A 57,671-nucleotide genomic window follows, 5' to 3' on the forward strand; every position below is an offset into this window, starting at 1 on the left:
GGTGCTGTTTTCGCCTGTTTTTTTAGAAAACAGGCCGAAAACAGCACCCCGAAATGTGCATTAACTGGACTTAGTTCTTTCGGCCAGAGCCGCTTTTCTTGCCGCCGCCGTCTTGTTTGTTCACGGTGGCCCAGGCACGCTTTTCTGCTTCTTCCTGTGAAACGCCGCGTTTTTCATAGCCTTCTTCTATGTGCCCGGCTTTGCGCTTCTGCTTGTCTGTGTACGCTGATTTATCTCCCTGTGGCATAGCTTTCTGGTTAATGATACATAAGGCAGTATACGGTTGCGACTAAAAAGGAGCCTACGGTTTGCAGTGGCAGAGCACTTCCCGCTGAATGGGGGCCGTCTTATAGTCTGGCAAGGAGAACTCTTTCATGTAAATCACAGAAAGTTCGTTTATCTGTTCTTCTTTGGGGTGTTCCTCGTTCCAGCGGCGAAGCAGGTAGAAGCAATAGTAGGGCCGCATGTACGCGTTGGGCGAGAACAGGTAGTTCTCTGAGTATTTACGCCAGCGGTCATTCTTGAAGAGGCTCACCACACTGGCCGGTTTGGCAGTGTCAGGCTCTTTGCCTTGCTGGTTGAGGTCAACCTTAAGGTTAGAATTGGTGATGCCTTCCAGAATGTACCAGCATCATCTTTAAAGACGTTGGGCGCAAACATACTCCAGTTCTGGTCCAACCTGGGGACTAGGGTGGCCAGGTGCAACTGCTGGGGTACGGTAAAGTACGGTTTGCCCAAGGTGCCCAGGTTCCACCAGAAAGCCAGAGCCAGGGCGGTCAGAACCAGGCCTTCCCGGAGGTAGTGGCCGTGCAGTCTTTCTGCCCACCGGGGTTTGTTCCAGGCCACGTTCACGTGCACAGACAGAGGGGGGCGCAAGTGGGTGCCCAGCCTGGACCACCGTTGCTGTACCCGGGAAAAGCCCACCCGCAGGCGTCGGTCCAGAAAGTCCATGGCGGGGGTGGGCAGCAGGCCAATGACCGCTGAGATACTGATGAGATAGAAAAGCCCCACGTACAGGGTCAGGCTAATGCCTATGTGCAGGCCAATGATGGAGAAAATGAACAGCAGCCGGAACCACGTGTTCTTCCAGGGGATCAGGAGGATAAACGGCAGGTACAGCTCCCCATAGTAAGTGGCATGGGTGAGAAACTTCATGAGCTGAGGGTACTGGTACAGGATTCGGCCGCCGGGCATCAGGATCTGGTCAAGGCTGAGGGCGTAGTAGAGGGCGGTACCGTCTGTGGTCCAGTCTGGGCCAGATTTGAGCAAGGCGGTAAACACATACACCCACGCCACCTGCAGAAGATAGGCAACGGTGGCTGCGCCGAAGTAAGAGGTGGAGAGATTCTTTTCGACCGGAAGGTCACGGCGGGCATCCAGGGAATAATGGCGGTGCCACGGCAGGAACATACCCCAGAACAGCAGCATGCGCAGCAAACCGTCACCTGACTGGGAGATGAGCGGGTTCCGGTTCTGGAGGGAGAGCAGCAGCAGCCAGGAGATAAACGTGGCCCAGCGGGTGTGGTACCCCAGCAGCAAAGAGACAGCGGCCACCGCGGCCACGGCAAACAGGAGCGCCTGGAACTGCCACATACCGCTAAGGGCGTGCAAAGAGAAAAAATACTGGTTCCAGGCGTTGGCGTGGAGCACGTGCAGCGGCAGCACGCCCATGTTGGAGTAGTGTGCCTCTAGGTCAGAAGCCCTGATGGCGATATCTAACAGCAGCACGCTCGCCACCCAGATGCGCATGAGGGAAAGGGCGCGGGTGTCTGCATAAAAAATGCGGTGCAGGTATTGCTGAATCAGATGCATGCGGTAATTACGGAGTGGGTGAAGGAAGAAAGCAGGAAAGGCAAAACCTTTCGGTCTTGCCTTTCCCAATTATCTAAACAGCACTTTTGTGCCTGTGGCTTCTACTAGCGGGCGGTGGTGCCAGTAGTACCAGTGGTGGTGCCAGTTGTGGTTCCTGTGGTAGTTCCGGTAGTGGTGCCGGTAGTAGTACCAGTTGTTCCAGTAGTACCGGTGGTAGTGCCAGTAGTAGTTCCTGTTGTTCCGGTAGTACCAGTTGTACCAGTGGTGGTGCCGGTGGTGGTACCAGTTGTAGTACCGGTGGTACCTGTTGTACCAGTGGTGGTTCCGGTGGTGCCATAAGTGGTACCGGTAGTGCCAGTGGTGCCGGTGGTGGTACCGGTGGTGGTGTCATCAGTAGTACCAGTGGTCTCAGTGCTCATGTCTGTGGTGGTGGTATCAGTGGTTGTTTCTGAACTGCCAGAGCAAGAAGTCAACGCCGTAGCGGCTACCAACGCAGCTGCCGCGAACACATTTAAAAATGATTTTTTCATAGTTTTAACAGGTAATAGTTGAATAAAAGTTGTTTTTGTTTCAGCTTCCTGCTGTACGAGACGTTTTTAGAAAGGTGTTCTTTAGACAGAAAAAAAATTTCATTGAAAAGTACTTTCCCGCATTTGTCTTGGCCTGTTTAACATAAAAGAAGGGTGTGTTTTGAATCTTTAGAAGAAAACAGGCAGCCGAGAAGTTTGCCAAGGCAGTATGGGAACACAAGTTGTGACAACGTATTAAAGAAGAAATAGCGCAGCCGCAGGCACCTGCCGCCCTTTATGTCAGCCCGTGCCCAGAAGTGGGCAGCATCAGAACAAGAGCAGTGTTTGCGGGTACAGGAAAATTAAGTTGTAAGCAGCACAGGGCTTTCCAGCTCTGGGCCACGTTTGCTTCTGTTTTAGGGCTGTTTTTTGAAAAACAGCCCTAAAACAGAAGTACGCCAGACCTGAGGGCAGGCATAAACTGACATTGCGGCAGAGGCTGCAAAAGAAAACCCAAGACAGACGCCATGCACGCCGCAAAGAGGGCTGCTCCATTGTCTAAATATCCAACTCCGGCAGTTTCTGTGCGTACCCTCTATTATTAAAGTGAACGCCATGGCTACAGCGGTTTCTTCTTCTACAGTGCTGTTTGACGGGGTGTGCAACCTCTGCAACGGCTTTGTGCAGTTTGTCATCAACCATGACCCGGAGGGCAAGTTTACCTTTGCCTCTCTGCAGTCAGAGACGGGGCTGCAGACCTTGCGCGCCCACGGTTTCCCCACCCAGCAGTTCAGTACGGTTCTGCTCCTTGAAAACGGGGAGCTCTACTCCCGCTCCACTGCCGCGCTGCGTATTCTGCGGGGCCTGCGCGGCGGGTGGTCCTGGCTTTACGGTTTTATCCTGGTGCCCCGGTTTCTGCGCGACCCCCTCTATGACTGGGTGTCCAGGAACCGGTACCGCTGGTTTGGGCAGCAGGAAAGCTGCATGCTCCCCACCCCTGAGCTCCAGGCGAGGTTCCTGTAGGGCACCTTAGAACATCTTCATGGGGCCGGGGCAGACACGCCGTCACGGGTTCTTCGCCTCACTTTTTCCTGTTCCTCTATAGAGAAAAGGTGTTTTTGACCTGTTTTTGCCAAAACAAGCCAAAAACGTGCATTTCTTTGCCGATTTCATGCCGTAAGTTTGTATGTTTAATACAAACGAACATCTGTGGAAAAAATAGATTCCTTTCTTGCCGAAGCCAGCAGTCTGGCCTGGGGCATGCCTTTGCTGATCTTGCTCATGGGCGGCGGCCTGTTCCTGATGCTGTACTGCCGGTTTGTACCGTTCCGTCATTTGGGGCATTCACTTGAAATCCTCAGCGGAAAATATGTTGATCCCAATGCCCCGGGGCAGATCAGTCCGTTTCAGGCCATGTCTGGGGCGCTGGCGTCAACCATTGGCATGGGGAACATCAGCGGTGTGGCCGTAGGCATTGCCATGGGCGGCCCCGGTGTGCTGTTCTGGATGTGGGTGAGCGCCCTGGTGGGCATGGCTACCAAGTTCTTCACCTGTACGCTCTCTGTCATGTACCGCGGCCGCAATGAGCGCGGCGAGGTAGAGGGCGGCCCCATGTACATGGTCACTGAGGGGCTGGGCCGGAAATGGAAGCCGCTGTCCGTCCTCTTCGCCGCGGCGGGCCTGATTGGTACACTGCCGTTGTTCCAGTCAAACCAACTCACCCAGATTGTGCGCGATGTGGTACTGGTGCCCAGCGGCATGATAGGGGAAGATGCTTTTGTTGCCAACCTGTTCATGGGGCTGGCTTTGGCCTTGCCCGTGGCCATCATCATGTTTGGGGGCCTTAAGCGCATAGCCAACGTGGCCACCAAGCTGGTGCCGCTCATGGTGGTGCTCTACACAGGCTCTGTGCTGTACATTATTTTTGTCAATCTTCCGGCGGTGCCGAACATGTTTGCCATGATCTTTGAAGACGCCTTCAGCGCCGAGACCATGTTGGGAGGGGCCGTGATGCAGATCATTATCTTAGGCGCCCGCCGCGCGTCTTTCTCCAATGAGGCCGGTATTGGAACCGCCGCCATGATGCACGGCGAGTCCATGACCAATGAGCCGGTGCGCGAAGGGCTGGTGGCCATGCTGGAGCCGTTCATTGACACCATTATTGTCTGTACCATGACCGGTTTGGCCATTCTGGTAACGGGCGTCTGGCAGTCTGGTGATACCAACGGAGTCAGCATGACGGCTGCCGCCTTCAGTGAGGCCATGCCCGTAGTAGGCAAGTACCTGCTGGTGCTCTGCGTGTTCATCTTCGCGTTTACCTCTCTGTTCTCTTACTGCTACTACGGCGCCAAGTGCTTCACCTATCTGTTCGGGTTCAAGTACCGGAAGGTGTATGACTACTTCTACATCTCCACCGTGATCATTGGCGCAGTGATCACCCTGACGTCTATCATCAACCTGATTGACACCGCCTTCGCCCTCATGGCAGTCCCTACCATGGCGTGTGCGCTGTTCCTGGCGCCTAAAGTGATGGCGGCCGCGCGTGATTATTTTGGCAGAATGAAAGCAGAGCGCGAAAGGAGTATCACGTAGCAAGTAGCACGTATCAGATAGCAAGATTCGGGCTTCCGTTTTCGGGCTGTTTTTCCAAAAACAGCCCGAAAACAGAATTATTTTTTACGCTGGCGCGAGTCTAAAGACTCGTGACAAAGCCTGCGGCGAGTCTCCAGACTCGCCGGGAACCACAAACCGGTAATACTTGCGAAATGGAGTCTGGAGACTCCACGCACCCATCGGCACGAGTCTGGAGACTCGCGCCAGAAAACGTCCTGCCGCCAGTTTGAGTGCGCCCAAACTGGCGGCAGGACGTTTTTCCGTTTTTAGGCTGTTTTTCCAAAAACAGGCCAAAAACGGAAAGAGGCGGTTCCCATAAAGGAACCGCCTCTTTATAAATCATCGTGCTACGTGATACGCGCTACTTGATACTCACAGGCTACATACTCAGGTACAGGTTGCGCTCACCGTAAATCTTGGTGAAGTACTCATCTTCCAGGTTGTCAATGAAGTAGATGGCCTCACCGGTAGATTTCATCTCTGGCCCCAGTTCCTTGTTCACCTCTGGGAACTTGCTGTGGGAGAACACCGGCACTTTGATCGCGTAGCCTTTCTTCACCGGGTTGAAGGTGAAATCGGTTACCTTCTTCTCGCCCAGCATCACTTTGGCGGCGTAGTTCACGTACGGCTCCTGGTAAGCTTTGGCAATGAACGGCACGGTGCGGCTGGCACGTGGGTTGGCCTCAATGATGTACACCGTCTCGTTCTTGATGGCGAACTGGATGTTGATCAAACCCACCGTGTTCAGCGCCAAGGCGATTTTCTTCGTGTACTCCTCAATCTGGTTCATCACGTTCTCGCTCAGGTCAAACGGAGGCAGCACCGCGTACGAGTCACCGGAGTGGATACCGGCCGGTTCAATATGCTCCATCACGCCTATGATGTGCACGTTCTCGCCGTCACAGATGGCATCGGCCTCTGCTTCAATGGCACGGTCCAGGAAGTGGTCCAGGAGTACGTGGTTGCCCGGGCTGTCTTTCAGGATGTCCAGCACCTGCGCTTCCAGCTCCTTCTCATTGATGACAATCTTCATGTTCTGGCCACCCAACACGTAGCTAGGACGCACCAGCAGCGGGAACTTCAGGTCTTTGCAGACTTCCAGGGCTTCCTCGGCAGAGGTTACGCTCGCAAACGGAGGGTACGGAATGTCGTTTTCCTTGAGCAGGGTAGAGAACGCGCCGCGGTCTTCGGCCAAATCAAGGCTCTCATAGGTAGTACCCATGATCTTGATGCCGTAGCGGGTGAGTTTCTCGGCCAGTTTCAAGGCAGTCTGTCCACCCAACTGCACGATGACACCTTCTGGTTTTTCGTGCAGAATAATGTCATAGATGTGCTCCCAGAATACCGGCTCAAAGTACAGCTTGTCAGAGATGTCTGAGTCTGTAGAAACGGTCTCAGGGTTACAGTTGATCATGATGGTCTCATAACCACACTCGCTGGCCGCCAAAACGCCGTGCACACAGGAGTAGTCAAACTCAATGCCCTGCCCAATGCGGTTAGGGCCGGAACCCAGTACCACCACTTTTTTGCGGTCGGTGACAATGCTCTCGTTCTCGCCGTCAAAGGTGCTGTAGTAGTACGGTGTCACGGCCTCAAATTCGGCGGCGCAGGTATCTACCATCTTGAACACGCGCTTGATGCCCATGCTGGTACGCTTCTCGTGCACTTCGCTTTCCTTGCAGCGCAGCAGGTACGCCAGCTGTCTATCGGCGAAGCCTTTCACTTTGGCGCTGCGCATCAGGTCTGCCGGAATAGAATCAATGGTATGCTTCAGAACCTCGCGCTCAGTAAGCTCCAGCTCCTCAATCTGCTGCAGGAACCAAGGGTCAATCTTGGTCACCTTCTGAATGGTGCTGGTGGCTACGCCGAATTTCATGGCGTCTTTGATGGTGAACAGGCGGTCCCAGCTAGGGTTGGCCAGGCTGTCCATGAGCTGGTCATAGTTGGTTTTCTCTTTGCCATCGGCGCCCAGGCCGTTCCGCTTAATTTCCAGGCTCTGGCAAGCTTTCTGCAGCGCCTCCTGGAAGGTACGGCCGATGCCCATCACTTCACCCACAGATTTCATCTGCAAGCCCAGTTTCTTGTTGGCACCTTTGAACTTGTCAAAGTTCCAGCGGGGTATTTTCACAATCACGTAGTCCAGCGCGGGCTCAAAGAACGCCGAAGTAGTCTTGGTGATGGAGTTTTTCAGTTCGTCCAGGTTATAGCCAATGGCCAGTTTGGCGGCTACTTTGGCAATAGGATACCCGGTAGCTTTAGAAGCCAGCGCCGAAGAGCGGCTCACGCGCGGGTTAATCTCAATGGCAATGATGGTGTCATCTTCTGGGTTCACCGAGAACTGCACGTTACAGCCGCCGGCAAACTGCCCAATGCCGTTCATCATTTTAATAGCCAAATCGCGCATCTGTTGGTAGATGGTGTCTGGCAGGGTCATGGCTGGGGCCACCGTGATGGAGTCACCGGTGTGGATACCCATGGGGTCAAAGTTCTCAATGGAGCAGATGATGATCACGTTGCCGATGTTGTCACGCAACAGCTCCAGCTCGTACTCTTTCCAGCCCAAAATGCTCTGCTCCACCAACACCTCATGGGTAGGGCTGGCGTGCAGACCGCGGGTCAAAGCGGCGTCAAATTCCTCTGGCGTGTTCACGAAGCCACCGCCGGTTCCCCCCAAGGTGAACGACGGACGGATCACGAGCGGGAACCCGATTTCCTGGGCAATTTCCTTGCCTTCCAGGAACGAGGTAGCCGTGTTGCCTTTGCAGACATTTACGCCCAACTCAATCATGAGCAAACGGAATTTCTCGCGGTCTTCGGTGGTTTCAATGGCTTTGATGTCTACACCAATGATTTTCACGTTGTACTTCTTCCAGATGCCGGCTTTCTCGCAGTCAATGGCCAGGTTGAGCGCGGTCTGGCCGCCCATGGTAGGCAGTACCGCATCAATCTGGTGCTTCTCCAGAATCTCAATAATCGACTTCTTCTCCAGCGGCTTCAGGTACACGTTGTCCGCGGTGATGGAGTCGGTCATGATGGTGGCGGGGTTGGAGTTGATGAGGGTGACCTCAATCCCCTCTTCGCGCAGCGAGCGGGCGGCTTGGGAGCCGGAGTAGTCAAATTCACAAGCTTGGCCAATCACAATAGGACCGGAACCAATGATCAGGACTGACTTGATGGAATTATCTTTGGGCATTAGTAAAGCGGTATGTATAAATTGCCCAAAGTTAAGGCAGAAAGTTTAGAAATTAGGGAAAAACTTGCCAAAACGGGTAAAAAAAAGTTAAGGTATTCACCGCTTTCCTTCTAAGTAAGAAAAAGGGCACTTATAGAAGCACTGCAGCTACCAGGGCAATCAAGGCCACATAGGCCACAGAATAGGCAATGACAGGAATTGCCAGAAACCAGATTCTGGCCTTGTATGGATCTGCGTCTGTTACCGTAGTGACTCCCCGGTAGCTGACATACACAGAGTAGTAAGACATGAAGAGCAGCAGGGCCGTGGAGAAGGTGTCCCAGGCCGTTAAATCAGCGTACGGGTCATTGGGCTTCTCATTGATAAAGGTACAGACCAGGCCAATCCCTAAGATGGCGGTGTTCACCACCACACTGGAATACAGATACAAACTTCTGGAGAGGCTAAGGTTAGAAGTGCCGCCCGCCCATTTCAGGCGCACGTTGTAAAACCAGCCGGCAATGTAATACCATAGCCACCCCCCAAACAGAGCGGTAAAAAGAACGGTGATCCAGTAGCCGGGCCATTCATTCAGCATGCTGCTCTCCAGGGTGCCCCTCATCTCGCTTTTCATTAATTGGGCGTCTATGCGGTCTACGCCATACCCCAACCCGTACAGCACGCTGGCCATGGCAAAGAAGTTAGCTCTGCCTTCTGGGGTGAAATGGTGGGCGAAGAAGGTTTTAGGAGCCAGAAAGAGGGTTTGCCAGAAGGCAAGGGGGCTGGCTGGCGGGCCCGTAGGAAGTTCTTCGTCATCAGGGGGGGTGAGCACGGGGCCGGGCAGTTCTGCAAAGTGTTCAGGCGGCATAGGCGGGAGGGGAAGGGGAGGCGTTCCTTCCTTGTTGAAGGTAACAAATAATCTGTGATGGTCCTGTTTTTTTGAAAACAGAAACAGAGCAATGTCTGTTATCCTTCTAAATCAATTATTCTCTGTAATTTTGGCCTCCCTCCCCCAGAAGTCTCTATTCCATTCATTTTTTAGTGCATGCAGCTCTACCGTCAGCTTTCACAGGTTGGGTTTCTGAGAACCTATTCTGTCAAGTTCCTCTTTGTGGCATTTCTGGGGATCCACATTCCGTTGATCGGGATTATCATCTTTATTGCGCTGAACTCCGGGCATTCGTTCACCTCCTGGGGCATTATTGCCTACACGCTGGCGTTGACCCTGGTGGCAACCGGTATTACGCTGGTGATCCTGAACCAGCTGATCAAACCCATTCTGCTGGCCAAGGAGGCGTTGCATGGGTATTTGATCAACAAAGAGCTGCCCAGCCTGCCAGAGCAGTACACAGATGAAATAGGCGTGTTGCTGCGAGACATCCAGACCACTGTCACCTCTGTAGACAGCCTCTTGCAGGAAAAGCGGGACCTGGTCTCCATGCTGTCTCATGACCTGCGTACGCCCACCATCACCATTCTGGATGTGGTGCGGCTGCTGAAGGAGAGCCCAGAGGAGCAGGAGAGTCTGCCGCAGTATCTGGAGCAAATAAAGAACGTGGGCGAGAAGCAGCTGCAGCTTATGGACACTGTGCTCACATTGCTGAAAAATGAACAGCGCATGGAAGCCGCCATCCAGAAGAAAACCGTGGTGCTGGCCCCTATGATCAGGGGTACCATATTGCAGCTGCACCATCTCATGACCCAGAAAAAGCTGCAGATCAAACAACACGTGCCGGCCACGCTCAAAGTGAACGTAGACCCCTCCTCTTTTGAGCAGGTGCTCAGTAACCTGATGGTCAACGCCGTCAAGTTCTCCCACCCCGGCCAAACCATTTCCATTGAGGCTGAAGAAAAGGAGAGCCGGCTGTACCTGCACTTCAAAGACCAGGGAATTGGCTTTGCCTCAGATGCCAGGGAGAAAATCTTTGACCGCTTTACCCAGTTCCGGCAGTTGGGCACTGCCGGCGAAGCCACCAACGGGGTAGGGCTGTATCTCTGCCAGAAAATCATGCGCCAACACGGCGGGGCGTTGGTAGCGCACAGTGCAGGGGTGGGGCAAGGCGCCACCTTCACCATTGAACTGTCTAAAAACTAGCCAGAAAGAAGCTGTAAAGAGAATCTAGGTTTCTGTTTCGGGCTGTTTTTCAGAAAACAGCCCGAAAACAGAAACCGGTTTTTGCCAGGTATGTTGCACAGGCTTCACTTTTTCTTTTACAAGAAAAGGTGAAGCTTTTTTGCGTTTAAACTGTTGCGTACCTACTTTGCTGAGAATTGCCTTACCGTATTTGCTTTTGGTGGTGCTCATAGGCTATCTATGCCCCGGCCAAAGCAGGCGCTAAACACTATGTAAAGACACGTTCTGGATAGGTTTTCCGCAACGAAAGAGCTAAGGTTGAAGCTGGTAGGCGGGCCCAGGAAAACAGAAGTACTTCTGGCACTTCTGCCACGGGCCCTGCCAGGGCAGGAGGAACTTAGTTACAGGCCAGCCGTATTAGAAGGTTCACTCTTTACTTTACTCTGAAAAGGGTAGAGATGTGTATAGTACTAGAAAGGCATTGATTTTGCTGCCGCCGGCTCTTTGAGAGAAAAGGGCGGGCAGAGAAAAATTAACTTTTCATCGGTTTTCCTTTTTTTATGGGTTCAGAATCAGAGGTTATTTCAGCCTTTTCACAAAAAGAGCAGACAGAAAACCGGTATCAGCTGCTAATTGACAGCGTTACAGATTACGCAATATTCCTGCTGGATGAAACCGGTCACGTAGCCACCTGGAACGCGGGGGCCAGACGCATCAAGGGGTATGAGCAGGAAGAGATCATTGGCAAGCATTTCTCCTCGTTCTACACGCCAGATGCCATTGCCAGGGACTACCCGGCCTACGAGCTTAGGGAAGCCATTGCCTGCGGCCGGTTTGAAGACGAGGGCTGGCGCGTGCGCAAAGACGGCTCGGTTTTCTGGGCCAACGTCATCATCACCCCGGTATATAACGCCGCCCGCACCCTCATTGGTTTTTCTAAAGTCACCCGTGACCTGTCTGAAAGGAAGAAGGCCGAAGATGACTTGTACAAGGCGTATGAAGAGCTGAAAGACAGTGAAGAGCGGTACCGGCTACTAATAGAAGGCGTTACAGACTATGCCATCTTTATGCTGGACCCCGCCGGGCACGTGGCCACCTGGAATGCCGGAGCCAGAAGAATCAAAGGGTATGAGCCCCATGAGATCATTGGCAAGTACTTCGCTAAGTTTTACAGCAAAGACGCCGTGCTCTCCGGCTACCCTGAATACGAGCTGAAAGAGGCAAAGGCCAAAGGCCGGTTTGAAGACGAGGGCTGGCGGTACCGCAAAGACGGCACCCCTTTCTGGGCCAACGTAGTCATCACGGCCATTTACAACAAGGAGAACGAGCTGCTCGGTTTCTCAAAGATCACCCGTGACCTCACAGAGAAGAAACAGCTGGAAGAGCAGTTGTTCCGGATTCATGAAGATCTGAAAGAAAGCGAGGAGAAAACGCGCATGCTGGTAGAGAGCGTGAGAGACTACGCCATCATCATGCTCAACCCAGACGGCCTGATCTCCAGCTGGAACGCCGGGGCTGAACGCATCAAAGGCTATAAAGCCAAGGAGATCATGGGGAAACACTTCTCCGCCTTCTACTCCCGCGAGGCCGTGGCCAGTGGGTTTCCGCAGTTTGAGTTGCAGCGGGCGCTGGCAGTCGGGCGTTTTGAAGATGAAGGCTGGCGCATCAGAAAAGACGGCACCGCCTTCTGGGCCAATGTGATCATCACCCCTATCCACAATGAAGACAAACGGCTGCTGGGCTTTGCCAAAATAACCCGTGACCTGACTGAGCGCCGCCGTAATGAGGAGCTGATGCAGAAGAACATGGAGCTGGTCCGGATCAACAATGACCTGGACAACTTTGTCTACACCGCCTCCCATGACCTCAAAGCGCCCATTGCCAATTTAGAAGGACTCCTCACGGCCCTGCAAGATGATTTAGGTACGGCAAAAGACCAGTTCAGTGGCATTCTGGGCATGATGGGGGGAGCCATCTCCACGCTAAGGAGGGTGATCACAGACTTGGCAGATGTGACCAGGATTCAGCAAGACAAAGATGAGGTGGAAAAAGTGGAACTGCATGATATTCTGGCCGAAGTCAAAGACAGCCTGCGTGATTTGATTTACGCTACCGGGGCAGAGATCATTGTAGACACCTTAGAGTTTGAAAGTGTGAAATACTCCCGCAAGAACCTGCGCAGCATTCTCTACAACCTTGTATCTAACGCCCTCAAGTACGCACACCCGGAAAGGCCCCCTAAAATTACCATCCGCACCAGAATGGCAGAGGCGGGGGAGCAAGTGCTCTCTGTGGCTGATAATGGGCTGGGAATCCCAGAAAACCAGATATCAAAAGTGTTTGCCATGTACAAACGCGTGCATGACCATGTAGAAGGCTCTGGTATTGGCCTGTATCTGGTGAGAAAGATCCTGGACAACTCAGGGGACAGGATCACCCTGGAAAGCAAAGAAGGTGTAGGTTCTGTCTTCTATGTGTATTTCCACCAAAGGCATTCTGCCACCACCCGCAGTTAGCGGGAAGAGGCTGTAAAAATTAGGTAAATGCGTTTTGGGGCTGTTTTTACAAAAACAGCACGCATTTTGTTTACGAAGAAATCTCCCGCCGTTCCCACTCGGTGCGCAGTTTGAGCAAGGGCAGTAGCTCTTCCAGGTACCAATGCTGCAGCTCGTCGCTGGCGCGGAAGGGCGTGAGGTCTACCGGCAGTTCGTCTTTGAGGTGCTGCATGCGGGCGGTGTGCACCAGGCGGGAATCCAGCACCACAAACGCGCCTTTGTCTTTTTCGCGGCGCACCAGCCGCCCGAAGCCCTGCCGCAGCTTATGCTGACTGGCCGGATAGTAGAACTTGCTCCAGAACAGGGCGCCCTCCACCTCACGGCGGTGCGCCACCAGCGGGTTCCCCAGAGACGGATTAGGCAGCCTAAACACAATCACCTGTGAGAGCGTCACCCCCGGAAAATCAACCCCTGACCACATGCGGTCCAGCCCCAGCAAGACCGAGTGCTCCTCCTGCCGGAACCGCCTGATTTCCCAGAGGCTGGTGCCTTCCTGTTTGAGCAGTTCAATGTCATAGGCGGGCAGGCGGGGGTGCAGCCAGCGGTAGGCGTCTTCCATGTCGCGGCGGCTGGTGAAGAGCACCAGCGTGCGGCCATTCAGCGCCACTATGCACTTGAGCAGCGTTTCCATAGAAGTCTGGAGCCAGTTCTGCTTCTGCGCCTGCGCCATTTTATGTTCATAGCAGGGTATGAAGGCGGGCACCACGGCGTGCACTTTTTCCTGCTGCTCATAGTTGAACGGTGAGAGGTAGCGCACTTCCTGCTCAAACGGCTCCTGGCGGCCCAGCTGGTTCCTGAAATACTGCGTGTTGCCCGCTACGTACAGCGTGGCCGAGGTGAACAGCAGGCTAGGATACACGTGCTGCAGTTTCTCCATCTCGTCTTGCAGGTAATATGGCATCTTGCAGACGGCCCAGTTCTGGCTGCCCTTCTCCAGCACGTGAATCCATTTGCGGGCCGGGAAGTCGCTGGTGATTTTCTGGAGTGTCTCAGCAAACTCGGCGGCTTTTTCTTTGTAGGTCTCCAGACGGCTGAAGGTCTTGTCCTCAGGCTTTTTGAGGAGCTTTAGAATTCGGTCTATCTTGCCCGCTACAAACTGCACGGCGGTGAGCAGTTCCTGTAGCGCCTGCTCAATGTCAGCGCTGAATTCCCGCTTGACCCAGCGGCCTTCTTCCTGCAGAGAGATTTCCTCCTGCCACCGCTGCTCGCCCCCCGGGATAGGCAAGGCTTTAATCAGTTCGCCGCTGGCTCTGATGGTGTCACAGTCGCGGTGAATGGAGTCAATCTCGTCCAGTACCAGCAAAGAGGTTTCGGTTTCTACGTGGTGCGCAACCCGCTCTGCCACCACGGTTAAAAAGCCTTTGCGTTTATCTGTGCCCAAAAGCGGACGCAGGAGCCGGGCTTCCAGCACGCCAATATTAAAATTCAGGCTCAGGGCGCTCCGCGCGAAGTCGGGGAACTGGTCGGCCTCGTCAATGATGCAGTGCTGAATGGTATCTGTGAGCTTGGGCGGCAGCTGCAGCAGCTTATGGTGGTTGGTCACAATGATATCGGCCGCATAGGCCTGCTCCATGTGGCGGGCGTAGGTGCACTTGGCGGGTTCCAGGCACAGCTTGGGCACGCAGACTTCCTGGGCGTTGGCCTCAGTGAGCAGGCGGTACGTATCTGGCAGAATGGCCTTGATGTTCTGCGGAATTTCCTCTACCTCGCCTTGGGTATGGTGCACGCGCAGCACCAGGTAGAGCCAGCTCAACCCTTCGCGTACGGTGCCTTTCTCCTGCACCACCAGCTCATCATATAAATCCAGCAGCGCTGATACGCACACGTAGTTGTTTTTGCCTTTCACAATGGCGGGCCGAAGGTGCGCGTGCAACCCGCCCTTGAACCGTAGCCTGGGGATTTCGCCCTGCATGACCTGTTCCTGCAGGTTTTTGGTTGCCGTGGCCACCACCACCTTGCGGCCCGGGTTCAGCCGAAGCAGCTCGGCGGCCGCCATGAGGTAGCCCATGGTTTTACCCGTGCCGGTTCCGGCCTCGGCCACAAAGGTGCCTTTGCCGGTGAGCGCCTGGTTGCAGAATTGGGCGTACTGGAGCTGGGCGTAGCGTTCCGGCAGGTTGTATTTCCTGTACCAGGCGTGCAACGCGTCATGAATAAGCTGGTCAGACGGCGGCGCAATGTCTACGCGGGGTTTCACCAACGGGGCTTCGGGCACGGTAGGGAGCCAGGAAGTAAGGAGCTCGCGCAGATGGAACGGCAGTACGGGTACGTTTCTGGTAGCGGGCGGCGTGAGCCAGTGCAAATCCAGCGGTTCCAGCGTTTCTACGTGTTCGGCGGCGGCTTGCAGGGTGCGCCAGGCGCTTCCCATGAAGATAGAGCCTAAGTCCAGCACCTGCCGCAGCAGCTGCATAAACAGCGTGGGCTCCCCGTATTCATTCTCAGGTGTGCTGGGAATTTTCTGCAGCAGTACCTCCAGCAGCTGGAAAAGGTGCGTGTGCAGCGCCGCCAGCGCCACGTGCAGGGGCTGGGAGGCCGGTTTTTTCTGAGCCGCGGTGGAACGGGCCACCACGTCACCTATCTCCATAAGGTTGAGGTGCGGCAGAAAGAACGAAGACAGCAGGGCCAGATCGGCGCAGACGGGCGGGGTGGCCATGCCCGCCAGCAGGTACTGTCTGAGCCACGTTTGCTCATGCCGCTCGTGAAAGAAAAAGATGTGCGTGAATTGCGCCAGATGCGCCTGCACCTCACCTTTCTGCTCCTGCCAGGTAGGGGCGCTTTTGGCCTGCTCCCTGCTGATTTTGGACAGTTGCTGCACGCTTCGGCCAAAGGCTACCTCCGGGTTGAAGAACCACTCCCGCAGCACCGCGTTCCCCTTCTGCAACGACAAGACGCCCACCTGCAGCAGCCCGTGCTTAGAGCCGTAGGCGCCGGTGGCGTATAGATGCACAATGGCAAAGTTTGGGGAGTCAGCTTTCATCAGGAGAACCTCTTTCACACGTCTGGCAGACTGCAAAGGTACTTGATGGGAAGGAATTTACCGTAAGATAGTGAAGGGGGCTCTGTAGGTTGCGGGCATTTCCGTTTTCAGCCTGTTTTCAGAAAAACAGCCCGAAAACAGATTGATAGGATTTCTAGAATTATAATTAATTATGTTATTTTTGATATTTTGTATATAATAAATATTACCATAGAAAAGTACTGATGCAAAATCAAGTGAAAAAGATTATTAAGAAATATAGAGTAAAGGATGTGTTTACTCCTTCAACACCTGCAAAGCATTCTTTTGTTGAAAGGGAACAGAAAACAAGCAATAGCTTAGTGAAAGCATTGAGTACACCAGGTAAACAGATTATTATATATGGACATTCTGGTTCAGGTAAAACTTCTCTTTTGTTGAAAACGCTTGAAAGGACCTACGACAAATACATTATAACTCGGTGTATGGAGGGTATGTCCTTTGAAAATTTAATAGCTGATGGTTTTTCTGGACTAGGTAAATATTATACTGAAGAAAAGACAAATACAAAAGGCTTTAAGGTTGCTCCTGAAGTTTCTGCCAGTTTTCTTGGTATACAAGCTAAACTTAATATGGAGATGACATCTTCAGCTGCAGAAAAACAAAAGTTACTTTTACCGCCACAATTAACGCCTCAACAATTAGCCAAGTTCTTTGGTGAAATAAAAGCTTGTTGGGTTCTGGAAGACTTTCACAAGATACACCCTTCTGAGAAAAAGAAGGCGTCACAATTAATGAAAGTCTTTATGGACACTTCTGTAGAATATGAGGATGTTAAATTAATTGCAATTGGTGCTGTCAATGCTGGTAGGCTCGTTATAGAATATGATAAGGAAATGAATAACAGAGTATCTGAGATTCATGTCCCTCTTATGAATAGTGAGCAGCTTAGAAAAATAATATTGAAGGGTGAGGATCTCTTAAATATTAATTTTAGTTATGATGCGATTGATAAAATTGTTAATATTTCTAGCGGATTAGCTTCTATATGCCATCAACTCTGTTTAAACATATGTTTTAACAGAGATATAATGGAAACATCAGATTTAGGGGAGAAATTGACAGTAAGTGATGTAGATGCTGCTATAGAGGAATATATTGAAGAAAGGTCAGACACTTTAAAGTCTCAATTTGATAAAGCTGTTAAGAAGAACAAGAAGGAAGATAATACTAATGAAATTAAAGAATTATTATCTGTATTTTGTAGAACTGATACAGCAGAGATTACCTATGAAGAGCTTCAAACCTACCTGTCTACGCCTCCAAAGAAGTTCCCGCTGCACAAAGTTAAGAATTACTTAAATGAGCTTCAAGCTCCTGATAGAGGAGAGGTTATAGTCTTAGATAATCACTCGGGTAAGTATAGTATCTGTGATCCCTTTGTTAAATCGTATGCTAAATGTAAGATCAAGCAGAGCGGGAATTTAAACATGAATATAAGTGCTCAACATTTCAAATCAATTTTATTTGATGAAATTTTAGCTGCATTTCATAAGCAAATTCATTTAGATGTTAATAATCTAGATATAGAATCAATGGAAAATTTTGATTTCGACGAGGATTAGTTGATTGTTTTTATTCTAAATTTTTCTTCGGTAGTGGTGTACAATATATGATGAAATATCAAAGTCTATATTCTGATTTTACCCCAGCACAGGAACCGCCTATATGTTAAACCAGCGCAGTTTGGCAAATGGCTCTTGCCGAAAGACTTACATTTTAAGATGTCATCATACATTGTAGACCACAGCCTTTTCTTCTTAGAGAATCTTTAATGGCAAATTATTTTCAGCCTCTTTTCTGAATAACAGCCCCACAACGAAAAAAGCCGCACAATGCGTGCGGCTCTTTTCTATATATGCAGTGGTGTGGTTGTATACCAGATTAAGCAACATTCACTTCGGCTAAGGTGGGGTAGTCTGTGTAGCCCTTCTCGCCGGTATTGCTGTAGAACGTATTTGGGTCTGGTTGGTTGAGCGGGGCGTTCTGCGCGAATCTTTCCACCAGGTCTGGGTTCGCGATGAACGGTACGCCGTAAGCTACCAGATCAGCGTTTCCTTCTTCAATCACTTTGTTGCCCGTCTCCTGCGTAAAGCCGCCGTTGATGATGAGCGTGCCGTTGTAAAGCGGCCTGAAGTGCCTGGCTATCTCTTTAATGGCAAACGGCAGGTCGGCTACTTTTTTAGACGCCTCTGTCAGGTGCAGGTAGGCCAGGGTATAGTCGTTCAGGCGTTGCACAATGTACTCAAACGTGGGCGCGGTCTCCTCGTCTACCACAATGCCAAATTGCTGGTGCATAGACGGATTCAGGCGTACGCCCACGCGGCTCAGGTCAATTTCCTCTTTCACGGCGTCCAGCACCTCAAAGAGGAAGCGGGCGCGGTTTTCGGCGGAGCCGCCGTATTCATCTGTGCGCTGGTTAGAGCAGGTGCTGAAGAACTGGTGGAACAGGTAGCCGTTAGACGCGTGAATCTCTACGCCGTCAAAACCGGCTTTCACGGCGTTGGCAGCCGCTTTTTTGAAATCCTGCACAATGCCTTTGATTTCTTCAACCGTTAATGCGCGCGGCGTCACGGTGTCTTGGAAACCCTGCGGCGTGAAGGCTTTGTCATGGGGGTTGATAGCCGACGGCGCCACCGGCAGCTCGCCGTTGTGGAAGTCTGGGTGCGACATGCGGCCCACGTGCCACAGCTGCGCATAAATCTTTCCGCCTTTGGCGTGCACGGCCTCAGTGACCAGTTTCCAGCCGGCCACCTGCGCGTCTGTGTAAATGCCGGGCACGTTGATGTACCCAATGGCCTGCGAACTCACGGGCGCGCCCTCGGTGATGATTAACCCAGCGCTGGCGCGCTGGGCGTAGTATTCTGCTACCAGCGGAGTGGCGGCGTGTGCTTCGTTAGCAGCGCGGCTTCTGGTCATGGGGGCCATTACCAGGCGGTTTTTCAGGTCTAAAGCCCCTTTTTGCAAAGGCTGTAACAGCGGTTGGTTTGATTGAACAGTCATCGTTTTATTTTTTCTTTGTTTTTACATTAGTTGTATATACAACTGTGTGGGTAAAAAATTTTAGCTGCGGTCTCTGATTTTGTCCATCAGTTCGCCAATCAGCGTGGCCTCCTCTGGGTTGATTTGCTTGAACCTGGCTTCCAGGCCTTGAATAATGTTGTCGGTTTCCTTCAGCAGTTCCAGGCCCTTCTCAGTGATGATGATGTCTACCTTGCGGCGGTTCTCGCTGCACTGGCAGCGGGTCACCAGCCCTTTCTCCAGCAGTTTGTCTACCAGGCGGGTAGCGTTGGAGTCACGGTCCATCATGCGCTCCTGGATCAGGCCCAGCGTGGCGGGGTTGGGGTACTGCCCGCGCAGAATACCCAGCACGTTGTTCTGCTGTGACGACAGCCCCAGGGGCTTCAGCTGGCAGCTGAGTTCCTTCAGGAGCCAGTTACCCGTAAACATCACATTCACGATCATGCGGTGATAGGGGCTCTTAAAGGATTTCTGCTTTAACTCGTCTTCTAATCTCATGGGCGTTCGCCGTTGTAGATGCAAATGTAAAGATAACTATTGTATATACAACAATTGTGTAGTCTTAGTTCCGCCCAAACGTAGTTTCCTTTAGGAAAGTCTTGCTCAAAACAGGCACAAGCGGCTGTAGAAGGCAAGGGTTGGGCCCCATGGGCCGAAAAAATGGGAACGCCGCTGCGTTTTGGGGCTGTTTTTCTGAAAACAGCCCCAAAACGCTATTGGGCCAGCACCTGCTCCAGCGCCGGGGTCAAGTCCTCAAACTTGGCGAAGCCGCGGGTAACCAGGTAGAGTTTATCCCCATTCTGCGCCACCATTGACGGGTAGCCTTGAATGCCCCACGCCTGCACCTGCGCAAACTCCTGCTGCGCCTTGAGGCGGTACTGGTCATCAGAGAATTTGGCTTTGAATTCGTCTGCTGTCAGGCCGGCCTCCTGGGCCAGGGGTATGTAGGTTTCTACTTCGTTCAAGTCTTTGCCTTCTTTGAAATGCAGGTCCTGCACGGCTTTGGCGTACTTCACCTGCTGGTCTGGCTGCTGTTCTTTCAAGATGGCCAGGGCAATGGCGGGCGGTTCAGAGTTGGCCACGTAGGTGCCTTTGTCCAGCACGTCTTTCAGGTAGGCATCGCCCATGGTTACGCCAGAGATTTCATTGAGCCGCGGCATGGCCTGCTTAATAAAACTGGCCATGTTGCCGATGGGCCCCACGCGGTCGCCCAGGATCATGCCGCCGCTCAGCACCTCAAAATTAAATCTATCGGCGTACGCCGAATGCAGTTTCTCTATTTGCGGCCCCATGGCAAAGCACCAGCCGCAGAGGGCGTCAGAGATATAGAAAATGGTAGGTTTATTTTGTAAAGTCATAAGTTCTGAGTCTTGAGTCAAGAGTTGAACGAAAGATAGGGAGAAGCGTTTTCGGGCTGTTTTTAGGAAAACAGGCCAGAAACAGATGGCAAAGGTAAGGTGCTTAGGTTTACTGTTTTGCCTGCTGTTGGTTTCTGGCAGTAAACCCATGGTCAAATCACGGCCCCACGGTAGGTAGTACGTGACTCGCCCTCCTACGCATTGAAGATACTCCCCTCTTGGGAGGGGTAGGGGTGGGTTTAATGCATTCCTGATTCTGTTTTACCACGTCATCATGAGCATTTTTGAGGCGGGAGCCGAAAAGGGCTAGCGTAGCTACCGAAGGATCTAACGAAGACATGATTCCTTACTCCCACCACCGCTCCAGCCAAGCCTCTCCCTTTTTCTCTCCCTGTTGTTGTTTGTCACGTTGATCCTTGATGCTCAACCTAACCAAAAGAATCAAGAAGCCCCTGACTCGCTGCCGCTCAGACAGGAGGGGCTTCGTTAAAAGGTACCACCACGCTGCCGTCCTCTGTTCCATAGCTTCTGTTGCCACTGCTGTTTTGAACCGTCCGTCCGTGCTCCTGCTAAGCTCCTCGGCGCCTTCGGCTTCTGCGTCGCCCGCTCCCGCAGGCACTGGTAAGAAAGTGTGCGTTTTTAGCCTGTTTTCAGGAAAACAGGCCGAAAACGCAAAACAATTAACAATCAGCAATTAATTAGGCTTAAGCCGATTCTCCAACATGCGGTTGTTGTACTGCTGAATGAAGGCTTTGAGCTGGTTCTCCATGAAAGTACGCACCTGGGGGAGTTGGTCTTTGAGGTTGTGCTTGAGGAGTTTGTCTTCCTGGTAATTGAAAAGGCCAAGGGTTTTGGTGCCGTCAAACTGTAGGAAATAAGGGCCGTCCATCCATTGGTAGCCGCCCTGGTAACTGATGGCGAAGTTGCCGGCCTGGGGCTGGAGCATGTTCTTCCCGAAGGAGAAGTACGGCTGGTCATAGCCCAGGTAGCCCAGCACGGTAGGCAGAATATCCAGCTGCTGCACCACGCGGTCCTGCTCTACGCCCCTGAAGGTTGAATCGCCGGGGGCGAAGAACAGGAGCGGCACGGCAAAGTTCCCCCAGGCAGTCTGGTATTCCGGGTAGTAGGTGTAGGTGGCCGAGTGGTCAGCGGTGATGACAAAAAGCGTGTTATTATACCACGGTTCTTTGCTGGCTTTCTCAAAAAACTTGCGCAAGGCATGGTCGGTGTAGCCCAGGGTCTCAAAAATCTCAAACGGGCCTTTCTTGAACTTACCTTGGTAGCGGTCGGGCAGTTTGTACGGGTGGTGCGACGAGGTGGTGAATACCGCGCTCATGAACGGCTCCTTGAACGTACTGAGTTTGCCCGCCATGAACTGCAGGAATTCCTCGTCCCAGATGCCCCACATGCCGTCAAAATCGGCGTTGTTGCCGTATTCGGTCATGCCGTAGTACTGCTCCACGCCAATCAGGTTCATGAACGCGTCAAAGCCCATAGAGCCGTTGGGTGCCCCGTGGAAGAACGAGGTGTGATACCCCTTCGCCCGAAGGGTGCGCGGCAGACTCGGTAAGTCATTGCTCACATACTGGGTCAAGACAAACGGCTCCTGAATGCTGGGGATGCTGGTGAGCACAGAGGGCAGCGCGTCAATAGACTTCCGGCCGTTGGCGAAGGAGTTCCAGTACACTTTGCTGTGCAGCATGAGCGAGTCTATAAACGGCGTGAACCCGGTGTAGGTGCCGTTCTCCAGGTGCTTGTTGTAACTGCCCACGGCCTCCTTGCCCAGGCTTTCCCAGATAATGATGACCACGTTCTTAGGTTTGAACTGCACGCTGTCTGCCGGCTGGTGCACCGGGTTGTACAGCTGCGCCAATTCCTGCTCAGAAAAGTACTCCATCTTCTGGTAGCTGGTCTTGTTCAGGGTCCTGATGACCGAAAACGGGGTGTTAAGCACAATGTACATTTCCTGGGGCCGCTCCACAAACTCGCCGGCGTTGCTCAGCGTGATGGGCCGGGTGCTGTGCCGGAAACCGCCGCGCATGCCGCCAATGCACAAACCCACCACAAGCACCGCCAGCACCAGGTTCCAGGGGTAATAAAACCAGGGGTTAAACCTGGCCGGTTTCTCCAGCCTAATACAGTTGTACAGCCACGCCATAAGTGCCACCAGCGCCAGCCAGAGAAGCGGGATGTACCAGAAGTCTACCAGAAAGCTAGCGGCAAACCCGCCCCAGTCCTCATTCCCGAACTCCTTGACCACGCTGCCGGTGGTGCGGCGCAGGGTAAAGCGGTAGTAGATGAAGTCAACGCAGTTGAAGGCCAGGCCCACGCTGTTGCACACCAGAAACACCCATTTTGCTACTTTCTGGTACACCGGGTGGTGCCTGAACCTAAAGGGCAGGAGCAGGAGCACAATGAACAGCAGGTTGGTATAAATCACCGCCGCCAAATCAAACCGCAGGCCGCCCCACATGAGGTAAAGCAGGTCTGGGAAAGACGTTTCAGTGAAGAAGCCTTGGTTGAACAGGAAAAACAGCACCCGGCAGATGCTGTACAGCAGCATGGCCACCCCCAGCGCCAGCAGCAGAAAGATATGTATGCTCTGCCGCAACTGCCACGGCCTAAAGAATTTCATCATGGGTTTCAAGACAAGTGCCGCAAAATTACGCATTTGTTTCATGCGTGAAGGAGTGAATGGTTGAATGCGTGAGTGAAGTGCGTTTTTGGCCTGTTTTGGCAAAAATAGGCCGAAAACAGAGTGCCCAAAGAAGACGTTTTGGATGATGAAGGTACCCTCACTATCAAGTAGAAGCTCTTCCGGATTTGCAATCCGGGAGCAGGTATTCAGGGGATTTGCAATCCCCGGTACGTCGCCTCTGACCCGCAAAAGCGGCAGTTTGCAAATCCGGAGGTAGGGTAATCTGGGATTGTAAATTCCAAATAGCTGAGATAGGGTGGTGCTGCGTTCCTGTTTTCGGGCTGTTTTCCCCAAAACTGCCCGAAAACAGAAAAACCTGGCGGTAAAGAAGAAAAGTAGGGGAAAGGAGAGGGCTTGCGTTTCTGGGCTCTTTTTGGGAAATTAGCCCCAGAACAGAAAAGGGGGGGTACCTGCGGCAGAAATGCGGGAATCTCTGAAAAAGAATCTTCGCCCCGTAGGGGGAAACCGTTCTATCTTTGTCATCATCTTTGAGCAAAAGCGAGAGTAGCTCAGTTGGTAGAGCATCAGCTTCCCAAGCTGAGGGCCGCGGGTTCGAATCCCGTTTCTCGCTCCATTCCCTAACCCTTATCTTGTTGGCATGTGCCGTTTGCCCCTTCTTGTGAGCCGTTGGCTTGTTCCCGTATTTGCAGGTGTCTTGCTTTTGGCCGGGTGTACCGCGCCGCGTTCAGTGATCCATTCCGGGAAGGTGACGCCGCACGGGCAGTTTAAGATAGGCGCCAACTTTGGCGGGAACGTGGCCACCGAGCCCATTAGTCAGCTCAAGGATATTACCGAGGCCGTGGTGAAAGACCTGGCTAACCGGGACTCTGTCTACTACAATGAGCAGATCAAAGCGGCCACCAAGGGCGCCATTGCCTATTCCCTGGACCCGGTGGGGCCTACTTTTGATTTTTACGTGCGGTACGGCGTGCTGCCGCGGGTTGATGTGGGCTATAAATATGCGTCTGGCGTACACGTGCTAGATGCCATGTACCAGTTCCTGGGGCCGGTGGGCACGCCGCAGAACCCCGGGCAGGGCCGCTGGTACGGCAGCGTGGGCCTGCAGTACGCGGGCCAGAGCAATGACCTGCTGGACAAGCTCTTTCTCTCAGACCTGTTCCCCATTCTGGAGTTCACCGCCCAGCGGAAGGATCTCCTGGTGCCGCTGGTATTCAGCCGCTCCTTCGGGACAGAGGAAGAGTACGGGAACATCTCCTTCGGCCTAGCCTACAACCACACCTTTATTGAATACGGACTGCAACCCGGTAGGCTTTACGAGAAGGTGGGCGGCGGCAAAGCCGTGCAGCTGGAAGGGCTGACCCGGAAAAACAGCTTCGGGTCTTACGGGTTGTTTGTGAACGCCAAGATTGGCGCGCGCCGCGTGTACCTGTTGCCCGCGCTGGCTGTGTACTACCAGAACTACGGCACGTATGAACTGCTGGAAGGCGAGACGCACAGTTTCTCAGGCGTAACCCTGGTGCCGTCTTTGGGGCTGCAGATTGGCCTGGGCAAAGGCAAGGTTGGTAAGTAATAAGTGTTTTGCGTTTCCGGGCTGTTTTTCTGAAAACAGCCCGGAAACAGAATATAGGTATTCTGCCAGAAGAAAAAATTGGTAGGTTCAAAAGGAAGATACTCACCACGTGTTACCTAAGTAGGTAGGCGTAGGCCAGCAGGAACAGGTACACAATATCATAATTCTTGAACTTCTCACGCAGCATCTTCAGGGCTTTGTTGAGATGGTTTTCTATGTTGCTGTTGCTGGTATTCAGGGCTGCGGCAATCTCAGTGTTACTCAATCCCTCTGTGCGGCTCATGGTAAACACTTGCCTGCGCACGGGGGGCATAGAGGCGCAGGCTTCTTCAAACAACTGCATTAGTTCTTGATGCTCCAGCGCAGTCTGGGTAGTGTTCTCTGCTACCGCCCCGTAGGTGGCAAGGTACTGGCTGAAGGCCGTTTCATACACACGGTGGCGGATCTTGTTGTAGACCAGGTTCTTGGCAACTTTGAAGAGGTATCCATCTAAGTTCTGGAAGGGGTCAAGGGCGGCCCTGCGATCCCAAATTTTCACAAACACATCCTGCACAATCTCCTCTGCTTCTTCGCGGCTTTGCACCAGTTTGTACGCAAAGGTGTAAAGCTTGGGAGCCAAAGCACGGTACACGCGCTCAAAGGCAGCCACATCACCAGTGGTGATAGCCTCAATATCTGCCTTGTGTCTGTCTTTGGTTTCTACCTGCATGGTTGCCTGTCATAGTGTAGGTGCAACGCTTCCTGTACATCCTGAGCCCCAGCCTTTTGGAAGTGACTATTTGCTGTTTAAGAAAAACATAAAATAGTACCGATAAATATAGATGGTTTTATAGAAAAAACAAAAAGTAAAGATTTTGTTAAAAATAGTTAAAGTTTGAGGTGGTGCAACAGGGGTTTCATGTGTAATGATTGAAAGCACCAATACCAGTACCCCATGAACCAGCACCTTCTTGATAAGTTCTACCAAGGCGAATGCACCCCAGAGGAGGTGAAAGAGGTGTTAGCGTGGTTTAAATCTCAGGAGCCGTCACAAGAGCAAGAGCAGCATCTGGCCCAGGAGTGGGAAAAGGCAGAACAGAATAAAGTGGAAGTGGACAGTTTACTTGATGTTGACAAAACATGGCGTTCTGTAGAAGCATCTATTCTCAGCGAAACAGAAAGTGTAGGAGACGAAGCACGGGTGTTGCCGCTTAGGGGAACGCCTTGGGTTAAGTGGATGAAGGTGGCTGCCTCTGTCTTGCTTCCCTTGGGCTTGTTGGGGCTGGTGGCCTTATGGTATTTCAACACCACTCCTGCTGGTAAGCTCATGACTATGCAGACAGCCCCTGGAGAGCGTAAGACGGTGCAGTTGGAAGATGGTTCTACTATCATACTACAGTCAGGGAGCCAGGTGACGTATAGACAGCCTTTTGCAGCTGACCGCAGAGATATCACTTTAGAGGGGGAGGCCTTTTTTCAAGTGGCCAAAGACAAGCGGCGGCCCTTTGTGGTGAAGTCTGGTGCCATCTACACCCAGGCACTGGGTACTTCATTCAACATCAAATACCTTCCAAATGACACAGCCACTTCAGTGGCATTGGCTACGGGGCTGGTGAAGATCAGCCAAGACCAGAACCACTCAAGGGTGCAACTAGCTCATCTGGTGCCTGGAGAGCAGTTACAGTTTAACCGTGACAACCAGCAACACCGAGTTTCTACTTTTGAGCACCGCGAGGTATTAAGCTGGAAAGACGGTGTGCTATACTTCAAAAAGGCCAGCCTAGGCGAAGTGGTACAGAAGATAGAGCAATGGTACGGTGTAGAGGTGGCGGTAACTGGCCTAAAGCCAGAGAAGATGAAAGAATGGAGTTATACGGGCGAATACACAGACCAAAGCCTGCCCCAAGTGCTGGAGGGAATAGGCTTTGTCAAACAGTTTTCTTTTAAAATACAGGACAACCATGTCCGGCTAAACTTCACAGCTCCTATGCCTATGAAATAGAAGGAAAGATTTTTAACAGGTAGACCACCGGGTGGCCTACCTGTCATTACCTCTACAGTTTGATGTTGGCGCATCTGGCTGTGGGAAAGAGGCAGTTAATCAGTTACTAAAAAACACTCCCAATATATGGAAAAAAACCTTTACTGCTTGTTAAAAGGAGTAACCGGGAGAGCTTTGGCTGTATTTTTTATACACTTAGCTTTCTTCTCCTCTGTTTCAGCGGCTCCTGCTGAAGCAACTTCCAATACCATTCAAAAGACTAAAATTACCCTTTCTATCACCAACGGCACCCTGCAGGACTTCTTCAGAAAGGTAGAGTCAGAGACACTCTTTAAATTCACTTTTGATGAAAATGAAGTTCCCCGTCAGGCCAAAGTGACGGTACATGCCAAGAATGAGCCGTTAGACAAGGTGCTGGACAAAGTGGCCATAACCACAGATCTGGAGTTCAAGCAGGTAAATAATAACATTCATGTTAGACCTAAAAAAGCTAGAGAACAAGGCCCTAAGGCTTCTTTGGAAGTTTTGGAGCAGAACTCCTTCAAACTGTCTGGGAAAGTTACTGATGAAAATGGGGCAGGTCTCCCAGGGGTAACCATCTCTTTGAAAGGCACCACCAATGCAACCTCATCAGACGTGAGTGGGGCATTTTCAATGACACTTCCTTCTGGAAGTGGCACCTTAGTGTTTTCCTACATAGGGTATATCAACCAGGAAGTAGCCATTGAGAATAGAAGTGTTGTCAATGTAGCGCTTGCTCCTGATACCAAAGCCCTGCAAGAGGTGGTAGTGGTAGGGTATGGTACGCAGCAACGGGCTGATATTACTGGCTCAGTGGCCGTGATCAATGAGGAAGTATTTGAAGCTAGACCCAACACACAAGTTGGTAACCTTATTCAGGGGAAAGCCGCTGGGGTTCAGGTTTTGACCAACTCTGGCAAGCCGTCTGCGGGGTTCAACATCCGTATACGGGGAACGGGCTCTTTATCTGCCAGCAGTGATCCATTATATGTGATTGACGGGGTGCCTACTTCAGATACCAGAAGCTTAAACCCCGCAGATATTGAAAGTATTTCTGTTTTGAAAGATGCTTCTTCAGCCGCTATTTATGGTGCACAAGGTGCCAATGGGGTAGTATTAATCACTACTAAAAGAGGAACCTCAGAGAAGCCAAGGTTTGAATTCAGCACATACGCAGGCTTCTCCCAAGTTTGGAAGACACTAGAAGTACTCAACGCAGAGCAGTACAGAGATTTGATGACTGAGCTGGGGCAGAACACAGACTGGAATCGCTATACTGGGAATACAGATTGGCAGAAAGAGGTTTTTCAGAACGGAAGCTCCCTCAACTACCAATTGTCAGTTTCTGGTAAAACAGATAAAACCAACTACTACCTCTCTGGCGGTTGGGTAAAGCAGAATGGCGCCGTGCGCAGCTCTACCATGGACAGAGCCAGCTTTAAAGTTAACCTTGATCAAAAGTTAAACGACTGGCTCAACGTAGGTGCCAACTTAAGCTATGTACGCTACCATGATGTTGACGTGGCAGATAATCAGGCAGTAAACCAAGGCGGTGTTATCTTGGGAGTTTTGTCTACGCCTCCGGCTATTGGCATTTACAACCCAGACGGTACGTTTACCAGCAACCCATTTCAGGATTGGGAGAACCCCATCTCCTCAACTGATGGGTCTGAGCGTAGCTACAAAAATCAACGGTTGTTGGGGAGTGTGTACGGAGAGGTCAATATTTTAAATGGCCTAAAATACCGTACCAGCCTTGGGATTGACTTTGTTAATGCCACTTATGATTATTTTCTAGATCCTTTTAGAACCAGCTATGGCAGGGCTAGACAAGGTATTGGCCGCTACAATACCAATTTGACCAACTACTGGATACTGGATAACACGCTCTCCTATACTAAAACTATTGATAAACATAATTTTAGCGCAATGGTGGGTGGTGTCTTGCAGAAGTACAGATGGGAAAACTCGTCAATTGAGAGAACAGGTTTTGCCAACATAGCCGTAGAAACGCCCAATGCCGGAGCCACTATTCAATCTGCCAATGCAGACAAGGATGAAAGAGCTAACAGTTCATTCATTAGTAGGGTTACCTATGACTTTGCAGGCAAATACCTTTTAACTGCAAACTTTAGGGCAGATGCCTCCTCTTCCTTTGGGCCCGGTAACAGTATTGGTTACTTTCCTTCACTTTCAGTAGGCTGGAGACTTTCTGAGGAAAGCTTTATGCCGCTCCCAGAATTTATGAACGATCTAAAGCTCAGGTTTGGCTGGGGCATGGTTGGAAATGACAATATTGGGAATAATGCTTACCGAGGCTTAGTGGGGGTTGGGGCGAATTACCCAATTGGTGGAGTAATTTTACCAGGAACTTATCCTTCCACTATTGGGAATGATGATTTAAAATGGGAAGCCTCTAATCAAACTAATCTTGGGGTTGATTTTGCTTTTTTTAACTCCAGAATTGTATTTGTCGCAGACACCTATCTTAAAAAGACTACCGATCTCCTCTTCAGATTGCCGCCGCCTCGGGCTACTGGATTTGACACCGGGGTAACCAATGCGGCCAAACTGGAAAACCGTGGGTTAGAGTTTCAGTTAACGACTAGAAATTTTGTAGAGGCCTTTACCTGGGATACAGACTTAAATATTTCCTTTAACAGAAACGAGGTGACAGACATTCTAGGGAAAGAACTCCTGAATGGTGGGGTAGCTGGCAGAGGTGAGATAAGTTTGACCACTGAGGGGGCACCCATTGCAAGGTTCTATGGATACCGTTTTGGTGGTGTTGACCCACAGACAGGTATGGCCTATTATGTTGACAGAAATGGGGAGAGTACGTTTTCACCAGCCCCAGATGATAGAACCATCATAGGGAACCCTAATCCGGACTTCATTTACGGTATTACCAACACCTTCACCTATAAAAACTTTGGCCTCTCTATCTTCCTGCAGGGGTCACAGGGCAATGATATTTTCAATGCCACCCGCATTGAAATGGAAAGCATGTCAGATCCCAAGAACCAAGGAATAGAAGTAGTGAACCGCTGGCGAAATCCGGGTGATGTCACCAATATCCCAAAAGCAGTTTGGGCAAACACTAACAACTCACGCCTTTCTACCCGCTTTGTAGAAGACGGTTCTTATATGAGGGTAAAGACCCTGACGTTGAGCTACAACCTGCCCAATACCCTACTCACAAAAGCAAAATTGAATTCAGTAAGGGTATATGTGACGGGTGAGAACTTACTCACCTTTACAGATTACTCAGGCTTTGATCCAGAGGTGAATGCCTTTGGTGGCAATAACTTAGTGCAGGGGGTAGATTATGGTACCTATCCGCAGACCCGAAACCTGATCTTTGGTTTGAATATTTCATTTTAATCTGCATGTCATGAGACTTAAAAAAATAGCAGCATATATAACGGCAGGAGTTTTTCTTGGAGGATTGCCTGCCTGTGAAAGCTTTGTAGATCTTGAGCCAATTTCCAGTCAGACCCAAGACAATGCCTACAGAACAGCCGGTGACGCTGAGGCGGCCTTAGTTGGTGTCTATGAATCCTTTCAGGCAGAGTATTACATCTGGGACAACCTGGTTTTCAGTGAGATTCTCTCTGATAATTACTACGCAGGTGGTGATAATGCTGAAATCTTTGCGGTAGATAACCTGGATATTACCCCCACCAACAGCCGTCTCTGGAATAACTGGAGCCAGATTTACAACGCTATTGCCAAAGCAAACGTGGTGCTGCAGAAGGTACCTGAAATCACAGATCCTAGACTGACTGACAATCGCAAGGCACAGATTTTGGGTGAGGCGGCTTTCTTACGCGCGTATCATTATTTCCAATTGGTGAAACTGTGGGGTGGGGTGCCGCTTATGTTGGAGCCGGTAAATTCTCTTGATCCATCAGTTACTTCAAAACCAAGAGCCACTGAAGAGGACGTATACAACCAGATTGTAACAGATTTGACCTTTGCGCTAGACAACCGGCTGCCAGACACCTATGGCGGAGAGGCCAGTGTAAATAAGGCCCGGGCCACCCGTGGGGCCGCCAACGCCCTTATGGCGAAAGTGTGGGCGCAGAGACCTACCCGAGACTATAATAAAGTGCTGCAGTACGCCAATGAGGTGATTAGCAGCCCCACCGGTTACCAGTTGCTTGGTAATTTCAACCATCTGTTTGATGGAGCGCACTACAACAACGCTGAGTCTATCATGGAGGTACAGTTCATTGGTGGAAACGAAGCCAATTGGGGACCGCAGATGTTACTGCCGCCTTCCCTGAGCGGCGACACATGGCGCAAATTCATGACACCCTCCCATAGCCTGGTAAACGCCTATAATGCGCAAGGAGATAATATCAGAAAGAACACCACTATTCTGTTTGAGAATGCCCCGTGGTCAGATGAGTTCTGGTCTGTGAATACAGGGGGTAGTGTGCCGTTTGCCTACCGCTGGAAAAGTGCCAATGGTTGGGCCAGCACCAACCGCCAGTATATTTTCAGGTTGGCAGATATCATGCTCCTAAAGGCAGAAGCCTTGAATGAGCTAAACCGCCCAGATGACGCCAAACTTGTTCTGAATGAGGTGAGGGACAGAGTAGATCTGGATCCTGTGACTGCCGTTTCTAAGGAGGATATAAAAGATGCCATCTTGAGGGAACGCCGCTTGGAACTGGCTCAGGAAGGACACCGGTGGGATGATCTGCGCCGCTATGGTGTGGCAGTTGAGGTGATGAATAATCTAAATGAAATTGACCTTCGCACCAATACCCGGAAAGACTACAATCTGGCACCACATGAGGTGTTCTTGCCTATTCCGCAGTCTGAAATCAACCGCAACCCAAATCTAAAGCAGACCTCTGGCTATAACTAGTCACTGGGCTTGAGATGAGAAACTGTTTTTGGGCTGTTTTTTGAAATACAGCCCAAAAACAGGAAAGGGTTACCAATATGCTGCTTGACCAAAGAAAGATTCATTTCTCATAAACCATCATCATGAAAAAGATAAACGTATTGTTTTATCTTCTGGGCATGCTGTTTCTGACAGGTGCCTGTGAAGAACAAGATAACATAGAGCCAATCGGCAACTGGGAGTTGAGTGCGCCCGTGCTGGCAGGGCCGGAAGAGAACTCTACCATTACCCTCAATCAAGAGGAGCCCAATACGGCCATCAGGTTTGACTGGCAAGCGCAACCTCCAGCAAGAACTACGGGGTGACGTACCGGTTTGTAGTGGATAGTGCCGCCAACGCAGATTTCAGTACTCCTATTTTTAGTATGCACACGGGCAACGGCGGCAAGAACAGTTTCATTGAGCCTACCGCCATTGAGCTGGATCAGGCGCTTTCTGCAGCTGGGTATGATGCTAATTCAACAGTTCCATTAAAATGGGCAGTAGTGGCACAGTCGCTCAGCAAGGAAATGATTTCTTCTGCCAAGTTAGTGTCTGTAAAGCGCTTCAAAAACGAGACTGCCACCTTGTATATTTCTGGGTCTGCCACTGAGAAGGGAACAGACGTAGGCCAGGCCATCATGATGCGCCCGCGCAAAGACAGCGACGGGAAGCCCACCAATGTGTTTGACGTCTATACAAAATTGACGGCAGGCGGCACTTTCCAGTTTTATAGCCAGCCAAATGTGAACTCCATAGTATTCGGCGCAGACGGGAACGGTAAAATCAAGAAGAAAGGGACAGCCATTGCCGCACCCGGTGCCGGTACGTACCGCATCACTGTTGATTTGAACAATAACACGTACAGCTTCTTGAAAATAGACAAGTGGAGTGTGGTAGGGGGGGCCTTTGCCTCTGGCTGGGGTGGAGACGAACCCCTGCAGTACCAAGGGAATGGGGTGTGGACCTCTGTTGTTGACATTGCAAAGACAGAAGGCTTTATTTTCAGGGCCAATGGAGACTGGGGCGTGGCTATGAAGCGGGTAAAGGGAACTACCAACCAACTGGTATTAGAGTCTCAGGCTGCCGCCGAAGGAAAGCAGTTTGAGGATATTCCGGCCACCGCCACCGGGAAGCATATTATTACCTTGAATCTGTCTGGCGATCAGTATACCTACTCGTTGGTGAAAGACAACAGACCTACTTCTATGCCTGATAAACTATTCTTATTGCAAGGCAGCTACGTAGTAGCTGAATTCAACATAGACGGTAACAACTTCAGTTCTACGGTTTTCCTGGCTCTTGAAAGCGATAAAGCTTACACCCTGAATTCCGCGCGTGATGGTTCTGGTACTGCGTTTACCACATCAGCCAAAATTGGGGAAACCGCCTCCCCCAATGCAGATGCGGTATCGGCAACGGTAGATTTTAGAGAAGGAACCGGTGCTATTGCCGTGGCCCGTGACCAAGCCTACCAGATCACCCTGAACTTCGCCACCAAGAAAATGACTTGGAAGTACTACAACCTAAAGCTGTTTCATTGGAACGACAACGGGGGCTGGGATGCCCGCAGTGAATACGTGATGACCTATAAGCACCCATACACCTTTGAGGGGACCCACGCCCTCAGTGCTAATTTTGACAGTAAGTTCAACTCTCCTTGGGAGGTGCAATTTGGCACAAGCAGCTCTGCTCTTACCGGTAACATGACCAATGGGGGACCTAACTATAAAGGCATCACCCAAGCAGGTAGTTATAAAGCTACTCTTGTAGTGGGCAATGATTATAAAACCGCTCAGTATTCTTTTGTGAAGCAGTAAGCATTTGTTCTTGCAGGAGCTTTTGTACCCTAAAAGACTGGGTAAATAAGTTAAAGCTGTTTTTGACCTGTTTTCAGAAAAAGAGGCTAAAAACAGAAGAGTAGATAGTTGATTTGGTAGTCAGCGGCCGGTGCTATAGAGGCATCGGCCGAAGGCTGGATAGTTTTACAGGTGTGCCTGATCATTTACCATTGGGCACCATTTTTAAAGTGAAATCATGGTATACCGTCTTAATAAAGAAAAACTGAACATGTTCCTGCTGGCTGCAGTGGCCGCTTGGGGAGTGGGCTGCGGAGAGAAATCAGATCCTTCACCAGCTCCACCGCCGCCAGCGCCACCGGTAGAGACGGGCCCAAGCCAAGTAGCCTTCTGGTTAACCAATCCAGACCGGTCTGCCCAGTTTCAGAAGCAGAACTTGGCCCTGAACTTTAAAGCCAGTACCACTACCAACAACAACCTTACCCTGGAGATTGACACCACGCAAACCTACCAGGCTATTGACGGGTTTGGCTACACCCTTACCACCGGGAGCGCCTATGTCTTAAATCAAATGTCAGCGGCCAGCAGGGCAGATTTGCTCAGGGAGCTGTTCAGCAATGGCAATGCTGATAATACTATTGGGGTGAGTTACCTGCGTCTGAATTTGGGAGCTTCTGACCTGAGCCCTACCGTGTACTCGTACCAAGATGTGATGGGGGCCGCGTTTAGCCTGGCACCTGACCAAGCTTATTATATTCCAATTCTTAAGCAGATTCTGGCCATTAACCCCAACATCAAATTGATGGCGTCGCCGTGGTCACCGCCTGCCTGGATGAAGACGAACAACAGCCCCATAGGGGGGAGCCTGAGGCCTGAATATTATAATGAGTATGCTGGGTACCTGGTGCAATACATTCAGGATATGAAAGGTCAGGGTATAACCATAGATGCCCTCACTATTCAAAATGAGCCGCTGCATGGGGGCAACAACCCTAGTATGGTTATGCAGGGAGAGGAGCAGAAGAACTTTGTAAAGAACAACCTTGGCCCTGCCTTTAGGGCGGCAAACCTGAACACCAAGATTGTGCTCTATGACCATAACCTTGACCGACCAGATTACCCTATCAGTATCATGAATGACCCGGAGGCCAAGCAGTACGTAGATGGTTCTGCGTTTCACCTGTATGGTGGCACAATCAATAGAATGTCAGAGGTGCACAACGCTCACCCAGACAAGAACCTGTACTTTACTGAGCAATGGGTGGGGGCTAATGATGGCGATTTTGCCTCTAATCTAAAATGGCACATAGCAAATGTGATCATTGGCTCCATGCGCAACTGGAGCAAGAATGCCTTAGAATGGAATCTGGCTGCAGATGCCAACAACCGCCCATTCACTGATGGGGGCTGTAACACCTGCTTGCCGGCCGTTACAGTTGCAGGAAATAATGCTACCCGCAATGTGGCATATTATATTATTGCCCATGCTTCTAAGTTTGTAAGGCCAAATTCAGTACGGGTGAAAACTACTCTGAAGAACGCACAGAACATTGAGGTCTTCAGCACACTGCAGCACGTCGGTTTTCAAACGTCCACCGGCAAAAAGGTGGTATTGGTTCTGAATGATACCAACGGCGACCAAACCTTCAACATCAGGTACAGAGGCCAAATTATTACCTCTACCCTGAAGGGTGGTGCCGTGGGTACCTACGTCTGGTAACTTATAGACTTTTTACAATCTCCCAAACAGGCACAGCTAAGATAATCTGCCCAATAGCAGACTTCTTAGCCGTGCCCAAAAAACTAAAAATGAAATTCCTTTTCCATAAAAGTTGGCTATGCAAGGCGGGCGTGGTGCTCTTGATGGGTAGCCTGCTTGGCTGCAGCAGTTCCAAGACAAATACCGCTTCCCAGTCTGCTAGCGCGGAAGTATGGTTGACTACCCCAGACAAATCAGCCCTCTTTCAAAAACAACCAACAGCGTTGCCTTTCGGCAAGCCTGAGCAAACACAGAATGCAGTTATTGTAGTAGAGGATACCCAAACGTATCAAACCATTGACGGCTTCGGTTATACCTTGACGGGCGGCAGTGCATACCATCTGCACAACATGGGTGCTACGGCACGGGCAGCTTTATTGAAAGAGCTTTTCTCAACTGAAGGCAACAGCATTGGAGTGAGCTATCTGCGGGTGAGCATTGGCGCCTCTGACCTGGATGAGACTGTTTTCTCTTACAATGATTTGCCAGAGGGCCAGACAGATCCTAATATGGAGAGGTTCAGCTTGGAACCAGACCGTCAGTTTTTGCTCCCGGTGCTAAAAGAGATACTGACCATCAACCCCAATATCAAAATATTGGGTTCGCCCTGGTCGCCGCCTACCTGGATGAAAACCAACGGCAACTCTAAAGGTGGTAGCCTCAAGCCAGAGTGGTACGGTGCCTACGCCAAGTATTTTGTGAAATACATTCAGGCCATGGCCGCTGAGGGTATTATCATTGACGCCATCACGGTACAGAACGAACCGCTGCACCCTGGCAACAATCCCAGTCTATTAATGCTGCCGCAGGATCAGGCAAATTTTGTAAAGAACCACCTGGGGCCAGCCTTCAAAGCCGCCAACCTCAACACTAAAATCCTGATCTATGACCATAACCTTGATCGGCCAGACTACCCTATCAGCATCTTAAATGACCCAGAGGCTAAACAGTACATTGACGGGTCTGCCTTTCACCTGTACGGCGGGAAGATTGAAACCATGTCTGAGGTGCACAACGCCCACCCAGACAAGAACGTCTACTTTACTGAGCAGTGGATTGGTGCACCCGGTAACTTTCCAGAAGATTTAAAATGGCACGTACGCGAACTCATTATTGGGGCGCCTCGTAACTGGGCGCGCAACGTACTGGAGTGGAACTTAGCCGCTGACTCGGAGCAAAAACCTTTTACTCCCGGCGGTTGCAACCAGTGTCTAGGTGCCCTTACTATTAGTGGAGATCAGGTGGTCAGGAACCCAGCCTACTACATCATTGCGCATGCAGCTAAGTTTGTACGGCCGGGCTCGGTAAGAATTGCGTCTAACACTCCGGAAGGTTTGCCCAATGTGGCATTTCTGACACCTGCCGGGCAGCATGTGGTGATTGTGTTAAACAATGGGGGGAGCTCTCAAAGTTTTCATATAAGACACCAAGGCAAAACTGCTGTAGCCACTTTACAAGGGGGGGCTGTAGGAACGTATGTCTGGTAAGTATCAAAATGGTTTCAGCCGAGAAAATTTTCATTGTGTTGGTTACTATTTGTGGCCATACTTAGAAGCTGTTTAGAGTTTTTGAAACCGGCAGGCAAAGGCTGCCGGGTAAGGTTTTTCACCAGCCTGTAGTTTCTGTTTTCGGCCTGTTTTTTGAAAAATAAGCCGAAAACAGAAACTAGAATCTTGACCAAATGCCTTTCTATCAAAACTCTAAACAGCTTCTTATTTTATACTAAACGAACGACTCAAATGACAAAATCACTTTATTTTTCAGCCATTGCCCTTTTTGCGGTGGGTATAACCTTTTCCTGCTCCCAAACCAAGACCACTCAAAGCCAAACCAGTAACACAGACTTCAAGTTAGGTAATAAGCAGGTCACGGTTTACACGACAGCTCAGAACACTGATCATCGTCTGACGCAAACAGAGACTCTACAGTTTAAAGACTTTGGACAACCGCTGGAGACGCAGGTATGCGTGTTTGTAGACCCTGCCAAGACCTTCCAGACCATGGTGGGGATTGGTGGTGCCATCACTGATGCCACGGCTGAAACTGTTGCCAAAATGCCAAAGGAGAAGCAGCAGGAAATTCTGAAAGCCTATTATGATCCCACCGCCGGGATAGGGTACACGCTAGCCAGAACCACTATTCACAGCAGTGACTTTGCCACTGGTTCCTACACCTACATTGAGGAGAATGATAAAGAGCTGAAAACTTTTAGTGTACGGCATGACGAGCAATTCCGTATCCCGTTCATTAAGCAGGCCATTGCTGCCGCTGGCGGCAAGCTCACTACATACGCCAGCCCCTGGAGCCCACCTGCTTTCATGAAAGACACCAAAACCATGCTGCGTGGTGGTAAACTGCTGCCTGAGTACCGCCAGCCCTGGGCTGATTATTTTGTGAAATTTGTGAACGCTTATGAGAAAGCGGGTATTCCTATTTGGGGCTTGACGGTGCAGAACGAGCCCATGGCCAAACAGACGTGGGAGTCATGTATTTTTACTGCGGAGGAAGAGCGCGACTTTATCAAAAATTTTCTTGGGCCAACTCTTTACAAAAACGGCATGAAAGACAAGAAACTGATTGCCTGGGATCATAACCGTGACCTGATCTACCAAAGAGCCAGCACCGTGTTAAATGATCCGGAGGCGGCTAAATACGTGTGGGGCATTGGCTACCACTGGTATGAAACCTGGACCGGCAGCGACATGCTTTTTGACAACCTACGCAAAGTGAAAGAAACCTTCCCTGAAACTAACCTGATTTTTACCGAGGGCTGTATTGAGAAATTTGATTTCAACCGTATCAATGATTGGTCGTTGGGTGAGCGGTATGGCTATTCAATGGTCAATGACTTCAACGCCGGAACCGTAGCCTGGACTGACTGGAACATGGTCCTAGATGAGAAGGGCGGTCCTAACCACGTGGGTAACTTCTGCTTCGCGCCCATTCACGCTGATACGCGTAATGGCAAAGTGTACTACACCAACAGTTACTACTACTTGGGGCACTTCTCTAAGTTTGTGAAGCCAGGTGCTAAACGTATCATCAGTTCCTCTAACCGTGATGCCTTACAAACTACCGCTTTCCTGAATCCAGACGGAAAGGTGGCCGTGGTGGTATTGAATACCACAGATAAAAAGTTGCCGTACAAACTCTGGATCAACGGCAAGGCCGCAGATGCTACCAGTCTGCCGCACTCAATTGCTACGCTAGTGCTGTAAAGAAGGGGCTGCTGCCCATCAGCGTAGGCACCCAGCTGCACGCGTAGGTCATGCGGCCATAAGTTGCTCAGGACGGTAGTGGCTCCCGCGGTGAAGAAAGCAGTGGTTTAGTAAGGTTGTGCAGAGACAAAGCACCACCTTGTCTCTGCACAACCTTACTAAACACCTTTTATCGCCTGGCTATTCTTTGCTTGCTGCTCTTGGCAGCGCTGTCAGAGGCTGGGTACAGCACCTGCCTGATCTCCTCCAGGTAATTCAAGCTTCCATTAGGCAAGTTGCTGAGCACAATAAGCGCACTGTGGTCTTTGGGGTTGCGAAGAAAGTACGTGGAAAAGCCATGCCATAGCCCGCCGTGGTACACCGCGGTGTCACCATTAGGCAACGGCTTGATACGCCACCCGAAGCCGTAGTCTTCCTCATTTTTCTTGCTGGGCCGGGAACCGGTGAAAGCTTCCTGCAGGGTTTCCCGTTTCACCAGTTTCTGGGTGTAGAGCGCCTGGTCCCATTTGTATAAATCGTCAACGGTAGAGAAAATGCCTTTGTCGCCCAGTACGGTGTCCAGGTAATCAGTGGTGCGCTTTTGGCGGTTGCGGGTGTGGCCGGTGGCAATTTTACCGGTAAGGGTGGCTACGTCTGGGCTGTAGGTGAAGGTGTGTTTCATCTCCAGCGGCTCAAAAATTTGTTTGCGAAGAAACGTGGCAAACGGCACCCCCGATACTTTCTCTACAATGGTGGCCAGCAAACTGTAGCCGGTGTTGCTGTAGTCAAAGCGGGTGTTGGGCTTGTAGTACGGCTTGGGCTGGTGCGTGACCATGAGGTTGACCACGTCCTGGTTGGTGAGGTTCTGCTTGCGGTCTGGCCAGAGCTTATCTGCAAAATAGGTGTAATTAGAAAGGCCGCTCTGGTGGGTGAGCAACTGCCGGATGGTAATACCGTGGTACGGAAACTCGGGAATGTATTGCTGCACGCTGTCCTCATACTGCAACTTGCCCTGGTCTTTCAGCATCATGATGGCCACCGCCGTGAACTGCTTAGACACCGAAGCCAGCTGAAACGCCGTTTCTACCGTGTTGGAATCACGTTTGTAAAAATCGGCCAGGCCGAAGGCTTTTTTGTAGACCACCTGGTCATACTTGGTCACCAGCACCGTACCGTTGAACCCGCGCTTCATTTTGTATTTGGTGAACACCGAATCCAGGTGCCGGGTCAGTTTCTGGGCGCTGTCTTGGGTGAACCACGCCGGTACTACGGTTTCTTCCTTGGTGTCATCGTCCCAGCGGTAGCTTTTGTCTTCGGCCTTCTGGCAAGAAGAGAGTAAACCGACAAGAATAGTAAGGAATAGAATGAATTTTACGCTGGGGAAAGTCATACGGGACATCAACAACACCAATTACCAAACTATAAAGATAAGACGCCAACTTTATTTTGAGGGAAAGAATGGTAGAAAAGTCGTGTGTGAATTTTAATAAGTCAGGGGAAAGATGAGCTTTTGATGGTTAAAGACCCGTTTCCCGCCTGTTTTCCCTAAAACTGCCCCAAAACACACCTTTTGTTTTCTCCCCTCAGATTCCTGAACTTTACCCTGTGAAAGTACTTCGTAAACTATTGGTGAAGGCGCTCGGGTTTGAGAGCTACCTACGACTGGTGAGCCGCATGTACCTGATTATGGTGGGCGCGGGTCGGGGCCGGGAGAAATACCCAGAGCTGTTCTTCCTGCGCAGAATCATTAGGCCGGGCTTTACGTGCTTAGACATTGGCGCCAACCTGGGCTACTACTCCACCTTCCTCTCCAAGCTGTCGGGGCCTACGGGCAAAGTGCTGGCCGTGGAGCCGGTGCCGCTGTTTGGGCGTATCTGGGCTGAAAATGTGCGGGCCAGCGGGGTTGACAACCTCACGCTGCTGCCCTACGCGCTGGGCGGCGAGAACACCACCATTGAGATGGGCACGCCCCTGCGCAACGGGCTGCTGCACCACGGCATGACCAAAATCGCCAACTCGGCGCAGGAAGAATATGCCCAGACCTATCAGGTAGAAATGCGCGTGCCAGATGAGCTGTTCGCAGAGCTGGAGCGGCTGGATTTCATTAAATGTGATGTAGAAGGCTATGAGTACCAAGTGTTCACGCACCTGCAGGAAACTATAAAGAAGCACCGGCCGTTGATTCAAACAGAGCTGAACGGCTCAGAGAACCGCCGCCAAGTGGTGGAGATTTTAACCGCTTTAGGCTACGGCGTGTACACGTTAAGCCCCAAACAGACGTTATCTCCCTGTGCGCCCTATGAACTAGACAGCTACCAGGGCGGCGACTTTTATTTCAAACCAAACCCAATTGCCTAGTGAAGACCATTCTCATCATCTTGGCCATCATGTTTCTGCTGCGGTATTTAATGCCGTACATCATCAGGTTCTTACTCAAGATGTTTGTGCAGAAACAGATGCGCAAGGCCCAGCAATACACCTACCAAGCGCAGCAACAGACCTACCAGCAGCACCGACCGCAGCAGGGGCAGACCCGCACGGCTTCCTCGTCTTCTGGCGGCGGGGGTGGTAAACTCAAGGTAGAGTATGTGCCCGAGGAGCAGCGGCCGCGCAAAGACTTCCCCGGCGGCGAGTACGTAGATTATGAAGAAGTGAAATAAACTGAGTATCTTTCTACCCCGATGCCCACCGCATCGGGCTTTTTATTGCAATCAAGTCGCCATGGCCACCTCAAAAATTGATTTCAACCGCCACGTGTTGCCGCACCTGCTGGTGCTTCTGTTTTTCCTGCTGCTGGTAGTAGCGTATTTCTCCCCCATTTTCTTTGACGGCAAAAGCCTCATGCAGCATGACGTGGTGCAGTTTCAGGGCGGCGCCAAAGAAATAGCTGACTACCGCGCCAAAACCGGTGAAGAAGCCCTCTGGACCAACGCCATGTTCAGCGGAATGCCCGCGTACCTGATTAGCGTGCAGTTCTCGGGTGACCTGTTCCGGTTTGTGCATGACCTCTTCACTGCCGGTTTGCCGCTGGTGGCCTCAAATATCTTCATCACGCTGGTGTGCGCCTACCTCATGTTCCTGCTTTTCGGCCTGCGGCCGATGTTATCGGCGGTGGGCGCTATCGCGTACGCGTTTGTGTCGTACAACTTCGCCATTCTGGAGGCGGGGCATAACACCAAATCACTGGCCATTGCCTATCTGCCGCTGGTATTGGGCGGGCTGTGGTATGCGTACCGCAAGAATATCTGGCTGGGAGCCGCCCTGTTCATGTTCGGGTTGACCATGCACATCAGAATGAACCACCTGCAGATCACCTATTACCTGCTCATGATTGTGCTTGTCTTCGGGATTGTAGAGCTGGTGATGTGGGCCAAAGAAGGCCGAATCGCAGATTTTCTGAAGCGCACGGTGATCTTAGCGGTGGGCGCTGCCTTGGCGGCAGGCGTAAGCTTTGGGCGAATCTACACCACCGCCGAGTACGGCAAATATTCTATCAGGGGTGCCTCTGAATTAACGCAGGGCAAAGATGCCGCAGAGATTGGTTCCGGTTTGGATCGTGACTACGCGTTCCAGTGGAGCTACGGCATCGGCGAAAGCATGACCCTGCTTATTCCGCATTTCTACGGCGGGGCCAGCCAGGGGCCGGTAGAGAAAGGTTCTGAGACCTATGAGGCGCTGGTGCGGGCTGGGGTTTCTCCGGCGCAGTTGCAAACCGCCACCATGCCGTTCTACTGGGGTGACCAGTCGTTTGTGGGTGGGCCGGTGTACATGGGGGCTATCATCTGCTTCCTGTTTGTATTGGGCTTGCTGGTGACGCCGCGCCGCATCTGGATCTGGCTGCTGAGTGCCACCATCTTGTCTCTGCTGCTGAGCTGGGGGAAGAACTTTGAAGCCTTCAACTACTTCATGTTTGACTACTTCCCGGGCTACAACAAGTTCAGGGCGGTGAGCATGGCGTTGGTGATTGCGCAGGTAACCATGGTGCTTCTGGCCATTATTGCCCTGTGCCGCGTGCTGCAAGGCGAAGTAATTGAGAACCTGCAAAAGAAGATTACCATAGCAGGAGCCGTAACGGGTGGCCTCTGTGCGCTGTTTATCTTGCTGGCAGGTACCTTTGATTTTACCGCTCCGGTAGACGAGCAGCTGATCCAGTACCAATATCCTATTGAAGCTATCAGGGCCGACCGGGAGGCTATGCTACGCGGAGATGCGCTCCGGTCATTGATCTTCATCTTGTTGGCGGCTGGTGCGCTGTACCTGTACACCAAGCAGAAGCTGACCTCCTTCACCGCCACCGCCGCCATTGGGCTCCTGATCCTGATTGACCTCTGGACCGTTGACAAGCGCTACCTCAACAACAATGACTTCCAGAAAGACTATACCCAAGCTACGTTAGCACCTACGCCCGCTGATCAGGCCATTTTGCAAGATACCAGCCTGAGCTACCGTGTCTATGATGTGCAGAACCCGTTCAATGATGCCCGCGCTTCGTATTTCCACAAGTCCATTGGCGGGTACCACGGGGCGAAGCTTCGCCGCTACCAAGACGTGATTGAGAACCACATCGCCCAGGGCAACATGCAGGTGCTGAACATGCTCAATGCCAAGTACGCCATCACCGGAAACCCGGAGCAGCCGGTGCAGATCATTCCGGGCTATCTGGGCAACGCCTGGTTTATTCAGGAAGTGCGGGCGGTGAACTCGCCAGACGAAGAACTAACGGGCCTGAAAACGTTCCATGCCGCTACCGAGGCCATTGTTGACGTCTCTAAATTCCCGACCGTGAAAGCCGGTAACTATCCTGCCACTGGTTCCACCATCCAACTGGTGCAGTATGAGCCCAACTACCTCAAGTACACCGCCAATGCCGCACAGCCAGGTGTGGTGGTTTTCTCTGAGATTTACTACAAAGACGGCTGGCAAGCATTCTTAGACGGCAAACCGGTAGACCATTTCAGAGCCAACTACATCCTGCGCGCCATGCAGGTGCCCGCTGGTCAGCACACCATTGAGTTCAAGTTTGAGCCCGAAGAGTATGAGTTAGGCAACACTGTCGCTTTGATCTCTTCGCTGCTGGTTCTGGCGGGTGTGTTGGGAGCTGTGGTGTACGGCTTCCGGCGGAAGCGGGAGACGGTTTAATTTTACGTTGATATAAGCTGCCGTTTTCGGCCTGTTTTCAGAAAAACAGGCGAAAAGGCAATTTTCTTTTACGGTTTTAGCGGTATCAGGAGACGACTAACCATAGAACGGGTATGCAGAAATCAACCTTTCACGTAGCGCAAATGGACTGCGCCGCAGAGGAGCAGATGGTGAGAATGAAGCTGGACGGGCACCCTTCTGTCAAACTGTTGGAGTTTGATTTACCTAAGCGGGAACTGACCGTTTGGCACACCTCTGAGGTGGCTCCCATTACTAAGGACCTGTCATCTTTAGGGCTGGGAGCCCGGTTGCTCCACACTGAGCTTTCTGCTGAACCAACCCCACCGGCCCCCGTGCCAGAAGGAGAACAGAAATTGCTGTGGCTGGTGCTCAGTATCAATGCCGCTTTCTTCGTGATAGAAATGACTGCCGGCTTTCTGGCTCATTCTATGGGCTTGGTGGCAGATTCTCTGGACATGCTGGCAGATGCCCTGGTATATGGTTTAAGCCTTTGGGCAGTAGGCGGTACTACAGTCCGTAAAAAAAGCATTGCCCGGCTGAGCGGCTATTTTCAGTTGGTACTGGCCTTGCTAGGCTTTGCCGAAGTGGTGCGCCGGTTTCTGGGCGCTGAAGCCATGCCTGATTTTAAAGTAATGATGGGTGTTGCGTTTTTTGCCCTGCTGGGGAACTCTGTTTCACTGTACCTTTTGCAAAAGTCTAAGAGCCAGGAGGCGCACATGAGGGCCAGTTTTATCTTTACCTCTAATGATGTGATTGCTAACCTGGGGGTGATTTTGGCCGGATTGCTGGTGTATTTCACCCTTTCAGCGGTGCCAGATTTGGTGATAGGAACAGTGGTGTTTCTGCTGGTAGCCCGTGGAGCCTTCAGAATTCTAAACCTAGCCAAATAACCGTAGAAATGGTGCCTGCAACTGTTCCTCTTCAGAAGCTTTCTGACCCGCTGCTCACAGAGAAAGGCGTAGAGCTGTCGGTGCTGCGCGAAGATTTGGTACACCCCACTATTCCTGGCAATAAATGGCGCAAACTAAACTACAACCTTTTGGCCGCGCGGGAGCAGAACTGTGAGACCCTGGTCACCTTTGGGGGCGCTTTCTCCAACCACATTGCCGCCGTAGCCGCCGCGGGTCAGGAATTCGGCTTTGCCACGGTGGGCTACCTACGTGGAGAGGAAACGCTGCCGCTCAACCCCACGCTCCAAAACGCCACCGCCTGCGGCATGCAGCTGCGCTACCTTTCCCGCTCTGAATACCGCCTGCGCCATGAGCCCCAGTTTCAGGCTGAAATCCTGAAAGCAGCCCCAAAACCCTACCAGCTCCCCGAAGGCGGCACCAATTTGCTGGCCGTGAAAGGTTGCACTGAAATTGTGACTGAGTTGACAGAGCCGTGGGACGTGCTCTGCGTAGCGGCGGGAACGGGCGGCACCTTGGCAGGCATTGTGGCAGGCGCGGCAGGGAAGGGGCAAGTGATCGGTTTCCCAGCCTTGAAAGGCGGCAATTTCCTGCAAGAAGAAGTAACGGAGCTGGTACAAGCCTATAGTGGCCGGCGCTATGTGAACTGGGAACTGCAGACAAGCTACCACTTCGGCGGTTACGCCAAACATACGCCTGAGCTCTTGGGTTTTATTCAAGGTTTCCACACTCAGCACGGCATTCTGCTAGATCCCGTTTACACCGGGAAGATGCTGTTTGGCGTGTTTGATTTGATCAGACAAGATTACTTTCCTAAAGGAACGAGGATCGTGGCGGTGCATACCGGCGGCCAGCAAGGCTGGAAAGGGTATAAGGAGCGGTATAGGCTGGAGTGGCCGGTGCTATAGCTTATTACCGTTGGTGGTGATGCTGTCCCAATGGGGTAGTTTTTCTCCCCAAATACTTTTTATGCCCATTGCACCCAGCATGAAAACAAAAGGGAGAATAGGAGCGGTGAAGCGGCAGTCCCAATCTTCTACGGTAAACATCACCATGACCGTCTGTAGTCCAATGACAGAGAGTAAGGTCAGTGTGATGGGAAGATTTTTTCTTCTGCGCAACGCCATTACGGTTAATAAGTAACAGGGGTATACGGTAGCGATGATGAGGAAATTGTGGAGCTTAGAGAAATGCGGCTTGGCAAATATCAGGAAAGTGAACCCCTTGGCCAGCGCCAGCTTCAGGCTGTAAACAGGATTGTGCCAGAAGAAGAGGAACAGCTTTAGCAAGGCGGGTGCCTGGGTTGGGGGCATTTGCAAGGTGTCTGGCGGGGTAATCCGGTAAAAAAAAGAAGAGCCGGGCGGGGTGAGGGGGGAATAATACGTGCCGTAAATTACCTCACCGCGCGCATAGGTTTCTACCAACGTAAAAGGCCCCAGAAGCTGGTTGATGACCAGTAGTAATACAATACCCGTTGCGCCAACGCCAATCCAAAAGAGCCTCCGCTGCGCGGCAGTCGCTTTCATGTAAAAGGAAGTGAAGAAGTAGACGGCCGCCGCGGCTACTATGATAAACCCGTTGGGTCTAACAAAGCATGTAAAAAGCCACAGTGGCAGGCTGAACCACAGATACACGCAGTTCTTAATAAGAACCAGCGTAGCCAGGCAGAAGATGAGGGAACTGGTGAAGACAGATTCTGTGAGCATATAGAAATTCCACTGGTGCATGTCCTGGCTGGAAGCCACTAAAAGTGCCGCTACCGCTGCGCACAGTCGGCTATTGGTGAACGCGGCCACCATGCGCTGCACCAAATAAAGAGCCAAACCCGACAGCAGCACTTGAAACCCAATCAAAAAACCAAACGGGAGCCCCGCCTTTAGAAAAGCAGCCATAAGGGTGGCATAGCTGGCATACCGTATGTTCAACCCCGGTTCATACTGAAAATGCTGGACAATCTCCTGGGCATAGGGAATAAAACGCGCCTGGGCATCTCTGGGAACCTGCACCCCGAACTTGATGTACAGCAGCACCTGCAACAGCCCCCAAACCAAAAACGGCAGAAAGGTAAGTGCCGCCGGGCGGAGTTGCTGTCCGGAAAACCAGAAGTCTGAACGGTTACTGAGCACGGGCCGAAGAAGTTAGAAACCGGGAGAGGTACGACCAGCCCCCAAGAGCCGCTAAAAGAAAAATAGGCGGCAAAACCGGATAGAGCCACCGCCCGTCCCAATCTTCCACTGTAAGCATGGTAATGCCTAATTGCAGTAAAACCGGTATGAGCAGGAGCGCTTTCTGGGCTCTCGTGAAACCAGACTTCCGGAAGCCAACCCAGGCGAAAACGTAAATGGGCATCAAAAAGCCCACAATGGCTATGTTATGCCCCAGCGAATAGTAAGGCTTGGCGTGAATCAAAAAGAAAAAGCCTTTGAGCAGAGCCACCGCTAAAAAATAAATGGGGTTGTGGGTAATGAACCACGCCAGCTCCTGTAACCGTGAAGAGGACACCGGAGGAATCTGCGGTTGGTGGTATTGGTTGACCAGAATCTCATAATACCCAAAAATGATGTCGCCGCGCTCATAGGTGTGCATCAAGCCAAACGTAGGCAACAGAAACCGGTCCAATACCCAGAGCAGGAAACCGCCTGCCACTAGGCTTACTGCGGCTACTGTCCATTTATTGAAGGCGGCAAAAGGCTTCTTCTCCAGTAAAAAGTAGACGGCTACCGTGACGGGGACCAGGAATCCGTTGGGCCTCACCAGCGTGGCCCAAACAATAGCCGCCATGAAAACTCCCCACAGGAAGCGGCTTTTAGGGAGCAGGGTAAGGCACAGGCAAATAGTAGTTAAACTAATGAAAAGCGAGTCGGTTAAGATATAGAAGTTGTACGCCTGCAAGTCTGGGTTCCAGAGAAATAGCGCTGCGGCGATGGTGGCTATCCGGAAATTCTGGGTTAAGGCAGCAGCTGCCTTGTAAAGCAACGCGCCCGCTATTCCTGAGAAAATCGCCTGTACCAATACTACCCACTGGAAAGTTAAACCAGCCTTCAAGAATGGGAACAGAAAAATAGGATAACCCAGATAACGCAGCACATGGGGGTTGGTCACCGGCTGTTCCTGCACCAGCTGGGTAGTGAACTTGATAAACCGGTGGCTGTCATACACAATCCGTACCCCGAAATGGTCATACAGGAAAACCTGCAGCGCCAGCCAGCCTATGAACAGCAGTCCTTTACAAACTAATTCTTTATGCTTCATTTTTCAGCCCGTACAGTAAAAGTACGAAATACTTCCAGACCCACCGTTTCTGGCCTGTTTTCGCCAAAACATGCCAGAAAGGCAAAGGCAACTTTCGGAACGGTTTTCGCTTATATAGAAGAAACCTTATTTAGACCTGATGCAATTCCTGTATATCCTCCGTAAGCTCATTCCATGGTTGCTGTTGTTTCTGGTGGCGTTCTTTGGGTGGCGTGCCTGCCAGGGACCCATCAAAGAGCTGCTTTTCCCCAAACAGGAGCCCGAAGTAGAGGTGACACACAACACCATTCTCACTAAGATTGAGGAGATGGGCAAGCTGGAGTTGGTGCGCTTCAACTTCAAAGACGTGGTAGAGTACAAGAAAGAGGTGTCCCGTTTTCTGCCCGATTCTAAAGTGGCTTTAATTGTAGGCGGCGAGGCCGTAGGCTGCATTGACCTGCAGAAGCTCCAGGAAAGCGATTTGCAGTTCATTGGGGACTCTGTGTTGCACGTGAGCCTGCCCGCGCCAGAAATTTGCTATTACCGTATTGACCACACGCAATCCAAAGTCTTCAGCAAAGAGAACACGTATTTCCAAGACGCAGATTTGGTGGATGAAGGCTATAAATACGCCGAGGCCAACGTGAAGCAGGCGGCCCTGAACAGCGGCATCTTGAAACAGACTTCGGTGAACGCCGAGAAAATCCTGAAGCCCATGCTGGAAAACATGACCGGCCGCAAGGTATACCTCATGCCCCGTGAAACCATGGCTGCGCCTACAGTGCCTAAGAAGCGGTAGGACCTCACCCCCAGCCCCTCTCCCACGGAGAGGAGAGCTCTGTTCTTGCGTTTTAGGGATATTTTTGCTAAAACGTGCCTAAAACGCAAATTTCTCTGGCGCTAGCTTACTAAGCTAACTAAAGCTGGCGCGAAGCTCCGGTCTCGTGACTTAGGTTGATGCGAGTCTCCTGACTAGCCGGGAGCCACGGGCAATTTGCTCTACCATGGAAGTTGCTTTTGCAAAGTAGGGAAGGGTAACATTCGCTTCAAAGCAGCGAGGGTAGTCTGGAGACTACCTAAATCTATCAGCACGAGTCTTTAGACGCGCGCCAGCAGAACTCCCCTCTCCGTGGGAGAGGGGCTGGGGGTGAGGTTCTACACCCCCAACTCCCGCATAGCATCCTGAATCAAGTCCAGCTCATAACCTTTGCTCTGAAGGAAGTACAGGATTTTCTGTTTGCGGGCCAGCGGGTTGCGTTCGGTTTCTGAGGCGTTTTTTTTCTCCAGCAGGTGCAGCAGGTTCTCCCAGTATTTATCCGGGTCAATCTCTTGCAGGCCTTTTCTAATGCAGTAGTCTGAGATGCCTTTCGCCTTGAGGCCGAGGTGGATTTTGCGGCGGCCCCAGCGCTTCAACCCGTACTTGCCCCGCACAAAGGCTTGCGCATACCGCTCCTCGTCCAGCAGTTTTTCCTGCGTGAGCCTAATGATAATCTCATCGGCCTCGTCAAAGTCCAGGCCGTAGTCCAGCAGCTTGGCGCGCACCTCGTTCTGCGTGCGCTCCTGGTAGGCGCAGTAGGCGGCAATCTTGGGGAGCGCCTCTTTGGGGGTATACGTCTTCTTTTTCTTCGGGCTGAACACGGTTTTCAAGCGTTAGATACTAGATGTTAGAAGCTAGACAAATGCCAACAATCCTGTTAATCCTAACATCTAATGTCTAGCATCTACTATCTATTTCTAAACCAAAAGTAGGCAAAAACAGTTTGCTTTTTCGGCCCACGGCCGAAGGAAATACCGGAACCTAACGCGGTGCCCACCAGAAAAAGCCCGACCTTTGCCCCCGCATTTTACCTACCGCTTACCGTCATGACCAAGGGTGTCCAGTACATGCTGTTGTCTACGTTCTTCTTCGCCCTCATGAACGTGTGCGTGAAGTTCCTGTCGCATTTGCCGCCCATGGAAGTGGTGCTGTTCCGGTCTGTTATCTCGTTGGCGCTGAGCTACGGCATGCTGCGCCGGGCCAACGTGAAGCCGTGGGGCACCCGCAAAGGCATTCTCATCACCCGCGGACTGGCGGGCGGCTTTTCGCTCCTCCTGTACTACACTACGTTGCAGAATATTCCGCTGGCGGGGGCAGTGACCATTCAGTATCTGGCGCCCATTTTTACGGCGGTGCTGGGCGTGTACGTGGCCAAAGAACAGGTGAAGCCGTGGCAATGGGTGTTTTTCCTGCTGTCGTTTGCCGGGGTGTTGGTAATTGAGGGGGTAGATACGCGCATCTCGTGGTATTATCTGCTCATTGGCGTGGGGAGCGCGTTTCTGTCGGGGGTGGCGTATAACTCGGTGCGCAAATTGAGTGAGACCGAGCACCCGCTGGTGATTGTGTTCTACTTTCCGCTGGTGTCTTTGCCGCTGTCATTGGTATTTTGCCTGTTTGACTGGGTGCCGCCGCAGCCCGAAGATTGGATTTGGCTCCTTCTCATAGGTTTGCTCACGCAGCTGGGCCAGTACTTCATGACCCGGAGTTACCAGGTTGAGAAGCTGGCGCGGGTGGCCCATCTCAACTACATTGGCATTCTGTACGCGCTGGGGCTGGGCTTCGTGTTTTTCAATGAGACGTTCCATCTCTACTCGTACCTGGGCATTGCGCTGGTGCTGCTGGGTGTGGTCCTGAACCTGCAGTACAGCAGAACCTTGCGCCAGCGCGAGGAGGCGCAGGCAACCGCGTAGGCGTTTTCGGCATCTTTTGGGAAAAACAGGCCGGAAACGCATTTTAGCAATGTGAAGGAGTTTCTACTGGTGAAGTAAGGTTGGCAATATATGGCGCAAGCGTCCGCTTGTGCCGCTGCAAAGAATGCTGCCAAAGATGCTGGAAAAAGCTTACACTCTCTCTGTCATCCTGAAAGGAACTTGTGTGCGAACGGCAATAACGGTTCTGCAAACGCTTTTCTAGTTTTTCCACTAGATTCTTCCAGAAGGACAAATGTGGGGAAGGAGGGAGTTAGCCAGGCGAAATGTGAAAGATGAAGATAAGAGGAATGAAGGGGCGCTAGTAGAAAACTAGATGGGCTCAAACCCAGATTCTGTTGATGTCTGTTTTTAGCCTGTTTTCTGGAAAGTAGCCCAAAAACGCCGGCACAAGCGGACGCTTGCGCCATGATTAGTTCCTGTTATAAAAAATAGGAAAGTAAGGCTCTGCGCTAATTCGTAATTTACAGCTCTGTCAACCAGCTACTAAGCTAAGCGCTGCATTTCCGCTTGAATATTATAGTTTTTGAATACTGCCGTATGCGGTTATTACCAGCGGCTACGTTATCCTGCAAACCCTCGTTCTATGCCCTTGTCTGCGTCTCTTTTTCTTCCCTTGCATCGGCCTTGGCCGAAGGTGTTGTTGGTTTTCTGTTGCTACCTCATCGCCGCAGGCGTACAGGCGGGCACCCTCAAAGGCAAAGTCACCGATGAGAAAGGCGAGGGACTGGCGTTTGCCACGGTGTATATTCAAGGCACCACCGACGGCTCTACCACCAACGAGCAGGGCAACTACCAGTTTACCATAGCCCCGGGCAAGCACACGGTGGTGTTCCAGTACATAGGCTACAAGACGCAGAGCAGGACGGTGGAGATTCCGGAGGGCGATGACCAGAAGCCCCTGGAGCTCAACGTGCAGCTGCAGCCAGATGTGTACAACCTGAACGAGGTTCGGGTGAGTTTGAGCGGCAAAGACCCGGCGTACGGTATCATGGAGCAGGCCATCGCCAAGCGCAACTACCACCTCAAGGAGATTCAGCAGTACAGCGCGCAGGTGTATGTGAAGGGCTTGCAGCGGCTGATTAACGTGCCCAAGCGGGTGCTGGGCGTGATTAAAGTGCCGGCGGGGCTCAAGCCAGGTATTCTGTATCTGTCTGAGTCGGTGTCTGAGCTGCATTTCCTGCAGCCCAACAAGTACCGCGAGCGCATGATTTCGTCTAAGGTGAGCGGCAACAGCCGGGCGTTCAGCTGGAACCAGGCGTCAGATTTCACGGTGAACTTCTACCAAAACCTCATCAAGGCCAACGGCGTGAACGAACGGGGTTTTATATCGCCGCTGGCGAATAACGCGATGATGTTCTACCGCTATGAGCTCATGGGCACCAGCACCAACAACGGCCACCAGATTCACCGCATCAAAGTCACGCCGCGCCGCAAGCACGACCCGGTTTTCACCGGCTATATTTACATTGTGGAAGGCTCCTGGCGCTTGCAAAGCCTGAACCTGTTTGTGACCAAAGACCAGCAGATTGAGTTTGTAGACACCCTGCGCGTGACCCAGCAATTCACGCCCGCCCCCGGCAACGTGTGGGTGCTGCAGTCGCAGAAGTTTTTGTTTGACGTGGAGGGTTACGGGTTCAAGGGCAACGGCTACTACACCGCCGTCTACAGTAAGTACCGCGTAAAACCGGCCTCGTTTGTGCCCCAGCCCGCTCCGGTGCCTGCGGCGGCACCCGTTGCCCCATCGGCTGCGCCGGAAAAACCAGCCGTAGTGGCGGCGGCTCCCCAGCCCAGAAAACCTACCAGAAAAGAGCGCAAGGCCTTGCAAAATTCGGCGCCCGCCGATGCCGTGCCCGACGAGGAGTTCTTCAAGAAGAAAGAGATACTGGCCATAGAGAAAAACTCTAATGAGCGGGACAGCGCCTATTGGGCCGCCATACGGCCGGTGCCGCTTACGCAGGAAGAGGTGGTAGATTACCACACCAAAGACAGCCTGCAGGTCATTAAGGAGTCAAAGCCGTACAAAGATTCGCTGGACAAGAAGAACAATGAGTTTTCGCTCTCCAACCTGTTTCTGGGCGGCTACACCTATAGAAATTCATTTGAGCGCACCAGTTTCAGCATAGACCCCATCACCAGAATCTGGCAGTACAACACCGTGGAGGGGCTGGTGGGCAACCTGCGCATTGGCTATTCTAAACGTTTTGAGGACCGCCGCAGCTACAGCATTTCGCCCACCATTAGGTACGGGTTCAAGAACCAGAAACTGCAGGCCAAGCTGAGCGCCGCCTACAACTATGACCTGATAAACCGCCGGTCTGTTGGGGCCGAGGGCGGGCGCTTTGTGAGCCAGTTCAATGCCGCCGAGCCCATCACGCCGTTCACCAACACCGTCAACACGTTGCTGGCTGAAGAAAATTACCAGAAGCTCTACCAGAAGGAGTACCTGCGCCTGTGGCACAACCGCGAGCTGGTCAACGGGCTGTCGGCTTCGTTTCTGGTAGACTTCTCACAGCGCAGCATGCTCTACAATACTACTGATTACACCTGGCGCGACTATGACCGCAAGGAATTCACGCCCAATGAGCCGGTGAACGCCGAAGTGGGCGGCACCGCTTTCCCCCGACACCAGGCGTTGACGGCGGTGGTGGGCCTGTCATACCGTCCGGACCAGCAGTACATCTCACACCCAGACCGCAAAATCAACCTCGGCTCCAGGTGGCCGGTGCTGAACCTGACCTACCGCAAAGCTATCTCCGGGGTGCTGGGCAGCGATGCGGACTATGACTTTGTGAGTTTCGGGGTGAGCGACAACCTGCAGCTGGGTTTGCTGGGAACCAGCAGCTACTCGGCCAACGTGGGCACGTTCTGGCGCAAGAAACAGCTCTACTTCATGGATTTCCGGCACTTTGAGGGCAACCGTACCATTTTGTCCGGCGACTTCAGCGGCTTTCAGCTGCTGGACTACTACCGCTACAGCACCTCTAAGACCTACGTAGAGGCGCACTACAGCCACCACTTCAACGGCTTTATCCTGAACAAGGTGCCGCTGTTGCGGAAGTTGAAATGGCAGGAAGTGGGCAGCGTGAACTACCTGCACACGGCCGCTGCCGGGCATTATCTGGAGGTGGGCGTGGGGCTGGAGCACCTGTTCAAAGTGTTCCGGGTTGACTTCTTTACCGGTTTTCAGGAGCGGGAGAAGATTGGTTCCGGCCTCAGGGTTGGCTACGGGTTCTAACCAGTTTTCCGGCACCGCCGAAGAATAAGTAAAGAAGCCGTTTTTGGCCTGTTTTTCTGAAAACAGGCCAAAAACGGCTTTTCTTTCCTGCCAATTTCTGGTGTACAAGCGTTTTTTCAGGTTATAATCTTGCTATGGACCAGACGTTGCTTCAGTACAATGCGGGCACTCCCTCTCTGTAGCGGGATGTGTACACCAGCAGATAGCACGTATTCCAGATGACTCCCCGTTAAGGTCTCCGCTGTTCGGGAGTTGTAATCCGCGCTACAGGAGCCAAGAGAGAAGAGGGCCGGGGATTTCAAATTCCCTCAGTACCTGCTTCCGGATTGCAAATCCGGAAGAGCGGCCTATTTTCTAGTAGAACTTAACGGGCCTGCCTCCTTGGGGAAGAGAGCCAGGTTTAACGCAGGTGCCGCCGCCTCGCTGCCAGCATGAGTGTGTCAACTCATCATTTAGAAGCAGCCTTCTTTCCGTTTTCGGCCTACTTTTTGAAAAACAGGCCAGAAACGCTAACGGCGTTCTACCAGTTCCGGGTGGTTGGTCATTACGCCATCGGCACCCATGTCATAGAGTTCTCTTATGTTTTGGGGTTTGTCTTCGGTCCAGATAAAGGTCTTGAAGCCTTGGTTGTGGAGTGACCGGATAAAGGATTTGGAGGCGAAGTAGCGGTGCACGTTGATAGAGGCGGCTTTGGAATACCTGTCAAACCCGCCAAACTTCAATTCATGGTCAATGTAGACGGGCAGAAAGGGGATTTTGCCTACTATAAGCTTGTGGGTGGGGATCACAAAGTCGGCGGCCCAGATGCGCTCCAAAATGGGGTCATGAAAGGATTGGAGCACCGTCCAATCATCGGCGCGGTGTTCCCTGATGAGCCGGAGGGTATTGTCTTCCAACCCCTGGTAGTAGTCGTCTTCGCCTTTCTTAAGCTCAATGAGCAGCTTTTTCTTGCCTTTTACCAGCTTGAGCACCTGCGCCAGGGTGGGGATACGCTCTCCAGTGAAGGAAGAATCATGTTTGCTGCCTGCGTCAAGTTCTTTCAGCTGTGCCAGCGTGAGATTGGCAACAGCGCCAGTGCCGTTGGTGGTGCGGTCAACGGTGGCGTCATGAATAACCACTACCTGGCCGTCTTTGCTCTGGTGCACGTCTACCTCAATAAAATCTGCTTCAGTGTCCAGCGCTTTTCTGATGGCCGCCAGCGTGTTTTCTGGGGCAAGGCCAGAGCGCCGCGGTGGGCAATGACCGCCACCTTGCGCGCCTGCTTCTTGGGGAGAGTCACCTTTTCTGATGTGTCTGGGGCACCACAGGCGCTTAAGGCCACTATTAGAAAAGACAGAACCGTCTGTGCCAGGCTGCCTGAAATCCAACTGAATCTTTCGCTCATAACTTTGCGGGCCTACTTGTGGCACCGGCCATGAAAGATAGCATAGTTTTGGCTTCTGCCCAACGTCTGGAAGACTCTCTGTGAATTAAAGAATGTTTACCTGCCTTGTGATGCTCTCTTCCAGGGAGATAAAGGTCTCTGTACGCTCCACTCCCTCTACCGCCTGGATTTTCTCATTGAGTACTTCCCGCAGGTGAAGGGTGTCACGGCAGATGATTTTGGCAAACATGCTCCACTGTCCGGTGGTGTAGTGCATCTCCACAATCTCCGGTACCTGGCGCATGGCGGTCACCGCCGTTTGGTATGCAGACCCTTTCTCCAGGAAAATACCTATGAAGGCGCAGATGTCATACCCTACCGCGTTGGGGTTGATGAAGAGGTGCGAGCCTTTAATGACACCAAGGTCCTCCAGCTTCTTCATGCGCACGTGTACGGTACCGCCAGAAACCTGAAGTTCTTTGGCAATGTCTGTGTACGCTCTGGTGGCATCCAGCATCAGCATGGATAGGATTCTTCTATCTAAAATATCAATTTCGGAATTTTGAGCCATTCTAAAGGTCTTTTTTTAACAATTCAACAATAAAAATCAACGGTTCTTATTGAACTGCTAAGGTATAAAAAAAATCATTGTGAAATTATTAAAATTTAAAACTTTTTATTGGTTTAGTTGCAACAATATACAACAAATATTAACACATTTGCAAAAAAAAGTAAATCGGGTAAAAGCTTGTCAGGAAAGTTCCAGAAAATTGCCTCTTTTGCGCTCTTTTCCGCCTTGAAAATGAAGCCTTGGCAGGGCGAAAGCAAAACTAACCTTTGTTTTCTCTACGTTCTCTACCAGGGTACAGGTTTTCTTAAGCTCCCCCTGCTGAACGTATGTGTAATTTGAGGTAACAGCAAGAGTAAAAAGAGGGCTGTCTCAGCAACCATTGTTCAAGTGAGGAAGGGGAACGCTGGGGCTGTGCTTAGGTGAAACAGGTTTCGCTCCCCCGGCTTCCGCAGTTCTTGCTCAACGGGGAGCGAGGCGGCTGTTCCTGAGGGCTTTTAGAAATTTATAAGTGTTTTGGAGCAGTTTTACCAAAAACAAGCCAAAAACGCTTTTTATTTAACAATTCAGTGCCCGATATTGGGGCCTTATTTCGTTTTCCTCCTGAGAGGAGGGCTGTAGGGGCTTTTCTCCTGTAGCCAATGCCAAAAAAACATTCCAATGAGTACGCACAAGCATTTCATCATTGACTTTGACAGCACCTTCACCAAGGTAGAAGCCCTTGACGAACTCTGTAATATCTGCATTCCAGACCCGGAGCAGCGCCAAAAGACCCTGGCCGAGATCCAGCGCATCACTGATCTGGGCATGGAGGGTGAGCTGCCGCTGGTAGATTCACTGGAGCAGCGGCTGGCCCTGCTGCACGCCAACCAGACCCATATTCACTCGTTGATCAGCCACCTGAAAGGCCAGATCTCTGAGTCCTTCAAACTGAACAAAGCCTTCTTTGAGACCTTCAAAGACGATATTTACATCATCTCCAACGGGTTTAAGGAATTCATTGTGCCCATTGTGGCCGAGCTGGGCGTGAAGCCCGAGAATGTGTTTGCCAACTCCTTTGTATTTGATGAGGCGGGCAACATCACGGGGTTTGACCGCAACAACGTGCTCACCCAGAACAAAGGCAAAGCCAAGCAGATCAAAAGCCTGAACCTGCCGGGTGAAGTCTACGTGATTGGCGACGGCTACACTGACTGGGAAATAAAGGAAGCCGGCATTGCTGATAAATTCTACGCCTTCACTGAGAATGTAAGCCGTGACAGTGTGGTAGGCAAAGCAGACCACGTCACGCCAAGTCTGGACGAGTTCCTGTACGTGAACAAACTGCCCAGTGCCCTGTCTTACCCCAAGAACCGTATCAAGGTGCTGGTGCTGGAGGGCATACATGAGCAGGCCATTACAATGTTCAGGCAGGAAGGCTACAATGTAGAAGTGATGGCCGGTGCCCTGGAGGAAGACGAACTGTGCGCCCAACTGCATGACGTCTCTATTCTCTGCATCAGGTCTAAGACGCAGCTCACGGCCAAAGCCATTGCCGCTGCCCCAAGGCTGTTAGCCGTGGGCGCCTTCTGCATAGGTACCAACCAGATTGACTTGCCCGCCTGTACTGAGCGCGGCATCATTGTGTTCAACGCACCCTACAGCAACACCCGCAGCGTGGTAGAGATGGCCATTGGCGAGATCATTCTGCTGAGCCGCGGCATTGTGGAGAAGAGCAACCGCATGCACCAGGGCGAGTGGGACAAATCAGCTAAGGGTTCTAACGAAATACGAGGCAAGAAACTAGGCATCATTGGCTACGGCAACATAGGCTCCCAACTCTCTGTGCTCGCTGAAGGGCTGGGCATGGAGGTCTACTTCTATGACGTGGTAGACAAGCTGGCGCTAGGCAACGCCAAAGTCTGCGCTACGCTGGATGAACTTCTGGGCCTTGCTGATATTGTGACCCTGCACGTAGACGGCCGCCCAGACAACAAAAACATCATGGCGCCGCCGAATTTGACAAGATGAAGCCCGGCGTGCTGTTCCTGAACCTGGCCCGCGGCCACGTGGTAGACATTGACGCCCTGGCGGCCAACATCAAGAGTGGCAAGATCAGGGGCTGCGCCGTAGACGTGTTCCCGTATGAGCCCAAGAACAACCAGGAGCAATTTGAGTCTGCGTTGAGAGGCTTGCCCAACACGCTGCTGAGCCCGCACATTGGCGGTAGCACCGAGGAGGCGCAGGAGAACATAGCGCAGTATGTGCCGTCTAAGATGATTGACTACATCAACACCGGCGGCTCTTACAACAGCGTGAACTTCCCTAACCTGCAGTTGCCGGCGCTGCGCAACGCGCACCGCCTCATTCACATTCACCGCAATGTACCGGGCATCCTGGCCAAGATCAACAACGTGTTGGCTGAGAACAACATCAACATCCTGGGCCAGTACCTGAAAACCAATGAGAC

41 protein-coding genes, 1 tRNA gene and 1 pseudogene (1 of these 43 running past the window's edge) are annotated in these 57,671 nt (G+C 51.7%); 24 read left to right on the forward strand and 19 right to left on the reverse strand.

Features of this window, described 5'->3' with window-relative positions; translation table 11 throughout:
* Window positions 1–70: 70 nt before the first annotated feature.
* From A8O25_RS23400 to A8O25_RS09405, 4 genes are all read right to left on the reverse strand, one after another.
* The gene (locus A8O25_RS23400) at window positions 71–247 is read right to left on the reverse strand and encodes a hypothetical protein (protein ID WP_169818136.1); all 177 of its coding nucleotides are present in this window, start codon (window positions 245–247) and stop codon (window positions 71–73) included.
* Window positions 248–301: 54 nt separating this feature from the next.
* On the reverse strand, window positions 302–535 hold the full coding sequence (locus A8O25_RS23795) for a hypothetical protein (protein WP_241498978.1): 234 nt from the start codon (window positions 533–535) through the stop codon (window positions 302–304).
* Window positions 532–1,812, reverse strand: coding sequence for an HTTM domain-containing protein (locus A8O25_RS09400; protein ID WP_241498979.1), 1,281 nt, complete (start codon window positions 1,810–1,812; stop codon window positions 532–534). Before A8O25_RS09400 ends, A8O25_RS23795 begins: the two co-directional genes overlap by 4 nt.
* Before the next feature lie 104 nt (window positions 1,813–1,916).
* Window positions 1,917–2,342, reverse strand: coding sequence for a hypothetical protein (locus A8O25_RS09405; protein ID WP_082893546.1), 426 nt, complete (start codon window positions 2,340–2,342; stop codon window positions 1,917–1,919).
* Between the two features lie 594 nt (window positions 2,343–2,936).
* On the opposite strand from A8O25_RS09405, the gene A8O25_RS09410 reads away from it, so the two are divergent.
* Both A8O25_RS09410 and A8O25_RS09415 read left to right on the forward strand, forming a co-directional pair.
* Complete coding sequence (locus A8O25_RS09410) at window positions 2,937–3,344, forward strand: thiol-disulfide oxidoreductase DCC family protein (RefSeq protein WP_066834038.1); 408 nt, start codon at window positions 2,937–2,939, stop codon at window positions 3,342–3,344.
* A gap of 186 nt (window positions 3,345–3,530) precedes the next feature.
* Window positions 3,531–4,913, forward strand: coding sequence for an alanine/glycine:cation symporter family protein (locus A8O25_RS09415; protein ID WP_066834041.1), 1,383 nt, complete (start codon window positions 3,531–3,533; stop codon window positions 4,911–4,913).
* A gap of 400 nt (window positions 4,914–5,313) precedes the next feature.
* Here A8O25_RS09415 and carB read toward each other — a convergent pair whose 3' ends face one another.
* Both carB and A8O25_RS09425 read right to left on the reverse strand, forming a co-directional pair.
* Entirely contained in the window at window positions 5,314–8,127 is a 2,814-nt protein-coding gene (gene carB / locus A8O25_RS09420) for a carbamoyl-phosphate synthase large subunit (protein ID WP_066834044.1), read from the reverse strand.
* A gap of 130 nt (window positions 8,128–8,257) precedes the next feature.
* Window positions 8,258–8,974, reverse strand: coding sequence for a Yip1 family protein (locus A8O25_RS09425; RefSeq protein ID WP_066834047.1), 717 nt, complete (start codon window positions 8,972–8,974; stop codon window positions 8,258–8,260).
* 177 nt (window positions 8,975–9,151) lie between these two features.
* Here A8O25_RS09425 and A8O25_RS09430 point away from each other — a divergent pair, with 177 nt between their 5' ends.
* Complete coding sequence (locus A8O25_RS09430; RefSeq protein WP_066834049.1) at window positions 9,152–10,201, forward strand: sensor histidine kinase; 1,050 nt, start codon at window positions 9,152–9,154, stop codon at window positions 10,199–10,201.
* 24 nt (window positions 10,202–10,225) lie between these two features.
* Here A8O25_RS09430 and A8O25_RS09435 read toward each other — a convergent pair whose 3' ends face one another.
* Window positions 10,226–10,411 carry a hypothetical protein gene (locus A8O25_RS09435; RefSeq protein ID WP_066834051.1) on the reverse strand — a complete coding sequence of 62 codons (186 nt, stop codon included), beginning with the start codon at window positions 10,409–10,411 and terminating at the stop codon, window positions 10,226–10,228.
* Window positions 10,412–10,740: 329 nt separating this feature from the next.
* Here A8O25_RS09435 and A8O25_RS09440 point away from each other — a divergent pair, with 329 nt between their 5' ends.
* Entirely contained in the window at window positions 10,741–12,696 is a 1,956-nt protein-coding gene (locus tag A8O25_RS09440) for a PAS domain-containing sensor histidine kinase (RefSeq protein WP_082893547.1), read from the forward strand.
* A gap of 70 nt (window positions 12,697–12,766) precedes the next feature.
* Here the strand turns inward: A8O25_RS09440 and A8O25_RS09445 are convergent, their stop codons facing one another.
* A complete protein-coding gene (locus tag A8O25_RS09445; RefSeq protein ID WP_066834053.1) occupies window positions 12,767–15,727 on the reverse strand; it encodes an ATP-dependent DNA helicase in 2,961 nt (986 codons plus the stop codon).
* Window positions 15,728–15,945: 218 nt separating this feature from the next.
* Between A8O25_RS09445 and A8O25_RS09450 the strand changes: the two genes are divergently transcribed.
* Window positions 15,946–17,313, forward strand: coding sequence for an ATP-binding protein (locus A8O25_RS09450; protein WP_153042680.1), 1,368 nt, complete (start codon window positions 15,946–15,948; stop codon window positions 17,311–17,313).
* A gap of 319 nt (window positions 17,314–17,632) precedes the next feature.
* Here the strand turns inward: A8O25_RS09450 and A8O25_RS09455 are convergent, their stop codons facing one another.
* The 4 genes from A8O25_RS09455 to A8O25_RS09475 form a co-directional block, all read right to left on the reverse strand.
* Window positions 17,633–18,751 carry an alkene reductase gene (locus A8O25_RS09455; protein WP_066834060.1) on the reverse strand — a complete coding sequence of 373 codons (1,119 nt, stop codon included), beginning with the start codon at window positions 18,749–18,751 and terminating at the stop codon, window positions 17,633–17,635.
* Window positions 18,752–18,811: 60 nt separating this feature from the next.
* Window positions 18,812–19,267, reverse strand: coding sequence for a MarR family winged helix-turn-helix transcriptional regulator (locus A8O25_RS09460; RefSeq protein WP_066834063.1), 456 nt, complete (start codon window positions 19,265–19,267; stop codon window positions 18,812–18,814).
* 215 nt (window positions 19,268–19,482) lie between these two features.
* On the reverse strand, window positions 19,483–20,127 hold the full coding sequence (locus A8O25_RS09465) for a DsbA family protein (RefSeq protein ID WP_066834065.1): 645 nt from the start codon (window positions 20,125–20,127) through the stop codon (window positions 19,483–19,485).
* A 694-nt stretch (window positions 20,128–20,821) separates the two neighbouring features.
* Window positions 20,822–22,765 carry an LTA synthase family protein gene (locus A8O25_RS09475; protein ID WP_082893549.1) on the reverse strand — a complete coding sequence of 648 codons (1,944 nt, stop codon included), beginning with the start codon at window positions 22,763–22,765 and terminating at the stop codon, window positions 20,822–20,824.
* 558 nt (window positions 22,766–23,323) lie between these two features.
* On the opposite strand from A8O25_RS09475, the gene A8O25_RS09480 reads away from it, so the two are divergent.
* Together A8O25_RS09480 and A8O25_RS09485 are read left to right on the forward strand one after the other, a co-directional pair.
* Window positions 23,324–23,399 (forward strand) — tRNA-Gly (locus tag A8O25_RS09480).
* A gap of 45 nt (window positions 23,400–23,444) precedes the next feature.
* On the forward strand, window positions 23,445–24,356 hold the full coding sequence (locus A8O25_RS09485) for a hypothetical protein (RefSeq protein ID WP_161947727.1): 912 nt from the start codon (window positions 23,445–23,447) through the stop codon (window positions 24,354–24,356).
* Between the two features lie 112 nt (window positions 24,357–24,468).
* Here the strand turns inward: A8O25_RS09485 and A8O25_RS09490 are convergent, their stop codons facing one another.
* Window positions 24,469–25,065 carry an RNA polymerase sigma-70 factor gene (locus A8O25_RS09490; RefSeq protein WP_082893550.1) on the reverse strand — a complete coding sequence of 199 codons (597 nt, stop codon included), beginning with the start codon at window positions 25,063–25,065 and terminating at the stop codon, window positions 24,469–24,471.
* 225 nt (window positions 25,066–25,290) lie between these two features.
* On the opposite strand from A8O25_RS09490, the gene A8O25_RS09495 reads away from it, so the two are divergent.
* From A8O25_RS09495 to A8O25_RS09535, 8 genes are all read left to right on the forward strand, one after another.
* Entirely contained in the window at window positions 25,291–26,337 is a 1,047-nt protein-coding gene (locus A8O25_RS09495; protein WP_066834074.1) for a FecR family protein, read from the forward strand.
* Between the two features lie 174 nt (window positions 26,338–26,511).
* Entirely contained in the window at window positions 26,512–29,742 is a 3,231-nt protein-coding gene (locus A8O25_RS09500) for a TonB-dependent receptor (protein ID WP_241498980.1), read from the forward strand.
* A 10-nt stretch (window positions 29,743–29,752) separates the two neighbouring features.
* Window positions 29,753–31,237 carry a RagB/SusD family nutrient uptake outer membrane protein gene (locus A8O25_RS09505; protein WP_066834076.1) on the forward strand — a complete coding sequence of 495 codons (1,485 nt, stop codon included), beginning with the start codon at window positions 29,753–29,755 and terminating at the stop codon, window positions 31,235–31,237.
* A gap of 122 nt (window positions 31,238–31,359) precedes the next feature.
* Window positions 31,360–31,581, forward strand: a complete 222-nt coding sequence (locus A8O25_RS09510) for a hypothetical protein (RefSeq protein WP_066834078.1) — start codon at window positions 31,360–31,362, stop codon at window positions 31,579–31,581.
* Window positions 31,578–33,074: a cadherin repeat domain-containing protein gene (locus tag A8O25_RS09515; RefSeq protein ID WP_066834080.1), complete on the forward strand. Its 1,497-nt coding sequence runs from the start codon at window positions 31,578–31,580 to the stop codon at window positions 33,072–33,074. Before A8O25_RS09510 ends, A8O25_RS09515 begins: the two co-directional genes overlap by 4 nt.
* Window positions 33,075–33,291: 217 nt before the next feature.
* On the forward strand, window positions 33,292–34,773 hold the full coding sequence (locus tag A8O25_RS09520) for a glycoside hydrolase family 30 protein (protein WP_241498981.1): 1,482 nt from the start codon (window positions 33,292–33,294) through the stop codon (window positions 34,771–34,773).
* A gap of 89 nt (window positions 34,774–34,862) precedes the next feature.
* Window positions 34,863–36,299, forward strand: a complete 1,437-nt coding sequence (locus tag A8O25_RS09525; protein WP_082893552.1) for a glycoside hydrolase family 30 protein — start codon at window positions 34,863–34,865, stop codon at window positions 36,297–36,299.
* Between the two features lie 252 nt (window positions 36,300–36,551).
* Entirely contained in the window at window positions 36,552–38,030 is a 1,479-nt protein-coding gene (locus A8O25_RS09535) for a glycoside hydrolase family 30 protein (RefSeq protein ID WP_066834085.1), read from the forward strand.
* A 169-nt stretch (window positions 38,031–38,199) separates the two neighbouring features.
* On the opposite strand, the gene A8O25_RS09540 is transcribed toward A8O25_RS09535, so the two are convergent.
* A complete protein-coding gene (locus tag A8O25_RS09540; RefSeq protein ID WP_066834147.1) occupies window positions 38,200–39,399 on the reverse strand; it encodes a serine hydrolase domain-containing protein in 1,200 nt (399 codons plus the stop codon).
* A gap of 215 nt (window positions 39,400–39,614) precedes the next feature.
* On the opposite strand from A8O25_RS09540, the gene A8O25_RS09545 reads away from it, so the two are divergent.
* The 5 genes from A8O25_RS09545 (at window position 39,615) to A8O25_RS09565 (ending at window position 44,985) form a co-directional block, all read left to right on the forward strand.
* Window positions 39,615–40,367 (forward strand): FkbM family methyltransferase, encoded by a 753-nt coding sequence (locus A8O25_RS09545; RefSeq protein WP_153042682.1) that lies wholly within the window; start codon window positions 39,615–39,617, stop codon window positions 40,365–40,367.
* Window positions 40,367–40,669: a DUF4834 family protein gene (locus A8O25_RS09550; RefSeq protein ID WP_066834087.1), complete on the forward strand. Its 303-nt coding sequence runs from the start codon at window positions 40,367–40,369 to the stop codon at window positions 40,667–40,669. The genes A8O25_RS09545 and A8O25_RS09550 overlap by 1 nt, the downstream gene beginning before the upstream one ends.
* Before the next feature lie 61 nt (window positions 40,670–40,730).
* Complete coding sequence (locus A8O25_RS09555; RefSeq protein ID WP_066834091.1) at window positions 40,731–43,148, forward strand: YfhO family protein; 2,418 nt, start codon at window positions 40,731–40,733, stop codon at window positions 43,146–43,148.
* 113 nt (window positions 43,149–43,261) lie between these two features.
* Window positions 43,262–44,059 (forward strand): cation efflux transmembrane domain-containing protein, encoded by a 798-nt coding sequence (locus tag A8O25_RS09560; RefSeq protein WP_066834093.1) that lies wholly within the window; start codon window positions 43,262–43,264, stop codon window positions 44,057–44,059.
* A gap of 8 nt (window positions 44,060–44,067) precedes the next feature.
* The gene (locus A8O25_RS09565; RefSeq protein WP_066834094.1) at window positions 44,068–44,985 is read left to right on the forward strand and encodes a 1-aminocyclopropane-1-carboxylate deaminase/D-cysteine desulfhydrase; all 918 of its coding nucleotides are present in this window, start codon (window positions 44,068–44,070) and stop codon (window positions 44,983–44,985) included.
* Here the strand turns inward: A8O25_RS09565 and A8O25_RS09570 are convergent.
* Both A8O25_RS09570 and A8O25_RS09575 read right to left on the reverse strand, forming a co-directional pair.
* Window positions 44,980–46,203 carry a hypothetical protein gene (locus A8O25_RS09570; RefSeq protein ID WP_066834095.1) on the reverse strand — a complete coding sequence of 408 codons (1,224 nt, stop codon included), beginning with the start codon at window positions 46,201–46,203 and terminating at the stop codon, window positions 44,980–44,982. The genes A8O25_RS09565 and A8O25_RS09570 overlap by 6 nt on opposite strands.
* Entirely contained in the window at window positions 46,193–47,329 is a 1,137-nt protein-coding gene (locus tag A8O25_RS09575; protein ID WP_066834096.1) for a hypothetical protein, read from the reverse strand. Before A8O25_RS09575 ends, A8O25_RS09570 begins: the two co-directional genes overlap by 11 nt.
* Window positions 47,330–47,468: 139 nt before the next feature.
* On the opposite strand from A8O25_RS09575, the gene A8O25_RS09580 reads away from it, so the two are divergent.
* Window positions 47,469–48,107 carry a DUF4230 domain-containing protein gene (locus A8O25_RS09580; protein WP_082893553.1) on the forward strand — a complete coding sequence of 213 codons (639 nt, stop codon included), beginning with the start codon at window positions 47,469–47,471 and terminating at the stop codon, window positions 48,105–48,107.
* 356 nt (window positions 48,108–48,463) lie between these two features.
* Here A8O25_RS09580 and A8O25_RS09585 read toward each other — a convergent pair whose 3' ends face one another.
* Window positions 48,464–48,946 (reverse strand): regulatory protein RecX, encoded by a 483-nt coding sequence (locus tag A8O25_RS09585; RefSeq protein WP_066834151.1) that lies wholly within the window; start codon window positions 48,944–48,946, stop codon window positions 48,464–48,466.
* Window positions 48,947–49,171: 225 nt separating this feature from the next.
* Here A8O25_RS09585 and A8O25_RS09590 point away from each other — a divergent pair, with 225 nt between their 5' ends.
* Together A8O25_RS09590 and A8O25_RS09595 are read left to right on the forward strand one after the other, a co-directional pair.
* Window positions 49,172–50,035 (forward strand): DMT family transporter, encoded by an 864-nt coding sequence (locus A8O25_RS09590; protein ID WP_241498982.1) that lies wholly within the window; start codon window positions 49,172–49,174, stop codon window positions 50,033–50,035.
* 658 nt (window positions 50,036–50,693) lie between these two features.
* Complete coding sequence (locus tag A8O25_RS09595; protein ID WP_241498983.1) at window positions 50,694–53,291, forward strand: DUF5686 and carboxypeptidase regulatory-like domain-containing protein; 2,598 nt, start codon at window positions 50,694–50,696, stop codon at window positions 53,289–53,291.
* Between the two features lie 509 nt (window positions 53,292–53,800).
* Here the strand turns inward: A8O25_RS09595 and A8O25_RS09600 are convergent.
* Together A8O25_RS09600 and A8O25_RS09605 are read right to left on the reverse strand one after the other, a co-directional pair.
* Window positions 53,801–54,700 carry a glycerophosphodiester phosphodiesterase gene (locus A8O25_RS09600; protein WP_066834097.1) on the reverse strand — a complete coding sequence of 300 codons (900 nt, stop codon included), beginning with the start codon at window positions 54,698–54,700 and terminating at the stop codon, window positions 53,801–53,803.
* A 60-nt stretch (window positions 54,701–54,760) separates the two neighbouring features.
* The gene (locus tag A8O25_RS09605) at window positions 54,761–55,225 is read right to left on the reverse strand and encodes an Lrp/AsnC ligand binding domain-containing protein (RefSeq protein ID WP_066834098.1); all 465 of its coding nucleotides are present in this window, start codon (window positions 55,223–55,225) and stop codon (window positions 54,761–54,763) included.
* A 657-nt stretch (window positions 55,226–55,882) separates the two neighbouring features.
* Between A8O25_RS09605 and serA the strand changes: the two are divergent.
* Window positions 55,883–57,671: pseudogene (gene serA / locus A8O25_RS09610) on the forward strand (phosphoglycerate dehydrogenase) (it continues 103 nt past the right edge of the window).

It is taken from the genome of Rufibacter ruber (genome assembly GCF_001647275.1).
GTDB classification, from domain to species: Bacteria; Bacteroidota; Bacteroidia; order Cytophagales; family Hymenobacteraceae; genus Nibribacter; species Nibribacter ruber_C.

What these genes read in the sequence shown, in the direction of transcription:
- A8O25_RS23400 (WP_169818136.1), bottom strand. Translation starts at nt 247, where the DNA reads ATGCCACAGGGAGATAAATCAGCGTACACAGACAAGCAGAAGCGCAAA.
- A8O25_RS09400 (WP_241498979.1), bottom strand. Translation starts at nt 1,812, where the DNA reads ATGCATCTGATTCAGCAATACCTGCACCGCATTTTTTATGCAGACACC.
- A8O25_RS09405 (WP_082893546.1), bottom strand. Translation starts at nt 2,342, where the DNA reads ATGAAAAAATCATTTTTAAATGTGTTCGCGGCAGCTGCGTTGGTAGCC.
- A8O25_RS09410 (WP_066834038.1), top strand. Translation starts at nt 2,937, where the DNA reads ATGGCTACAGCGGTTTCTTCTTCTACAGTGCTGTTTGACGGGGTGTGC.
- carB (WP_066834044.1), bottom strand. Translation starts at nt 8,127, where the DNA reads ATGCCCAAAGATAATTCCATCAAGTCAGTCCTGATCATTGGTTCCGGT.
- A8O25_RS09425 (WP_066834047.1), bottom strand. Translation starts at nt 8,974, where the DNA reads ATGCCGCCTGAACACTTTGCAGAACTGCCCGGCCCCGTGCTCACCCCC.
- A8O25_RS09430 (WP_066834049.1), top strand. Translation starts at nt 9,152, where the DNA reads ATGCAGCTCTACCGTCAGCTTTCACAGGTTGGGTTTCTGAGAACCTAT.
- A8O25_RS09435 (WP_066834051.1), bottom strand. Translation starts at nt 10,411, where the DNA reads ATGAGCACCACCAAAAGCAAATACGGTAAGGCAATTCTCAGCAAAGTA.
- A8O25_RS09440 (WP_082893547.1), top strand. Translation starts at nt 10,741, where the DNA reads ATGGGTTCAGAATCAGAGGTTATTTCAGCCTTTTCACAAAAAGAGCAG.
- A8O25_RS09455 (WP_066834060.1), bottom strand. Translation starts at nt 18,751, where the DNA reads ATGACTGTTCAATCAAACCAACCGCTGTTACAGCCTTTGCAAAAAGGG.
- A8O25_RS09460 (WP_066834063.1), bottom strand. Translation starts at nt 19,267, where the DNA reads ATGAGATTAGAAGACGAGTTAAAGCAGAAATCCTTTAAGAGCCCCTAT.
- A8O25_RS09465 (WP_066834065.1), bottom strand. Translation starts at nt 20,127, where the DNA reads ATGACTTTACAAAATAAACCTACCATTTTCTATATCTCTGACGCCCTC.
- A8O25_RS09475 (WP_082893549.1), bottom strand. Translation starts at nt 22,765, where the DNA reads ATGATGAAATTCTTTAGGCCGTGGCAGTTGCGGCAGAGCATACATATC.
- A8O25_RS09490 (WP_082893550.1), bottom strand. Translation starts at nt 25,065, where the DNA reads ATGCAGGTAGAAACCAAAGACAGACACAAGGCAGATATTGAGGCTATC.
- A8O25_RS09495 (WP_066834074.1), top strand. Translation starts at nt 25,291, where the DNA reads ATGAACCAGCACCTTCTTGATAAGTTCTACCAAGGCGAATGCACCCCA.
- A8O25_RS09505 (WP_066834076.1), top strand. Translation starts at nt 29,753, where the DNA reads ATGAGACTTAAAAAAATAGCAGCATATATAACGGCAGGAGTTTTTCTT.
- A8O25_RS09510 (WP_066834078.1), top strand. Translation starts at nt 31,360, where the DNA reads ATGAAAAAGATAAACGTATTGTTTTATCTTCTGGGCATGCTGTTTCTG.
- A8O25_RS09520 (WP_241498981.1), top strand. Translation starts at nt 33,292, where the DNA reads ATGGTATACCGTCTTAATAAAGAAAAACTGAACATGTTCCTGCTGGCT.
- A8O25_RS09525 (WP_082893552.1), top strand. Translation starts at nt 34,863, where the DNA reads ATGAAATTCCTTTTCCATAAAAGTTGGCTATGCAAGGCGGGCGTGGTG.
- A8O25_RS09535 (WP_066834085.1), top strand. Translation starts at nt 36,552, where the DNA reads ATGACAAAATCACTTTATTTTTCAGCCATTGCCCTTTTTGCGGTGGGT.
- A8O25_RS09540 (WP_066834147.1), bottom strand. Translation starts at nt 39,399, where the DNA reads ATGACTTTCCCCAGCGTAAAATTCATTCTATTCCTTACTATTCTTGTC.
- A8O25_RS09555 (WP_066834091.1), top strand. Translation starts at nt 40,731, where the DNA reads ATGGCCACCTCAAAAATTGATTTCAACCGCCACGTGTTGCCGCACCTG.
- A8O25_RS09560 (WP_066834093.1), top strand. Translation starts at nt 43,262, where the DNA reads ATGCAGAAATCAACCTTTCACGTAGCGCAAATGGACTGCGCCGCAGAG.
- A8O25_RS09565 (WP_066834094.1), top strand. Translation starts at nt 44,068, where the DNA reads ATGGTGCCTGCAACTGTTCCTCTTCAGAAGCTTTCTGACCCGCTGCTC.
- A8O25_RS09575 (WP_066834096.1), bottom strand. Translation starts at nt 47,329, where the DNA reads ATGAAGCATAAAGAATTAGTTTGTAAAGGACTGCTGTTCATAGGCTGG.
- A8O25_RS09580 (WP_082893553.1), top strand. Translation starts at nt 47,469, where the DNA reads ATGCAATTCCTGTATATCCTCCGTAAGCTCATTCCATGGTTGCTGTTG.
- A8O25_RS09590 (WP_241498982.1), top strand. Translation starts at nt 49,172, where the DNA reads ATGACCAAGGGTGTCCAGTACATGCTGTTGTCTACGTTCTTCTTCGCC.
- A8O25_RS09605 (WP_066834098.1), bottom strand. Translation starts at nt 55,225, where the DNA reads ATGGCTCAAAATTCCGAAATTGATATTTTAGATAGAAGAATCCTATCC.